This window comes from Microbacterium sp. GCS4, from assembly GCF_001262495.1.
Taxonomy (GTDB): Bacteria; Actinomycetota; Actinomycetes; order Actinomycetales; family Microbacteriaceae; genus Microbacterium.
In genome coordinates, this window is sequence record NZ_LGYE01000002.1 from 1 (window position 1) to 57,454 (window position 57,454).

The window sequence follows — 57,454 nt, forward strand, 5'->3', positions numbered from 1 at the left end:
GAAGCTAAGCCTCACAGCGCCGATGGTACTGCAGGGGGGACCCTGTGGGAGAGTAGGACACCGCCGGACTCCTTTTAGACAGAAGAGCCACCCATCGTTGGGTGGCTCTTCTGCGTTAACGCGCGCTCGCGTCGTCAGCGTCGGACCAGGTCAGCGTCGGACCAGGTCAGCGTCGGACCAGGTCAGCGTCGGACCAGGTCAGCGTCGGACCAGGTCAGCGGCGGATCGGCAGACGCAATGTCACGACCGATCCTGATCCCTCGACCGAACGGATCGCGACGTCACCGCCGTGCCGGCGCATGACCGTCGCGACGAGGGTCAGACCGATGCCTGAACCGCTCACGTCTCGGGCGTTCTGCGCGCGAGCCAGCTCATCGAACACCGCGGGTAGCTCGGCGGCCGGGACACCCCGCCCGGCATCCGCGACCTCGATCACGGCCCAGCCGTCCTGCTCACGCAGGCGGACCTCGATCGGTCCCGACGTCGAGTACTTGGCGGCGTTGCCGAGCACGTTGTCGACCGCGAGCGACAGCAGATCCAGGTCTGCATCCAGCGGCGGCACGGCCCACGGCACCCTCGTCACCGTCAACGCCGTGCGAGCCCTCGCCTGCGGGTTCTGGTGGCCGAGAGCGTCGATCGCCTCCGTGAGCAGCTCTTCGAGGAGCACGGGCTCCGTCTCGAGCGGCCTGGTCTCCAACTCGGCGAGCTTGCGCAGATCGCGCACGAGAGAGCTCAGCTTCGACGCCTGCGCGTCCACTGTCTGCCACGCTGCCGCGCTCGGGTCGGCCTGGTCCGCGCTCTGCCCGGCCGCCGCGGTGGCCCGGATCGCGGTGAGCGGGTTCTTCAGCTCGTGGTCCAGGCGCGCGAGGAACTGCTGATGCGTCGCACGTTCCCGCTGTGCGGCGGCGACCGCGGCAGCCTCTGCCGCCGCAGCCTCTCGACGTCGAATTCGCGCGAAGCGTCGTCGCCACGCCAGCATCGCGAGCGGGATCGCCGACAGCACGACACCTCCGACGAGGACTCCGGAGGGAAGGGCCAGCTCGACGACGAGCAGGCGGTCTTGTCCGGTCAGCAGCATGGCGCCGGCCACGACCGCGCACGCCCCGATCGGCACCGCGGCGAGGATGCCGATCGTGACGTCCGCACCGCGGCTCACGCCGCCACCACCGGTGCCGTGAACTGATATCCCATCGTCTGCGCGGTCTCGATGAACCGGACCTCTCCGGTTCCGTCGCCGAGGACGCGGCGCAGCTCGGCGATGCGGTGGTCGACCGCGCGGCTGGTCGTCGCGAAGTCGAACCCCCACAGCGTCGACAACAGTCGTTCGCGCGAGTGCACCTCCTGCGGATGCATCATCAGGTATTCGAGCAGCGTCAGCGCCTTCGGCGTCAACGACAGCTCTGTCGTGCCGCGCCAGACGCGGCGCGCGCTTCGGTCGAGAACGAGGTCGTGCGCCTGCAGGCGGGTCGCCGAACGCAGGGAGCTGACTCCCTGGGCCGTGCGACGGAGCACGGCACGGATGCGTGCGAGGAGCTCATGCGGATCGAAGGGCTTGTTGAGATAGTCGTCGGCGCCTTCATCGAGAGCGGCACTGCGCTCCCACGATTCTCCGACCTGCGTGAGCAGGATGATCGGCAGCCAGAGCTGTCGCGCACGCATCCGGCGCACGAACTCGCGTCCGTCCACGTGAGGCATGACGACGTCGCACACCACGATATCCGGCACCTCGCCGCCGACGGCGTCGAGTGCCGCTCGCCCGTCACCGGCCACCCGCACGGCGAAGCCGCTGCGTTCGAGGAAGGGTGCGAGAGCGGCGGTGATCGCCTCGTCGTCATCGACCAGCAGGATGCGCGGACGGGGAGTCTCGTGCATCCTCACCCCTTTCGCACGGTGTTGCCGGCGCCCGTGTCGTCGACGCTCGGCGTGGAACCGGCCCAGAAGACCGAGCTCGCATCACCGGTCACTGTCACCGAGGAGACGTTCACGACGTAGACCACGGTCCCGCTGCCGGAGAGCGCGAGCGACTCGACATCGTCGGCGATGACGACGGCCGCGTCCGCCTGGACGTCCAGCTGCGGGCACGAGCCCTCGATCCGGATGACGACCCCGTCGGCCGTGACAGCACCGGTCGGGCATGCCGTGGTCGTCGAGGCCGCCGCGGTGAGTCGGTCGCGGTCGGCCTGTCGCTCGTCGCTCAGCCTGTCGGAATCCGTCGACGAGCTGGCCGGGGGCGTGGGCTCGGTGCGCTCGACGTCGAAGGAGGACGTGGACTCCGGAGTGGGTGTGCGTTGGGCGTCGGCGGCGCCCGGGTCGACGATCGACACCGTGCATCCGCTCAGCGTCGTCGCGAGCAGGACGGCGGTCAGCAGGACGGAGGTCGCGGTGGAGCGGCGCATGCACTCATCCTCTCGTGTCGACGGCATCCGATCACAGCGCCGCGGGGATGAAGATCTCCACGCGGCGATTCAGCTGGCGTCCTGCGGGGTTGTCGGTGCCGTCGATCTCGTTCGCGGCGACCGGACGGCTCTCGCCGAAGCCCTCCGCGGTGAGCGTGGTCGTCACGCCCCGGTCCTCCAGTCCCGCGACGACGGACTGCGCGCGATCCTCCGAGAGCACCTGGTTCTCGGCATCCGATCCGATCGCGTCGGTGTGCCCGCTCACCTGCGCAGAGGAGACGCCGAGACGCGTGAACACCTGGGCGACCGCGTCGAGCGTCGCCGCCGCGTCGGGGCGGATGTCGCTCTTGTCGAAGTCGAAGAGCACACCGTCGGCGAACGTCAGCGTCGTGCCGCAGGACGCGACCGGAGCGAGCGCGCCGAGCGGGGGGAAGACGCCGAGCTTCGGCACATCGGGCAGCGGCTCGGCCTCCACCGTCTCGCCGTCGACGAGGGCCGTGCCGTCGCCCCAGTTCTGGATCCTCACACGGCCATCGGAGTAGTTGCCGGATCCGTCGCCGAAGTTCTGGATCGTGACGGTGCCGTCGGAGTAGTTGCCCGATCCGTCGCCGAAGTTCTGGATCGTCACGGGGCCCCGGGTGTAGTTGCCCGATCCGTCGCCGAAGATCTGCACCGTCGTCGTCGCGTCGGAGTAATTGCCGGATCCGTCGCCGAAGTTCTGGATGGTCACCGTACCGTCGCTGTAGTTGCCCGAGCCGTCGCCGAAGTTCTGGATCGCGACCCCGTTGATCGTCGAGTTGCCGGATCCGTCGCCGAAGTTCTGCACCGTGCCGTCCGGTCCGGTGAAGGAGCCGGAGCCGTCCCCGTAGAGATACGCGGTGCCGTTGCCGGAGATCACGCTCCCGCCCGCGTCGCACTGGGCGGGGGCGGCGACGACGCCGGGGATGTCGGCGAGCGCCTGGTTGACCTCGATCGTGAACGCCGACGCCGAGGTGTCGAGCAACGACAGATCCGGGAGCACGAAGAGCGGCACGGGCGGGAACTGCCCGACGTCGTATCCCGCGAAGGTCGCGACGTCCGGGGTCGCGGAGGCCGGGGCCGTCGGCGCCGACGTCGGCGACGGTGCGCTGGCCGCCGGCTCCGGGGCGCAGCCCGTCAGCGCGAGGGCGGCGGAGCACGCGAGCACCCCTCCGACGGCGAGCGCATGGCTCATGCGGAGGGCGGGCGGAGCGGTGAACGAGGTCATGTGTCGAGCGTATCCAGGCGGTGTCGCCACCGCGTCGCGAGGATGTCGCAGTCCTGAGACATCCTCATCCTGCCGGCGACGGAGCTCATCGACGCAGTCGCGATTCGAGCACCGATGCCGTCTCGCGCACGGCATCCGCGAGCCGTTCCTCGTCGAGATCTGCGTTCGCCCACGTGACGGCGACAGCCGCCACGGGCCAGCCGGCATGGTCGTGCACGGCGGCGCCGACACTGCGCAGGCCGTCGGCCACCTCGCTGTCCTCGACGGCATACCCGCGCGCCCGCGCCACGCGCAGCACCTCACGCAGTTCCGCGGGCGTTCGAGGTCCCACGCCGGTGCGATCGGGGAACGTCGAGGCGCTCGGGTACAGCGCGCGCACCTGCTCACGGGGGAGAGCCGCCAACATCGCTCGCCCTGACGCGGTGAGGTGCGCCGGCAGCCGCACGCCGACGTCCGTCACGAGCGCGGGACGCCTCGGCGCTCGTTCCTCCACGATGTAGAGCACGTCACCGCCGCTCATGACCGCGAGGTGCGCGCTCTCGCCGAGACGGTCGGAGAGTGCCGCGACCACGGGGCGGCCCAGTCGGGCGAGCGGCTGCTGCCGGGCGTACCCGCCGGCGAGCTCGAAGGCAGAGGTGCCCAGACCCCAGCGCCGATCCTCGCGCATGTGCAGCACGAAACCGTGCGCTGCGAGCGTCGTGAGCAGGTGATAGACCGTCGAGCGCGGAAGCTCGAGGTCACGGGCGATCGCGGAGGCCGCCACCGGGGCGGGACGTCCGGCCAGGTACCGGAGTATTCGGAGAGTGTGGTCGGCGGCGGGCACCTGCGCGCCGGCCGCGGATCCGTCAGAGTTGTCTGAGATCACAGACACAGGATGCCATGACGCGGTGTCGCGCGCGACCGCGCGGGTGTGGAATCGAGTCATGAGCACTCCGTCCTCCGTCGTCGTCGGCGCCGCGCCCCTCGCGATCGCCGATGTCGTGGCCGTCGCCCGCCACGGCGCCCCCGTGGTCATCAGCCCCGAGGCTCTCGCGCGCGTCGCCGAGACCCGCCGTGTGATCGACGGGCTCGCCGCCGATCCGAACCCGCACTACGGCGTCTCGACCGGATTCGGCGCCCTCGCCACGACCTTCATCGCCCCGGATCGTCGCCTGCAGCTGCAGGCCAGCCTGATCCGCTCGCACGCCGCCGGCACCGGTGCCGAGGTCGAGCGCGAAGTCATCCGCGGGTTGCAGCTCCTGCGTCTGCAGACCCTCGCCTCGGGACGCACCGGTGTGCGACCCGTGGTCGTCGAGACCTACGCCGCCCTGTTGAACGCCGGCATCACGCCGATCGTCCGCGAGTACGGCTCGCTCGGCTGCTCGGGCGACCTGGCGCCCCTCGCGCACATCGCCCTCGCGGCGATGGGGGAGGGAGACGTCCGCACGCCGGAAGGCGACCTCGTCCCGGCATCCGAGGCCCTCGCGGCCGCCGGGATCGCGCCTGTCACGCTCGTCGAGAAGGAGGGTCTCGCCCTCATCAACGGCACCGACGGGATGCTCGCGACCCTGGCGCTCGCACTGCACGATCTCGACTCGCTCCTGCTCGCCGCCGATATGGCCGCCGCGATGTCGATCGAATCGCAGCTCGGGACGGATGCCGTCTTCGCCGCCGACCTCATGGCGCTGCGTCCGCAGTTCGGCCAGGGCGAGTCCGCCGCCCACCTGCGCGCGTTCCTGCGGGATTCGCCGATCGTGCACAGCCACAAGGGTCCCGAGGACGGCCGGGTACAGGACGCGTACTCGCTGCGCTGTTCGCCGCAGGTGCACGGCGCCGCGCGCGACACCATGGCGCACGCCGCCCTGATCGCCGGGCGCGAACTCGCCAGCGTGATCGACAATCCCGTCATCACGGTCGACGGACGCATCGAGTCGAACGGGAACTTCCACGGTGCCCCGATCGCGGCGGTGCTCGACTTCCTCGCGATCTCGGTGGCGGACGTCGCCTCGGTCTCCGAGCGACGCACGGACCGGGCGCTCGACCCTGCCCGCAACCACGGGCTGCCGCCGTTCCTCGCCGACGAGGTGGGTGTCGACTCCGGCCTCATGATCGCGCAGTACGCCTCAGCAGGCATCGTCTCCGAGCTCAAGCGCCTCGCGGTCCCGGCATCCGTCGACTCGATCCCGTCCTCGGCAATGCAGGAGGACCACGTATCGATGGGATGGGCGGCTGCACGCAAGCTCCGCCGCGCGATCGACGGGCTCGGCCGCGTCCTCGCGATCGAGATCCTCACGGGCGCCCGGGCCCTCGACCTCCGTGCCCCGCTGCAGGCCGGACGCGCGACGGGTGCCGTGCGCGACCTCGTCCGCACCGTCGCGGCCGGCCCCGGCCCCGACCGCTTCCTCTCACCCGACATGGAGGCCGTGACCGCACTCGTGCAGTCCGGCGCCGTCACCCGCATCGCGAAGGAGCACGCGCATGACTGACACGACCGACACGGCCGCTCGCACGATCCGCGCCCCTCGGGGCAACCAGCGCACGGCCAAGAGCTGGGGCGCCGAGGCCGCCAAGCGGATGCTCATGAACAACCTCGACCCCGAGGTCGCCGAGCATCCCGAAGACCTCGTCGTCTACGGCGGCACGGGACGCGCGGCGCGCAGCTGGGCCGCCTACGACGCGATCGTCCGCACGCTCGACGAGCTCGAACCCGACGAGACGCTGCTCGTGCAGTCGGGCAAGCCGGTCGGCGTGTTCCGCACCCACGAGTGGGCGCCGCGAGTGCTCATCGCGAACTCGAACCTCGTGGGCGACTGGGCGAACTGGCCCGAGTTCCGCCGGCTCGAGGAGCTCGGCCTCATCATGTACGGCCAGATGACCGCAGGGTCCTGGATCTACATCGGCACGCAGGGCATCCTCCAGGGCACGTATGAGACCTTCGCCGCCGTCGCGCGGTCGCTCGGGCGCGACTCGCTCGCAGGCACCCTGACCCTCACCGGCGGGGCCGGAGGCATGGGCGGTGCGCAGCCGCTCGCCGTGACCATGAACGAGGGGGCCGTGCTGATCGTCGACGTCGATGAGAGCCGTCTCGCGCGCCGCGTCGACCACGGCTACCTCGACCTCTACTTCACCGACCTCGATGACGCCGTCGCACGGGCCGTCGCCGCGAAAGACGCCGGCGAGGCGCTCTCGGTGGGCGTCGTCGGCAACGCGGCCGAGGTCTTCCCCGAGCTGCTGCGCCGCGGCGTGCCGATCGACATCGTGACCGACCAGACGAGCGCGCACGACCCGCTCGCGTACCTGCCTTTAGGCATCCCCGTCGCGGACTGGAAGGCCGAGGCGGAGCGCGATCCCGAGGAGTTCACGCGCCGCTCCCGCGAGTCGATGGCCGCGCACGTCTCGGCGATGGTCGCGTTCCAGGATGCCGGCGCCGCGGTGTTCGACTACGGCAACTCGATCCGGGCTGAGGCGCAGCTGGGCGGCTTCGACCGGGCGTTCGCATTCCCCGGCTTCGTGCCCGCGTACATCCGCCCCCAGTTCGAGGAGGGGCGTGGACCGTTCCGCTGGGTCGCTCTGTCGGGAAACCCCGAGGACATCCGCAAGACAGATCGGGCGATCGCCGAGCTGTTCCCCGAGGACGCGGCCCTGCACCGCTGGCTCGAGAAGGCGGGGGAGAAGGTCCACTTCGAGGGCCTTCCCGCACGCATCTGCTGGCTCGGCTACAAGGAGCGCCACCTCGCCGGGCTGAAGTTCAACGAGATGGTGGCCGCAGGCGAGCTGTCGGCGCCGATCGTGATCGGCCGCGACCACCTCGACGCAGGCTCCGTGGCGTCGCCGTACCGCGAGACGGAGGGCATGAAGGACGGCTCCGACGCGATCGCCGACTGGCCGCTGCTGAACGCGCTGCTCAATACGGCATCCGGAGCCTCCTGGGTGTCGCTGCATCATGGCGGCGGTGTCGGCATCGGCCGCTCGATCCATGCGGGACAGGTCACGGTCGCCGACGGGTCCGCGCTCGCCGCGGAGAAGCTCGAGCGGGTGCTGACGAACGACCCCGGCACGGGCGTGATGCGGCACGTCGACGCCGGGTACGAGCACGCGCGCGAGATCGCCCGCGAGCGCGGTCTGACCGTGCCGATGCCGTGAGCACCGCGGCTATGAGCACTGTGCCTGCGAACACCGTGCTGCTGACGAACATCGGCGAGCTGACCACCAACGTCGGCTCGCCGTCCGACCCGATTCGCGGACGCGGTCCCGATCTGCGGACCGATTCGGTGAACTCGTCGGCGGATCGGGCCGCCGTCAGCGGATCGGGACGCGCCGGCGACCCGTGCGGCACGGTGCACGATGCCGCCGTGCTGATCGACGGCGGACGGATCGCCTGGGTCGGCCCCGCCGCCGACGCACCGGACGCCGACGAGATCGTGGATGCCGGAGGCCGGGCCGTGATCCCGGGATTCGTCGACGGCCACAGCCACCTCGTGTTCGGCGGCGACCGGGCAGCCGAGTTCGAGGCGCGCATGGCTGGGCAGAAGTACGCCGCCGGCGGCATCCGCTCCACCGTGGCCGCCACGCGCGCGGCGAGCGACGACGAGCTCCGCGAGCGCCTGCGCGGCTTCGTCGACGAACTGCTCGCGCAGGGCACGACCACGGTCGAGATCAAGAGCGGCTACGGGCTCTCGGTCGCCGACGAGGAGCGACTCGTGCGGCTCGCCGCCGAGGTCACGCCCGAGGTCACCTTCCTCGGAGCGCATGTCGTCCCCGCCGAGTACGCCGACGACCCCGAGGCGTACGTCGACCTCGTGTGCGGCGAGATGCTCGCGGCGTGCGCACCGCACTCCCGCTGGATCGACGCGTTCTGCGAGACCGGGGCGTTCACGGTCGCGCAGTCGCGGCGGATCCTCGAGGCGGGCATCGCCGCCGGACTTGTGCCGCGCCTGCACGCGAGCCAGCTCGGACCGGGCGAGGGCGTGCAGCTCGCGGTCGAGCTCGGTGCCGCGTCGGTCGACCACGGCACCTATCTGACGGATGCCGATATCGCCGCGCTTGCGGGCTCCGACACCGTGCTCACGCTGCTGCCCGGGGTGGAGTTCTCGACGCGGCAGCCGTATCCCGACGCGCGGCGGCTGATCGACGCGGGCGTCACGGTGGCCCTCGCATGCGACACCAACCCGGGGTCGAGCTTCACCTCGTCGATGGCGTTCTGCATCGCGGTCGCCGTGCGCGACATGGGCATGACGCCGGCGGAGGCGGTGTGGGCGGCGACCGCCGGCGGCGCACGGGCGCTGCGGCGCGACGACGTCGGGGTCATCGCGCCCGGCGCGCGCGCCGATCTCGTGCTGCTGAACGCGCCGACCCGCATCCACCTCGCCTACCGGCCGGGCGTACCCCTGGTCGACCGGGTGTGGAAGGACGGCATCGCCGTCCGCTGACGGCGGCCCCGGCGACCGGAACCGCGATCGACTCCCCTCAGCGCAGCGCCTCGGCGCACACGACCGCAGCCGCGGCCGACCACGCCTGCGGGCGGCACGCCGCGGGATACGGCACGGGAGCGCCTCCTGCGACACGCGGCTCCCCGGAGTGCAGCTCGGGGACGCGGTACTCGAAGCCCTCGGCGAGGTCGATCAGCTGCTCCGCGATGCGTCGCGCAGGTCCCATGAGGCCGGAGCGCAGCATCCCGTGCACCGCGATCGCGGTGTCGTGCGTCCACACGCTGCCGCCGTGATAGCTCAGCGGCCAGTAACCCGCGGCACCCGTCGACATCGTGCGGATGCCGTACCCGCTCGACATCGAGTCGCCGAGGAGCAGCTCGGCGCACGCCCGCTCCTCGTCCGCGTCGAGCAGACCCGTGCCGATCAGATGACCGATGTTGCTCGTCAGGGTGTCGACCGGCGCCCCGTGCGCGTCGAGGGCGATCGCGGGGTAGCGGCCCTCCTCGGTCGTGACCCAGTACGCCTCGCGGAAACGCGCGCGCAGGTCGTCGGCCCAGACGCGCAATTCGTCGCCGCCGTCCTCGCCGAGCTCGTCGAGCAGCGCGGCACCGCGCACCGCCGCCTCGTAGGCGTACGCCTGCACCTCGCTCAGGGCGATCGGGCCGTCGGCGAGGTGGCCGTCGCGCCACTGGATCGAGTCGCCCGAGTCCTTCCACCCCTGGTTGGCGAGACCGTGCCCCGTCTCGTCGCGGTAGTCGATGAACCCGCTGCCCGAGGCGTCGCCGTGCACGACCATCCAGTCCAGTGCCGCGCGCAGCGCCGGGAGCAGCTCGCGCAGCTCGGCGTCCGAGAGCCCGGCGTCACGGGCGTCGGCCAGCAGGCACACCCACAGCGGGGTCGCGTCGACCGTGCCGTAGTAGAGCGGCGGCAGGTGCACGCCCTCGTGCGGCAGCGACAGCGCTCCGCTGCGCAGCTCGTGCGCGATCTTGCCGGGAGCCTGCGCGGTCGCCGGGTCGACCACCGTCCCCTGCAGGCGCGCGAGCACCCGGAGCGTCGAGGCGGCCATCGACGGATCGGCCGGCAGAGCGAGACGCGCGGCCCAGATCGAGTCGCGGCCGAACAGCGTGAAGAACCAGGGGGCGCCCGCCGCGTAGAACGCGTCGTCCGGATGCTCGGGCAGAGCGAGACGGAGCGCGGCGAGGTCGGCGGCGGCGAGGTCGAGCCAGCGCGCGGCGCGGGGGTCGTCGCCGTGGTCCACCCGCTGCGTCGCGGACGACGGTGCGGGCGAGGTCACGACCAGCGTCGGGTCGTCGAGGTCCACGGACCAGGCGAGGTCGAGCGCGCCGCGCGCGGGCACGTCCGCCCGCCACCGCACCACGATGTCCCTGCCGTCGGCCGTGATCTCGGCCTCCGCCGCGGTGAGCGCGAAAGAGGCGTCCCCGGCGCGGCAGACGCGGCCGTCCCAGTCCCAGGCGAGGTCCGCGTCCATTCCCGCCTTCACGAGCTGCATCGGCGCGAAGTCCGGGCGCACGCGTACCGCGACCTCCACCGGCACCGCGGTCTCGAGGTGCGAGGAGACACGGATTCTCTCGGCGAACCGCCCCGCCTGGACCGTGCGCTCGCGGTCCAGGCGGATCTTCGGATCGGCGCCGGCGTCGTCGAGGCCGCGCAGCAGATCCGTGAAGATCACCCGGTCGGGCGTCGGCGACGAGCATCCGATCGACTCCACGGCCGTACCCCGCACCGCCACCTCGATCGCGGAGATGTGCCGGACATCGCCGTGGTACACGCCGTGGATCGGGGCGGTGCCCATGCGACCGTCGCGCGCCGACCACACCTGGGTGGGGGCGTCGAGCACGATCACAGCCTGGTCGAGCAGGGGCTGGAGGTGGGGGCGGTCGGTCATTCCTTGACGGCTCCTTCGGTGGAATTCATGATGCGGCGCTGGAAGACGAAGAACATCACGGCGACGGGGATCGTCATGATGAGCGCGGCAGCCAGCTTGAGGGGGTACTGGGTGCCCTGGCTGAGCTGTCCGCTCGCGAGGGACGCGACGCCCTTGGTGAGGGTCGTCAGGGCGGGGTCGTTGGTCGACACGATGAAGTGGCTCAGCTCGTTCCAGGACCCCTGGAACGACAGGATCACGATCGTGATGAGCGCGGGCGTCGCCATCGGCAGCACGACCGACCAGAACATCCGGAACGTGCCGGCGCCGTCGATACGCGCCTGCTCCTCGACCGAGACGGGGATCGACTCGAAGAAGTTCTTCATGATGAAGACCCCCGCGGCGTCGACGAGCAGCGGCAGGATCATGCCCGCGTACGAGTTGAAGATGCCGAGCTGGTTGATCACGAGGAACTTCGGGATCAGCAGCACCACGGTCGGGACCGACATGACCGCCACGAGGGCGGCGAACACGACGCCGCGTCCGCGGAACCGGAGACGCGCGAGCGCGTACCCCGCGAGCGAGTTGAAGAACACGCGTCCGGCCGTCACGAAGATCGTCACGATCGCGCTGTTCACGAACCACGACGGGAAGTCCGAGTTCGCGAACAGGCGCTCGTACGCCGCGAACGTCCAGGAGTCCGGCAGCAGGCCGAGGCCGGAGGCCGCGGCATCCTCGTCGGTCTTGAAGCTCGTGAACACCTGGATGAGGAACGGATAGATGTAGATCAGGGCGAGGACGATCAGCACCGCGTACAGCACGATCTGCCACGTGAGCTGCTTGGAGGAGAGTCTCATCGCACGCCCCGCTTCGAGGTGATCTCGTAGGCGCGGATGCGCCGGCGCGACACGGGGCGGTCGCGCAGCACCCAGCGCTGCAGCAGCGTGAACACGACGATGATGACGAACAGGATGAACGCGATCGCCGCGCCCTGCCCCCACTCCTGATCCGTGAACGCGGTTTTGTACGACTGATAGGCGGGGGTGAGCGTGGTCTTGCTCGGGGCGCCTCGCGTGCCCGTGTAGATCTGGTCGAACACCTGCCAGCATCCGATCAGGCCCAGCGTGAGCACCGTGAACAGCGTCGGCCGCAGCTGGGGGAGGGTGACGCGCCAGAAGCGCTGCCAGCCGTTCGCGCCGTCCATCATGGCGGCCTCGTCGACGTCGGCGCCCAGGTTCTGGAGCCCGGCGAGGAAGATCAGCATGAACGTGCCGGAGGTCGTGAACACCGCCATCAGGACGTAGGCGCTCATGGCGATCGACGGGCCGGCGAGCCACTCCCACCAGGAGATGCCGAGCATGCCGCCGCCGGTGAGCGCTGACGGACCCGCGTCGACGCCGAAGGCGCCGAGCGCGAGGTGCAGCACGCCGCGCGGGTCGTTGAACCAGTTCGGCCCCTCGACGCCGAACCAGGAGAGCAGACTGTTGACGGCGCCGCTCGCCGAGAAGAGGAACAGCCACAGCACCGTGATCGCGACCGAGCTCGTGACGGAGGGGAAGTAGTAGGCCGTGCGGAAGAACCCGCGGCCGCGCAGCACGGACCGGTTCACGAGCACGGCGAGGAACAGCGCGAGGGCGGTCTGCAGCGGCACGACGAGCAGGACGTACCAGGCGTTGTTGCGCAGGGCCGTGCCGAAGTCCTTGGTCGCGAGGCCGCCGTCGGCGAGCACGGCCGAGTAGTTCTCGGTGCCCACGAACGAGACCGAGGGCGAGAAGGGGCTGCCGCGCCCGCCCCAGTCCGACATGCTCACCCACAGGGCCATGAGCACCGGCACGAGGAGGAAGACGCCGAGGATGACGATCACGGGGGCGGTGAAGAGCCATCCGGCGGCGGCCTCGCCGCGGCGGAGCCCGGAAGCTCCCCCGCGGCGAGGCGTGGCCGTCGTCGTCATGGTTACTCGACGATCGCTTCGAGGTTCGACTGCACGGTGCCGAGGATCTGCGCGGGGTCGCCCGTCTTCAGCGACTCGAGCTGGGCGTTGAAGTCGGCGACCACGTCGGCGGCGCCGTCCTGGTTCGGCGGGAACTGCGCGTAGTCGGCACCCGCGAGGAACGGTGCGAGCGCGGGGTTGTCGGAGGTCCACTGGTCGGCCGCCGAGGCGATCGACGGCATCGGGCCGAAGGCCTTCGAGAATGCGAGCTGGCTGTCTGCACTCGTGAGGTGCTCGACGAGGTCGAGCGCGGCCTGCTGGTTGGGGCTGTCGGCGGCCATGCCCCAGCAGTTCGTGAACTGCAGGGTGCCCGCACCGCCCGGGCCTTCGGGCAGCTCGGCGACGGTGTAGTCGACCGAGCTGAAGTCGTTCTCCATGGCGCCGGTGATCCAGTTGCCCTCGATCACCATCGCGGCCATGCCCTTTCCGAGCGCCTCGCCGCCCCATCCGGCGCCGACGTCCTTGGCGTAGGCGAAGGTGCCGTCGTCGAGGTGCGTCTTGACGTAGTCGAGCGCGTCGACGTTCGCCTGGTCGTCGGCGATCGCGGTGCCGTCGTCGACGAGGCCGCCGCCCGCCTGCGCCATGAACGTGCCGACACGCTGGTACTCGGCGCCGAAGGAGAGTCCGACGTGCTCGGGGGTCGTGAGCTTCTGCGCGACGGTCGCGAGGTCGTCCCACGTCTTCGGCAGGTCGGCGTCGGTGAGACCGGCATCCGCCCACATCTGGCTGTTGATCACGAGCGCGAGGGTCGAGAAGTCCTTGGGAGCGCAGTAGAACGTGCCGTCGAGCGTGAAGTTCTCGACGAGCGAGGGGTAGAAGTCGTCCTTGTTCGAGAGCTCATCGCCGTAGGCCTGCAGCGAGCCGTTCTTCGCGAAGCCGGCCATCTGCTCGGGGGCGAGGTAGAAGAGGTCGGCGGGCTTTCCGGCCGCGAAGCCCTGCGAGAGCTCCTGGGCGAGGTCGCTCGCGACCTGCACGTCGACCTCGGTGCCGGAGTCCTTCGACCACGCGTCGACCGCGGACTGCACGGCGGCGGTCTCGGCGTCGCCGGAGGAGCCGATGAGGATCGTGAGCGCGTCGTCCGAGGAGGTGAGGCCCTCGGAGTCGCCGCCGGAGTCGCCGCCCGAGAAGCCGGAGCCGCATCCGGTGAGGACGAGCGTGCTGGCGATCAGTACCGCTCCGGTGCCGACGAGGGCGCGTGTGGTGTGCCGTGTCATGGTCTCTCTCCTTTGATGAGTCACTGCGAGAGGCTGTGATCGTTGCGGTCCGGGTGTAATTTGAACGATCAAACTCCGCGTGGAATAGGCTAGGTGCGGTCACGCGGGCATGTCAAGCCCGCACGGAGCGAGGAGAGCGATGGCGAAGGCGCCCACGGTCGAAGACGTCGCCGCACACGCAGGCGTCTCCCGGCAGACGGTGTCGAACGTGCTCAACACCCCCGACATCGTCCGCCCCGAGACGCGCGAGCGCGTGCTCGCCGCGATCGACGCGCTCGGCTACCGACGTCACGCCGCCGCGAGACGGCTGCGCCTGCGTCGCAGCTCGACCATCGGCATCCGCCTCGACCCCTACCTCGGCGGGGTGTCCGGCGTCGTGCTCGACCGCTTCGTGCACGCCATCACCGAGCGCGCCAGCGCGCGCGGCATGCGGATGCTCGTCTACGCCGCGCGCTCGCCGCAGGAGGAGCTGAGCCGGCTCACCGAGCTGTGGGAGGGGTCGGAGATCGACGCGGCCATCCTCACCGCCACCGAGCGCGACGACCCCCGCGTCGGGAGCCTGGATGCCGTCGGCCTGCCGTTCATCTCCTTCGGCCGCCCCTGGGGCGACGACGACATCGCCGACCCCACGCACCTGTGGGTCGACGTCGACGGAGCCGCCGGGACACGGGCCGCGACCGCGCATGCGCTCGGCTTCGGCGACACCGTGGCGTTCCTCGGCTGGCCGCACGGATCGGGCACAGGCGACGACCGGGAGCGCGGGTGGCGTGAGACGATCGCGGATGCCGGAGCGCGCGGTCTGCGCGTGATCTCCGAGGAGTCCGTGACCGGCGCTCGCGAAGCCGTGGCGCGGGTGCTCGCGGACGGCACCCGCCTCGACGCGCTCGTCTGCGCGAGCGACTCACTCGCGGTGGGGGCGCTGCTCGCCCTCGCCGACGCGCGGCTGAGCGTGCCCGTGGTCGGCTTCGACAACACGCCCACGGCCGAGGCGCTCGGATTCTCGAGCGTCGAGCAGCGCCCCGAGGACGTCGCTCAGGCGATCCTCGAGCTGCTCATGGGGCCGACCGGCGACGTCGTCGCTCCCCGCCGACTCGAGCCCGGATCCGCGCACGCGCTCATCACCCCGGAGCTCGTGATCCGCTGAGGGTGCCGGTCGGAACGCGCCCCACACATCCGCGCGCGGTATCGTTGCGACACGATGAGGATGACGCGTCGCACCCTGCTGGTCGGCGCCGGAGCCGGCGTCCTGGGAGTCCTGCTGGCCTCCTGCACGCCCGAGCCGGCGCCGTCGCCCACGCCCACACCGACCCCCACGCCGCGTCCGACGGGCGGCGCGATCAGCCCCGCCGCGTTCGCGCGCAGCGCGTGGACCACGGATCCGTTCTCCCTCGGGGCCGCGAGCTTCACGCCCGTCGGCACCCAGCAGAGCGCCCGGGAGGCTCTCGCCGAGCCCGTCGAGGACCGCCTGTTCCTGGCCGGGGAGGCGACGGATGCCGAGGCGCCGGGCACGATCGACGCCGCGTTGCGGTCCGGCGACCGCGCCGCCGAGGATGTGCTGCGCGTCGCCGGGACCGGAGAGCGGATCGCCGTGATCGGCGCGGGGCTCGCCGGAGCTGCGGCGACCGCGCGCCTGGTCTCCGCCGGGGCAGAGGTCATGGTCTTCGAAGCGCGTGACCGGGTCGGCGGCCGCGTGCAGTCCGTGGTCGACGAGAAGACCTGGCCGGTGCCCGCCCAGCTCGGCGGATGGCTCCTCGGCGCCGCGGACGCCGAGATGCTCGCACAGCTCACCCGTCTCGACATCCGCTCGGCCACCGTCTCGACGTCGTCGTGGCGGTCGGCCGAGGGGGCGGTCGACGCCGTGTCCGACGAGCCGGTCCGCGCCGCGATCGACGCGGGACAGCAGAGGCCCGCCGATGTCTCGCTCGCCGATGCGCTCGCCGAGGCCGGCGTCGACGTCGAGGACGCGGGGCTCGCCGCGCTGCTCGCGGCCGTGTCGTCGGCATCCGGCTCCGACGCCGATGACGCGTCGACGTGGTTCCCGCCCGCGCTGCCGCCGACCGAGCGCACCGCGCCCCTCGGCGATCTCGGCGCCGTGCTCGACGACCTGCTCGACGGCGCGAGGGTGAGCCTGTCGTCGCCCGTGTCCCGCGTCGCCTACGACGACGCGGGCGTGAGCCTCGGGATAGCGACGGGGGAGTCGCTGTCGTTCGACCGCGTGGTCATCACGGTGCCGCTCGGCGTGCTGAAGGGTGAGGGGCTGCAGTTCGCCCCGGCGCTGCCGTTCTCGCACCGCGGCGCGATCGCCGAGCTCGGCATGGGTCGCATCGAGACCGTGTGGATGCGGTTCGAGGAGTCGCCGTTCGCCGTCGCCGCGGATCCTTCGGGCGACGCCGTCGAGGCCTCGCCCGCCCCGGAGGCGACGGCCGGCGTGTGGCACGTGGTCGGCGGCGACGCACTGATCCGCACCTGGATCGACCTCTCCCCGGTGACCGGCGAGACCGTCGTCGTGGGGATCGTCGGCGGCGAGGACGCGCAGACGTTCGCGGAGCTCGACGACACCGAGGTGCTCGAGGCCGCGGTCACCTCACTCGCGCCGTTCCTGGCGACGCCCTGACGCGGGCGTCCCGGCTCCGCCCCGTCAGACCGGGATGCGCTCGTGGCCGCGTCGCCGCATCCGGCTGACGAGCACGATCACGGATGCCACCGCGGCGAAGATCGCGAGCGCGATCGCGCTGGTCACGAGGAACTCCGGCGGTCCGGAGACCTGCCGCGGGTCGAGGAAGTAGTACGGGTACCAGCCGACCAGCGGGCCGCGCCACAGTGTGACGCCTCCCCAGGCGAGCGGGAACGCCAGCGCGGTCGGCACGACCCACCACGGCACGCCGCGGTGACCGGGCGTGAGCACCCACGCGAGCGCGGTGCACGCGGGCAGGTAGAAGTGCAGCACCTGATCCGACCACGGCACGTCGACGCGGATGCCGCGGAGCCCGGCCTGCCAGACGATGAGCGCGAACGCGAGTCCGGCGGTGATGGTCCACGTCAGAACGAGCGCCAGCGCGACCGTGAACCACCGCGGGTCGGCGGCGCGGGCGAACGCGAGGGCCGCGCCGATCACGAGCACGACGACGAGGGCGCAGTTCGACTGCACCGTGAGGTAGGCGAAGAAGTTGTCGCCCGCGATCGTGCGGGAGCTGAGCCCCCAGAACAGGCGGTGCACGAGGGCGACGGTGCACGCGGTCGCTGCGGCGAGGCGCAGTGCGCCGAAGACAGCTCGCGCCCTCACCGTCGTCTCGCATCCTTCCCCGGCGCTCGGGTCGCGCCATGTCGGCGCTCGGGTCGCGCCATCCGGCGAGTCTACGGAAGCCGTCTGAGGGTGCGGGCCGGATCGCCGGTCGTGGCGCGCGTGTCGCCGCGCCCGCTGTGTATCCTGTCAACAGTTAACAGGAGGTCATCGTGACACAGACCGTCCAGCGCGGGGAGTCCCTCGGCGCACAGGTGGCCCGCGTGCTGCGGCAGCGAATCGTGCGGGGCGAGCTCGCCGCCGGATCGCGCATCACCGAGGAGGCGCTCGCCGAGGAGTTCTCGGTGAGCCGCGGCCCGATCCGCGACGCCCTCGTGCAGCTGAGCTTCGAGAAGCTCGTCGAGGTGCAGCGCCCGCGGGGCGTGTACATCGTGGGACTCGCGCCCGACGACGTCGATCAGCTCTACAGTCTGCGCGGCGCGTTGGAGCAGCTCGCGCTGGCGCGGGCGATGCGGGTCGAGGATGACGATCGCTGGGCACCCATGGCGGCTGCCGTGGAGCGGATGGGCGCGGCCGCGGATGCCGGAGACCATGCGGCGTTCGTGGCGGCCGACCTCGAGTTCCACTCGCAGATCTACGTGCTCGCGGATCACGCGCGGCTCGAAGGCGCCTGGCACCAGTACTTGCCGACCTTCGCGGCGCTGCTGGAGGTCACGATCAATCACGACGAGGACCTCCACGAGTCCTCGGGCGACCACGTGACCCTCATGCGCGTGATGCGCGAGGGGACGCCTGAGGCGGCTGCCGAGGTGCTCGCGGCGCATCTCGACGGGGCTCGGGCGCGCATGCTCAGCGAGATCTCGGGTCGGGGGTAGCGGGCACGTCCGCGACGGCCGCGAGCGCCGTGATCGCTCCGTGACCTCTCCAGTGTTGACTGTTAACAGTCAACACTGTTAGCCTCGGTGACGTCGACAACACGGTCGACCCACGTAGAGGAGCAAAGATGCCCCGCATGCGCATCACCCGGGCGGCCGCCGCGATCGCCGCCGTCGCAGCCACGGCTCTCGTCCTGTCCGCCTGCACCAAGGTCGAAGAGGGAGAGGATGCCGCGTCGGCATTCCCCGAGAACGACATCCGCCTCATCATCCAGGCCAACCCCGGCGGCGGATCCGACCTGTCGTCGCGCGCGCTCGCGACCGAGCTCGAGGGCATTCTCGGCGTCAGCGTGATCCCCGAGAACATGCCGGGCGCCGCCGGCGCCCTCGCGATGGAGTACGTCGGATCGCAGGACCCCGACGGCTACGTGATCGGGTTCGCGCCGGTCGAGATCGCGATGCTCAACACCACCCAGAGCGCGAACGTCCTGCCCGACGACTTCACCCTGCTGGGACAGATCATGCTCGCACCGGGCGTCATCACGGTCGGCGCGAACAGCGGCATCGAGTCGCTCGAGGACCTGGTCGACCGGGCGACGTCCGGCGCCGTCACGGTCGCCAATTCCGGAGCGGGCTCGATCTGGGAGGCCGCGACGATCGGACTCGGCGACGCGACCGACGCCGAGTTCACGCCCGTGCCCTACGACGGCGGAGCCACCGCGGTCTCCGCCGCGGCATCGGGCGAGACCGTCGCCGCCGTCTCGGGCCTGGGCGAGGCCCTCGCGCAGGGTGAGGCCGTGCGGATCCTCGCCGTCATGAACGACGAGCGCCACCCCGACGCCGAGGACGTGCCGACGGTCGAGGAGGCCGTGGGCGAGGACGTGCAGTTCGGCGGCTGGGGCGGGATCTACGCGCCGAAGGACCTTCCGGACGACGTCAAGAGCACCCTCGAGGCCGCCGTCAAGGAGGCCGTCGAGTCCGACGGCTACCAGAAGTTCCAGAAGGACGCCGGCAACCTCGTGGTCTACCGCGACTCCGCCGCGTGGACCACCTTCGTCGACGAGCAGTTCGCGCTGTTCAAGGACCTCCTGGGCTGAGCGGATCGCGGGGCCGGTTCGCGCCGGCCCCGCGGTTCCCCGACCAGCCGTCACCCCCGAGGAGCATCGATGTCGACTCCCGACACCCCCGCATCCGGCGCCGTCGACGCGGCCGTCGACTCCGGCGACGCGTACCAGGGCGCGCCCGCGTCCCGCCCGCTCGAGATCCTCTTCGGCGTCGTCTCCCTGGCCGTCACCTCCGGATACCTCGCCCTCGCCTCGCAGATCCCGCTGCGCCGTGAGGCGGCCCCCGGTCAGATCGACGCCCGATTCTGGCCCCTGGTCATCGCCGTCACGGCGGTCGTGGTCGCCCTCGCGATCCTCGCGATGGCCCTCGCCCGCCCAGCACCGGGTCGCGAGGACCTCGAGCGCATCCAACCAGGCGGCTACGTCCGCGTCATCGCGACGCTGGCGATCTCCGGCGCGTTCATCGCGCTGTGGTCGCTCGGCTCCGTCATCCTGTTCGGCTACCGCATCGAGGTCTTCCCGATCGCGGCGGCCCTCCTGATGGCCGGCCTCATGCTCCTCTACGGCCACCGCCGCTGGCTGAGCCTCGTCATCTACTCCGTCTCCGTCACGGCGTTCGTGTACGTCGTGTTCGGGATGCTCCTGAGGATTCCCCTGTGAACGCGCTCATGGAGGGGCTGAACTCGCTCCTCGACATCTCGATCCTGCTCTACATGCTCGTGGGCCTCGTGCTCGGCTTCATGGTCGGAGCCTTCCCCGGCATCACCGCGACCATGGCCGTCGCACTCGCCGCCGGCTTCACGATGACGCTCGAGCCCGTGCAGGGCCTCGCGGTTCTGCTCACGATCTACGTCGCAGCGAACTTCGGCGACCGGGTGCCCTCGATCCTCATCAACACTCCGGGCACGCCCGCGTCGATCGCCACCACGCTCGACGGGTATCCGATGGCGAAGCAGGGCCGCGCCGGACTGGCGCTCACGATCTCCGCGATCGTCTCCGCCGTCGGCATCCTCGCCTCGCTCGTGCTGTTCTCGGTCGCGGCCGTGCCGATCGCGAGCTTCGCCCGCGACTACTTCAAGTCGCCGGAGCTGTTCGCGCTCGTGGTGTTCGGCATCTCGATCATGATCGGCATCTCGTCGAAGTCGATGCTCAAGGGCATCCTCGCCGGCCTCTTCGGCCTCATGCTCGGCACGGTCGGCACGTACGCCGCGACCGCCGATCAGCGTTTCACCTTCGGGGTTCTCGAACTGGTCGAGGGAGTGAACTTCATCGCCGTGATCATCGGGCTCTTCGGCATCGCCGAGCTGTTCGACCAGCTGCTCACGTACCGCAAGAGCACCGTGCGCCCGATCTCGAGCCTCGGCCGCTGGTGGCCGAACCGCTCCGAGCTGCGCCAGAGCGGCCGGGCGACCGCGGTCGGGGGCGCGGTGGGCCTCGGCGTGGGGCTGATCCCGGCGGCCGGCGGCGACATCGCCGGACTCATCGGATGGGAGCGGGCGCGCAAGGCGTCGAAGCGTCCCGAGCTGTTCGGGAAGGGGTCGATCGAGGGTGTCGCCGCCTCCGACACGGCCTCCAGCGCGACGCTCGGCGGCTCGCTGACGACCACGATGGCGCTCGGCATCCCCGGCGACTCGGTCATGGCCGTCATGATCGGCTCGATGATCATCTGGGGAATCACGCCCGGACCGACGCTGTTCACCAACCGGCCCGACCTCGTCGTGTCGATCGTCGGCATCATGCTGACAGCGACGATCCTGTCGCTGCTGCTGAGCCTCGTGCGCATGAAGGGCATGGTCAAGCTGCTCGACGTGCCGCAGCCGTACCTGTGGAGCGGCATCCTGATCTTCTGCATCATCGGCACGTACGCGACGTCCAACAGCCTGTCGACCGTCGTGACGATGCTCGTGTTCGGTGTGATCGGCGTGCTGCTCAAGCGGATGCAGGTGCCCGCAGGCCCCGTGGTGCTCGGCCTCCTGCTCGGCCCGCTCGCCGAGGAGAACCTCGCGCGGACCCTGGCGATCCTCCCGACCCGGCCGTTCTTCGAGGTCGTGAGCCCGATCGCGATCGTGCTGCTCGCCCTCGCCGTGTTCTCGATCGTGATGCCCGCGATCCGGGCCGCCCGAAAGCCGCGTGCCGAGCGTGCCTCGCTCGAGGACTCGATCCTCGACGACGAGAGCCGCGAGCAGATCGAGCGTGCGCACGACGAGCTCGCCGCGCAGCCCGACCTGCTGACCTCGACGGTCCGCACCGACGACACCGCCCGCGCGCGCCGGAAGCCGCGCACCAGTTCCAAGGAGAACGAGAAGTGACCCGTTACGACATCCTCACCGCCATCCCCACCGCGTTCCACCGCGACGGGAGCCTCGACCTCGAGGGCTCGCGGTCGATCTTCCGGTTCGTGGGGGAGTCCGGCAACGAGGGGGCCTTCGTGCTCGGCACGACGGGGGAGTTCCCGGCGGTCGACGTCGAGGAGTTCACGGCACTCGTGCGCACCGCGCTGGAGGAGCTCGCCGACCGCATGCGCGTGATCGTGCACGTCGGGCGGCCCAGCACGTTCGAGGCGCTCCGCCTGGTCGAGATCGCGAAGGGTCTGGGCGCCACCGAGTTCGCCGCGCTCACGCCGTACTACCTGAAGTCCTCGGACGACGCGATCTTCGAGTACTTCGAGAAGGTGTCGGATGCCGTCGGCGACGGGCGTCTGTACGTGTACATCTACCCGGCGCGCAGCGGCAACCCGGTCTCGGTCGATCTGCTGGTGCGGCTCGCGCAGCTGCCGAACGTCGTCGGCGCCAAGGTCAGCGAGCTGAGCCTCGACGACATCGCGGCCTACCGCGAGGCGGTGCCCGCGGACTTCGAGCTCTACACGGGCGCGGATCGCGACCTCATCGCGGCGGTGGACGCCGGTGCGCAGGGCGTCGTGTCGGGCGTCTCCTCGGTGACGCCGAAGCCGTTCCGCGCGCTGGCCGACGCCGGTCGTGCGGGCGATCCCGCCGCGATCGCCGCGGCCCAGGCGGCGGTCGACGACGTGGTGTCGCTGATCGGCGGCGACATGGCCCGCATGAAGGAGGCGTACCGCGTGCTCGAGGTTGCCGACGCGCACTGCCGCATGGCGATCGCCGAGCCGACCGACGCCGAGCGCTCCGCGGTCGCGCAGGTCGTGGCGGCGCACCGCTGATCTCGTCCTCCGCCCGTTCCCCGGGCACAATTTCGGATGCCGCGGCCGACACGCCGCGGCATCCGTCGTCTTCACGGCGTGCCACGCACGGTCTCCGAAGCTGTGTGCGGGCGGGCGGGCGGTCGGACGGGCGGCGGACGGGCGGGCTGTGAGTTCGCAAACCCCGCGATCCCAAAGAATCGCGGATCGTCCCCGCTGTCGCTTGTGAAATCGAAAGACCCGAGATCAGAAAACACAAGAACAGAAAGAGTTTCACCAAGTTGGGCTGATTTCCTGGTCCAAAATACGCAAATAAACCTAAACTGACGTCGTTCGGCGCACGCCGATAACTTCTACGACGATGTAAGGGGTTTGCGAATGAAGCTCAGAAAGAGCCTGGCCGTCGCCGTCGCCGGCGCAGCAGCCGTGGGACTGACAGCCTGTGCCGGTGGTGCCGCACCCACCCAGACCGGTGGCGGGGGAGACGCCGACACCGTGACGTTCCGCTCGTGGAGCCCGATCGAGCAGACCACGCGCCAGATGATCGAGGCCTTCGAGGCCGAGAACGAGGGATCGTCGATCGACGCGACGATCTTCAACTACCCGGAGTACCTCGTCGACCTGCAGAGCCGCGCGAGCTCGAACACGATGCCCGACATCGTGGGACTGCAACCCGGGCGCGCTCACCCAGCAGTACCGCGACAACCTCATGCCGCTGCAGGACTGCGCCGCCGAGACCTGGGGCGACGACTGGCAGGACAAGTTCTACCCGATCGGCATCGAGCAGTCCCGCATGGGCAACCCCGAGGGCGACGAGAACTTCTACTCGCTGCCGATCCTCACCCAGACCGTGAACCTCTGGGCGAACTCGAACATCTTCGACGACGCCGGACTCGAGGTCCCGAAGACCTGGGACGACCTGAAGAGCGTCACGGCGGAGCTCTCCGGGGGAGACGCCGCCCCCTTCCTCCTGCCGGCCAAGGACTCCTGGCTGCGCAACGTGGTCTTCCTGCAGATCGCGAACAACGTCTCGCCCGGTACCGTCTACGAGGCCGAGGACGGGACGATCCCGTGGACCGACCCCGCGATCGTCGAGTCCTTCTCGTACTGGGGCAAGCTCTTCACCGACGGCATCGCCCAGGACGGCGCGATCGGCCTCGACGCCTACCCCTCGGCCGTCAACCAGTTCGAGGCGGGCAACGCCGCGATGATCCCGCTCGGCGCCTGGTGGATCCAGCAGTCCGACCCGACCAAGTCCGACATCCCGCCGCTCTCCGAGGGCATGGCCGGCTACGAGCCGTTCCTGTTCCCGACCATCCCGGGCGGAGCCGCCGAGTCGCAGTTCGTCGGCGGCATCGACGTGAGCCTCGGCATCTCGAAGGACACCGCGAACCCGGAGCTCGCCTGCAAGGTGCTCACCGACTTCATCGCCGGTTCCGGCGCGCAGAAGCTCGTCAACACCATGAACGACGTGCCCGCCGTGACCGGTCTGTCGCCCGAGGAGTTCACGAGCCAGAAGCAGGAGGACATCTGGAACCTCTTCGTGGACGAGTGGCTCCCGAAGGTCCAGTACTCGCGCTACTTCGAGTCGCCCAAGCTCGACCAGGCCGTGGCCGACGCCCTCGCGGCGATCGCCACGGGTGACTCCACGCCCGAAGAGGCAGCCGCCTCCGTGCAGGCCGTGCAGGACACGCTGAACTGACCGACCCCGCCGTCGCGGATCCGGAGCGCCCCTCGCCCCGGATCCGCGACGGCGCCCACCCGCCTCGAGGGGAGCGCGCGTGAAGACACTGACCCGCGAGCGTCTGGTCGGCCTGGCCTTCCTGGCGCCGACGCTGATCCTGTTCGCCGTCTTCGTCGTCTATCCGATCGTCTACAACGTCCAGGCCAGCACGCTGGACTGGGACGGCGTCAACGCCGGGACCTTCGTCGGAGCCGGCAACTATGGAGAGCTGTTCCAGGACCCCACGTTCCTCATCACGCTGCGCAACTCGGCGTTCTGGATCGTGCTGACCATCATCCCGCAGGCGCTCATCGGCTTCCTGCTCGCCGTCGCCCTCAACCAGGGGCTTCGCGGCAGCACCCTGTACCGCGCGATCTTCTTCATCCCGGCGATCCTGTCGCCGGTCGTGGTCGGCATCGTCTGGCAGCGCATCCTCGACCCGTTCAACGGCGTCCTCACCAGCCTCGGCGAGGCCACGGGCCTCGAATTCCTCGGTGGGAACTACCTCAGCGATCCGCAGACGGCGATCTTCGCGGTCATCTTCGTGAACGTCTGGATGTGGACCGGCTTCTCGATGCTGTTCTACCTCGCCGGCCTCCAGCTGATCGACCCGAGCCTCGTGGAGGCCGCCCGCATCGACGGCGCGAACGGATTCCAGACCATGGTCCGCATCACCTTCCCGCTGCTGAAGACGACGACGCTGTCGCTCGTGCTGCTCGGGATCATCGGGTCGCTCAAGACCTTCGAGCTCGTGTACGTGCTGACTCAGGGCGGCCCGAACCACGCCTCGGAGATGCTGCCGACCTTCGCGTTCCTCGAGGCCTTCCAGTTGCAGAACGTCGGCTACGCCTCGACCATCAGCGTCGTGCTCCTCGTGATCGCGGTCGTCAGCTCGCTGTCGATGGTGCGCGTCTTCGGAGCCGGATTCATCACGGGAGACGAGAAATGAGCGAGACCAGGACGCTGATCGTCCCCGAGACCCGGCGTCGGGCGGCGCGCAGCCATGGAGCCCCCGGTCGCCGTGTGGGCTGGCTGCACGTCGTGCTCGTGCCGCTCGCCGTGCTGTGGCTGATCCCGATCATCATGGTCGTCGGGCTCTCGCTCATGCCGCCGAACAATCCGACGACGCAGTTCTTCGGGATGTTCCCGCAGGAGTTCAGCCTCCGGAACTACCTGACCATCTGGGAGCAGAACCCGATCCTGCTGCATCTGCTCAACAGCCTGCTGATCACTGTCCCCTCGGTCGTGTTGGTGTGCCTGCTCGGCTCGATGGCGGCGTTCGCCCTCGCTCGGCTCCGTGTGCCCCTCAAGGCACTGATCTTCGGGGTCCTCATCCTCGCGCTGATCCTGCCGATGTCGAGCATCGTCGTCGCGACCTTCCGCATCCTGCAGTCCATGCAGCTGTACAACAACATCGCGGGTCTCGTGCTCGTGTACACCGCCCTGGGCCTGCCGTTCGCGGTCATCATCATCCGCACCTCCTACCTCGCGATCCCGCTCGAGACCTACGAGGCCGCCCGACTCGACGGCGCCAGCGCGTGGCAGATCTTCTGGCGCATCTACCTGCCGCTCGGCAAGCCCGCGCTCGCGGTGGTCGCGGTGTGGCAGACCATGATGAGCTGGAACGACTTCCTGCTCCCGCTCGTCACGCTCGGCGACAACGAGCTCAAGCCGCTCACGCTCGTGCCGCTCGCGTACCGGGGCATGTACCTGTCGCAGCCGGGCGCCCTGTTCGCGATCCTCGTGCTCATCTCGGTGCCGGTCGTGCTGCTGTTCGTCTTCATCCAGAAGTACCTGGTGAACGGGCTCTCGGGGGCGATCAAGTGAGCGTCCTGGGGCTCGACCTCGGCACGAGCGGGGTGCGTGCCATGGCGTTCTCTCTCGACGGTCGCGAGATCGGCAGCGCCGCAGCGACTCTCGAGCTCCAGCGGCCGGCGCGGGATCGCGTCGAGCTGGATGCGGGGGCGCTCATCGCCGCGGCCGAATCGGTCGTCCGGTCCGCGGCTGCCGCTGCGCGGGCGCACGGCGACCCCGTCGCGGCGCTCGCGTTCAGCGTGCTGGGCGAGGCCGTCGTGCCGATCGACGCGGCGGGGGAGCCGCTCGCCCCCGTCGCGGTGAGCATGGACGCCCGCGGGCACGACGCGGCGGCCGCTCTCGGCAGGACCATCGGCGCCGAACGCTTCGCGGGGATCACCGGGCAGCCGCTGCACGGCATGTTCTCGGTGTTCAAGATCGCCGCGGGCGATGAGCCGTGGCGGGATGCCGCGGGCTACCGCTGCATGGGAGACCTGCTCGCCGAGCGATGGACCGGCGTCGCCGGTATCGACCTCTCGCAGGCGGCGCGCACGGGTCTGCTCGACGTCGCCACGGGACGGTGGAGCCCGGAGCTGCTCGCCGCCTTCGCCGACACGGCGCCGTGGAGCACCGAGGATCGGCTGCCGACACCCGTCGCCGGGGGTCAGGTGATCGGCGCGGTCACGGGGCCGACGGCGGAGCGGCTGGGGCTCTCGGGCGACGTGCTCGTGGTCGCCGGCGCGCACGACCAGGCCGCCGCGTTCCTCGGAGCGGGCGGCGCTGCCGGCATCCGCTCGGTCGTCGCGTTCGGATCGAGCGACTGCCTCACGGTCGGCTCGGCCTCGCGGCCGGCGGGCCTCGAGGCGACGGGCTTCGCCTCGTACCGGATCGACGAGGAACGATGGATCACGCTGGCAGGCATCGCCGCGGGCGGGTGGGCGCTGCAGTGGTTCGCGGGCATCGTCGGCTCGACGGTCGGCGCGGTGTTCGGCACTCTCAGCCCGTATCCGCCGGCCCTGCTCCTGCTGCCGTACCTCGCGGGAAGCGGCACGCTCGACAACGACCCGCAGGCGCGAGGGGTGCTGCACGGCCTCACGCTCGAGACGACGGTGCCCGAGATCGCGCGGGCGGTCGCCGAGTCCGCGGGGTTCGAGTTCCGCACCATCCTCGACGCCTTCTCCGCCCACGGAGTCGCCACCGGCGATCTGATCGTGACCGGTTCGGGCTCGGAGAACGCCGCGGCTCTCCAGGCCAGAGCGGATGCCGCGGGGCGGTCGCTCACACCCGTGACCGCCGATGCCTCCGCGCGCGGAGCGGCGATGTTCGCAGCATCCGCGCTCGGCGCCGATCCGGCCCCGCTCCTCGCACCGACCACGGCGGCCGTCGCCGAGCCGACCGCCGAGCACTCCGATTGGTACGAACGGCAGCGCCGCGCCTACCGCGACCTCTATCGCGCGACCCGCGACATCGCCGCTCATCTCGCAGCGCCTGCCCGACAGCCCCTCTCAGACCCTCAGAACACACCTGCCCATCAGAAGGAGAACACGCCATGACCGACACGCTGTCCCGCACGGGATTCGACATCGACGCCGCCCGGAAGGAGATCCTCGACTACTGCCTGCGGTCGATGGAGTACGGCCTGAACTTCAACACCCAGGGCAACATCAGCATCCGCGTGCCCGGAGTCGACGACCGCTTCCTCATCACCCCCACCGACCTCGAGTACGACCGGATGACGCCGGACGACATCGTGCTCGTGAACGGCGACAGCGAGGTGATCGACGGCCGGCTCGGACCCTCCAGCGAGGTCACCGTGCACATGGCGGTGTACAAGCGCCGTCCCGATGTGAACGCGATCGTGCACTCCGAGCCCGTGTTCTCGAACGTGTGGGGCGTCGTGGGATCGCCGATCCTCGGCACGCTCGTGAACATGGTGATCTACACCAAGGGCGACGTGCCCATCATGCCGTTCGAGCTCAGCAACAACACCGAGTTCGGGGAGCACATGTGCGACGCGATGGGCGACCTCAACGCGGTCGTGTGGGCGAACCACGGACTGCTCACGGTCGGCCCGAACCTGCGCGACGCGTTCAAGACCAGCGTGGCGGTCGAGTCGGCGGCCAAGGTGCAGGCCTACGCCCGCGCGCTGACGGACACGCCGATCGTGCTCGAGTACGACAAGCTCGGCATCACCGAAGCGCTCTGACCTCATGGCGCTGCAGACACTCCGAGAAGCGCTCGCCCTGGCCGAGGCGGGGGAGTACGCGGTGGGCGCGTTCAACGTGTCCAGCCTCGACCAGGTCCTCGCGGTGCTCGCGGCGGCCGAGGCCGAGCGCTCGCCCGTGATCGTGCAGGCGATCGCCGGCATGTCGGCCTACGACGACGAGTCCGCGTGGTGGCACCGGCTGCGTCGGCTGGTCGACGAGCACGCCGACCGCATCCCGGTGGTGCTGCACCTCGATCACGGCCGCACGTACGACGACTGCGCGCGGGCCATCGACCACGGATTCACGAGCGTCATGATCGATGCGAGCCGCGACATCGACGACGACGAGCCCTCGTCCTTCGATGAGAACGTCGCGCTCACCCGGCGAGTCGTCGAGCTCGCGCATCCGGCGGGCGTGAGCGTCGAGGGGGAGCTCGGCACGATCGGCGGGGCGGAGGCCGGGATCACCGGGACGGTCGAGGAGATCGTGTTCGCCGACCCCGATCAGGCGGCGTCGTTCGTCGCGGCGACCGACGTCGACGCACTCGCGGTCGCGGTGGGCACGAGCCATGGCTCGGTGAAGTTCACGGATGCCGAGGGCGGGCAGCGGCTCCGGCTCGAGCTCATCGCGGAGATCAAACGACGACTGCCCGACACCTTCCTCGTGCTGCACGGCTCCTCGTCCGTGCCGGCGGAGGCCGTCGCCACCATCAACGCGCACGGCGGGTCGGTGCGCCCCTCGTACGGCATCTCGCCGGAGCAGAAGAGCGAGGGCGTCGCCGCCGGCATCCGAAAGATCAACCAGGGCACCGACTCGCACCTCGCGTGGACCGCGGCGCTGCGGGAGTTCCTGAGCGAGCGTCCCGCGGTCGTGGAGCCGAGCGAGCAGTTGCGCGCCGGGATCGACGGATTCCGCGGCATGGTCGCGCGCCGGATGCGCGAGTTCGGCTCGGCCGGTCGCGCCTGAGCCCAGGGCGGCCCTGCTCCCTGGGGAGCGGGGTCGTCGTCTGCACCTGACGACTCAGGCGATGTCGATCGTGAGGCCCGCCTCGCGGAGCGCCTCCAGTTCGTCGCCCGGGGCCTCCGAGCCCGTGACGAGCAGATCGACCTGCGACAGCGGCGCGACCTGGATCATCTGGCTCTTGCCGATCTTCGAGCTGTCGGCCACCACGATGCGGCGGGCCGCGGTCTCCAGATACCGGCGCTTCATGGTGACCTCGGGCAGGCTCGAGTTGGTGAAGCCCGTCGGGGACACCCCGTTGCAGCCGATGATGCCGAGGTCGCTGTGCACGGAGCCGAGGAACATGTCTCCCAGCGGATCGATGAGGGAGCGCTGCTTGTAGCTCACCGTGCCGCCGGTGACGACCACGGTGATCTGGTGAGGCTCGGCGACACCGAGTTCCAATGCGATCGTGAGGGAGTTCGTGAACACGACCACGCCGCGCAGCTCCTCGCGCGTGCGCAGCGCTCGCGCGACCGCGAGGGTCGTCGTCCCCGCGTCGAGCATGATCGCCATCTCGCTCTCGACGAGGGCGGCAGCGGCATGGCCGATCCGCCGCTTCTCGGTGACCGCCCGGGTGAGCGCGCGCTCGTAGTCGGGGGAGTGCGCGGTGGACTTGATGCCCGAGATCGCGCCGCCGTGCACGCGCTGGATCACGTTCTCCTCGGCGAGGAGGTCGAGGTCGGTGCGGACCGTGACCTCGGAGACGCTGAGCGCTCTGCTGAGCTCCTGCACGCGGGCGAATCCCTGGCGCTCGATGATCGAGACGATCTGCTCTCGCCGCACCGCCGCCGGCACAGCCTGGGACCACTCTGGCATGGCCTCAGCGTAGCGGTCCGGGTGCTCGGCACAGGGGATCGAAAGGTCGCTTTCCTAGCGTCGAGGGTGGGCATCAGCCCGCTCCGCGCCTGGCGCGGTGTCCTGCCACGAAGGAAGGCCTCCTCATGACGAACACCACCGCCCCCGCAGCCACGACCTCGTGGGGACTCCTCGTCCTCCGCATCGTCGTCGGCGCCGTCTTCCTCGCCCACGGGGCGCAGAAGATCTTCGAGTTCACGCTCGCCGGCACGATCGGCAGCTTCGCCGGCATGGGCGTCCCTCTGCCCGAGATCGCCGCTCCCGTCGTCGCCTTCGTCGAGCTGATCGGCGGAGGGATGCTCGTGCTCGGTCTGTTCACGCGCCTCGCCGGCGTGCTCCTCGCGGTCGACATGCTCGTCGCCCTCGTGCTCGTGCACCTGCCCGCGGGGCTCTGGGTCGGCGACGGCGGCTACGAGTTCGTCGCCGTGCTCGGTGCGGTCGCCCTCGCCCTCGCGTTCACGGGGGCGGGGCGCTTCTCGGTGGATCGCGGCGTGCTGCGCGGCCGCGCGCCGGCCTGGCTCGCCTGACTCAATCCGGTCGGGCCGGTGCGGTCAGCGGCTCGACCAGGAAGCGGAATGCCGCGCCCTGGCGGAACGGTTCGACGATCTCGAAGTTCTCGAACGCCGGTCCGCCGGGGATCGGCGACGCGCTCGCCCAGTAGGACCACCGCGCGTTGACCCGGCACTCGAGCGCGGGGTGGGGGTCGTCGACCCGCCACCGCTGCAACGACCGTCGTCCGAGGAATCGCCAGTGGTCGGCGGTGTCGTGAGAGTATTCGACCGACCACGGATCCATCTCGTCCCCGACGGCTTCTACGATCGCGGCCTGTCCGTCTCGACGCAGCTCTGCGAGGCCGAAGCGGCCGTGCTCGGTGAAACCGGTGCCGCAGAACCCTGGCCACAGGTCGGCGGGGGTGACGGTGCGGTCCGCGAGTCGCAGCACTCGCAGCCGTGCCCAATTGCCCATGGTGGCGGTGAGGACGAGATGCTCCAGCGGCGTCGATGACGCATTCACGAACCCGGCGACCTCGACTTCGTGCGGGCGGTCGGCGAAGAAGCGAATCCGAACGTGGACATCCGCCCCGTTGTCGAAGCGCTCCACGCCGATCCACACGGTGAGCGTCTCGATGCCGTCGATCTCCGCGACGACGCCGCGCGCGGGGTGATCCGTCGCCGCAGGCTCTCCAGCGGCGAGTGGGTCGTCGGCCGACCAGAACCGCTTGCCCGGCTCCCCGGGGTCGAGCATGCTCGGCTCCAGTTCTGAGAACCCTCGCCCCGTCTGCCCCTCAGGTATCGGTTCGACGGCGATGAAGTTCACGAGTCGTTCCGGCGGGTGGTCGAGGTACGGCGTGTAGACGCGCAGGAGTCCCCGCGGGCCGGGGAGGGGAGCGATGCCGATCTGGATGCCGTCGCGGTGGCCCCATCGCGGCACGCCGTCGGCACGTAGCCAGGTTCCTTCGGTCGATGAGGGCACGCCTGAGACCCTAGTGCGATGAAATCGATTTCGCTAGGTTCGATGCCAGGCGCGGTGCATCCGCACCGCCGATCGAGGAGGATCATGCGCCGTGCACCCGCATCCCATCGCCGTCTCGCCGCGGCTTTCGTCGTCCTGGCCCTGGGGCTCTCCGGCTGCGCGGGAGGAACCGGCGTGACCGTGGATCCGGACCCCGACAAGCCGTTCGTGCTCGAGGGCGTCTCGAATCTCACGGAGATCGCCCAGCTGACCGGTCCCGGCGCCATGAACGACACGGCGTCCGTGTCGGTGGCCGGCACGGATCTCGGGTCGATGACGAACGTCGGCGACCGCACCTTCTTCTTCTTCGGCGACACGTTCGGCGAACGCGACCCGGAGTCGATCGGCGGCCAGGGCGGGTTCTGGCGGTCGAACGTGGCGGCGTGGACGGAGGACGACGACCCGACCGACGGCATCGACTTCGACGGTTGGGTCGCCGACGACATCGGCTTGGCGGAGGCGCTGATCGAAGGTGATCACGACGCGAACGGGGCCGGAGGCGAGGTCACCAAGATCCCGACGTACGGCTTCTCGATCGGCGACACGATCTACGTCTCGTACATGTCCGTGCGGTTCTGGGGGGAGCCCGGCGTCTGGGATGCCAACCGATCCGCGCTCATCGTCTCGCGCGACGGCGGCACGTCGTGGGATCCCGTCCAGGGCGTGGAGTGGCCGGGAGACTCCAACTTCGTCCAGCTCGCGACAGCCGAGGTCAACGAGGGCGGTGAGGACTGGATCTACTTCTGGTCGATCCCGTCCGGACGTTTCGGAAGCGTCCAGCTCATGCGGGTCCGGGCGACCGAGGAGGCCGTCGAGGACCAGTCGGCGTACTCGTACTTCGCCGGGCTCGACGGCGGTGCGCCGACCTGGAGCGACGACATGGCCGACGCCGATACCGTGGTCGACGGCACGATCGGCGAACTCTCGGTGATGTGGTCGACGTACCTCGAGCGCTGGATCATGACGTACTCCGACGCGGGGAACGCGTACATCCGAGAGGGCATCACGCCGTGGGGGCCGTGGGGCGATCCGCTCGAGCTCGTGCCGGGCAGCGAGTACGAGGGTCTCTACTCGCCGTACCTGAATCCGCGGTACGTGACGGAGGACGGCAGGCGCATCCACTTCACGCTGTCGCTGTGGGGGCCGTACAACGTGTTCTGGTTCTCGGCCGATCTTGAGCGGTCGAACTGAGATATTGGATCCCTTGCTTATGAAATCGATTTCGCTTACTCTGGCGCATACCCGGTCGCCGAGGACCGTCGGCTGGGCCGGTGGGTTTCGGCGACAGCCGAGCACACAGCAGCGACTCGACGAGGAGTCCGTTCCTGAGGAGGAACCCATGAGAATCACCCCACGCACCCGCAGGGCGACGTTCGCCGCTCTCGGGGCACTCACCATCGGCGCGATGATCGCCGGCTGCGGATCCGGAACGCCAGGAGAATCCGCCGACTCCGGCGGCGAGGACGGCGTCACCACGATCCAGTTCTGGCACCGCAACTTCACGCCGGTCGAGAACGAGTGGTACGAGAACATCATCAAGAAGTTCAATGACTCGCAGGACGAGATCAAGGTCGTCGGCACGCAGGTGCCCGGCGACGCCTGGGATCAGAAGATGAAGGCCGCGCAGGCGGCGGGCAAGGCCCCCGACATCTACACGCACCCCGGCAGCATCCAGGATGCTGTGAACGCGGGTCAGCTGCACGAGCTCGACGGGATCGTGCCCGACGACGCCCTCGCCGAGATCTCGGACGCCGCGAAGCCGGTCTCCGAGATCGACGGCACCTACTACGCCTACCCGCTGCTGCTCGAGCCGCAGGCCGTGCTGTTCTGGAACAAGGACATCCTCGACGCGGCGGGCGTCGACTCCGAGCAGGGGCCGACGACGTGGGACGAACTGATGGACGCGTGCGCCAAGATCCAGCCCACTCTCGCCGACGGGCAGTATTGCATCTCGCCAGCGCAGGACGCCGCGACGTTCGCCTGGTCGACCGTCGGCCAGCAGTACAACTTCGCCGGTCACACCGCGCTGAACTCCGACTGGACCGCCGCCGACATCGACGACGCCGGATACCGCGACATGATGACGCAGTACAAGACACTGTGGGATGAGGGGTACATGCCCAAGCAGCCCCTCGCCGACTACGGCGGAGGCAAGGACTTCGGTGAGCAGAAGGTCGCCTTCAAGGTGTCCGGTTCGTGGATGCTGTCGGAGATCGGCTCGGACTACGCCGATGTCCTCGGCAAGACCGGCATCGGGCCGATGGTGAACTCGGCGGAGGCCGACGGTCGCACGGCCACGACCCTCGGCAACTTCAAGTGGGTCGTCGACGCGAAGACCAAGAACGCGGAAGCGGCGGGGAAGTTCCTCTCCTGGGCGATCGCCGGCGACCCCGAGAACCTCGTGCCCTTCTTCGTCGACACGCAGTTCACGAAGGCCCCGGTGCGCCAGTCGGTGCAGGATGCCGTCGCCGCCGACCCCAAGGCGGCTGATGCGCCCTGGTCGTCGATCATCACCGAGGAGATCGCTCCGAACGCGATTCCCGAGCCGACCTACCCGTGGGACGTCTCGCTCGCGGTCGGCACCGCCTTCGAGTCGGTCATGAAGGGGTCCGCGTCGCCGGATGCCGCGATCGACACCGCGAACAAGGCGATCCAGACGGTCATCGACCGCGAGGGCCTCGCGGACAAGGCGCCGAGCCAGTAGGACTCCGCGGCGGGGGTCGGCGTTGCGCGCCGACCCCCGCCTGCGGGATCACGACAGCACGAGGGAACGGGTGGAGCGAACGATGGTCAGTGCAGTCTCGACGGAACGACGGGCGGTGAGACGCCGAACGGATGCCAGACGGTATCGCGACACGAAAGTCGCGTACCTGTTCCTGCTGCCGGTGGTCGGCCTCCTCGCGATCTTCGTGATCTGGCCGGCGGTCTATGCCGGATTCCTGTCGTTTCAGAACTGGAGCTTCTATAAGGATCCCGAGTTCGTCGGCCTTCGCAACTTCACCGCCGTCCTCAGCGATCCGCTGTTCTGGGCGTCGGTGGGCAGGGGCTTCGCCTTCGTCGCGATGACGGTGCCGCCCATGCTCGTGCTCGCGTTCTTCTTCGCGAGCCTGGTCGTGAGCGTGTCTCGCCGTTTCGCCAGCGTCCTCAAGGTCAGCATCTACATCCCGACGATCATCTCCTCGGTCATCACATCGATCATCTTCGTGCTGATGTACGACTACTCGGGCGGTCTGCTCAACTGGTTCCTCGGGATCTTCGGCGTCGACCCGATCGCGTGGATCGGCGATCCGGCCTGGGCGCTGCTCGCGATCGCCATCCCCGCCATCTGGCTGGGCATGGGTCTGACCTCGCTCATCATGGTCGCTGCGATGGTCGACATCCCCACCGAGTTCTACGAGGCGGCGGCGATGGAGGGTGCCAACTGGTGGCAGAAGACCGCGTTCATCACGCTGCCGCAGATGAAGAACATCATCCTGTATCTGCTGATCACCGGGTTCGTCGCGGCGATCCAGCAGTTCGAGCTTCCGCTCGTCATGACCGGCGGCGGACCGCTGGACTCCACGACCCTGCCGAACCTCTTCATCTTCAACCACTTCCGCAACGACATCAACGTCGGCTACTCGATCGCCGCCGCGCTCGTCATGTTCGTCGTGCTCGGCACGGTGTCGGCGATCGTGTTCAAGTTCGTCAATTCCGAAAGGCTGGTGGACTGATGGTCACCATCGCGCCGCAGGACACCACGCGCGCCATCGTGCTCGCCGGCACCGAGCCGTCGCGGCGGGCCCGCCTGCCGAAGACCCCAGGCTCGTGGGTGATCGTGATCGGCAAGCTCATCGCGGGTGCGGTGTTCCTCGTGGCGGCGCTGTTTCCGCTGGCCTGGATGGTCATCGCCGGTTTCAAGTCGAAGACCGAGGTCATCCAGACCCCCTTCCAGTTCTTCCCCGAGGTGTGGCGCTGGGAGAACTACGCGCAGATCCTCGCCGATCCCACCTTCACCCGCACGATGCTGTGGACCTTCGGCGGCGCCGTGCTCTTCACGGCCCTGAGCCTCACGGTCAATTCGCTCGCCGCCTACGCGTTCGCGCGCCTGGACTTCCGGTTCCAGCGCACCCTGTGGGTCATCGTCATCACGACCATGTTCATCCCCGGGATGACGATCCTGCTCACGAGCTTCATCGTCGTGACCCGGTTGTCGATGCTCGACACCCTCGCGGTGCTCGTCCTGCCCGGGGCCGCGAGCGCCGGCACGGTGTTCTTCATCCGGCAGTTCTACCTGAACATCCCCGCGAGCCTCGAGGAGGCGGCGATGCTCGACGGCTGCGGACGCTTCGCGATCTTCGTGCGCATCTTCCTCCCGCTGTCGAAGCCGCCGTTCGTCGTCATGGGCATCACCTCGTTCCTCGCGTACTGGAACTCGTATGTGTGGCCGATCCTCACGATCACCACCCCCGAGCGCTTCGTCGTCCAGCAGTTCCTCGCGACGTTCCGCTCCGAGCGCACGAGCGAGCTCGGGCTCCTCATGGCGGGCTCCGTGCTGGCCGCGGCGCCCGTCATGATCCTGTTCCTCATCTTCCAGCGCCAGATCATCGGCAACATCAAGATGGCCGGTCTCAAGTAGTCCGGCCGTCGGAGAGCACAACCGACACAGGAAAGAGGTCGACGATGACCGAACACCGTACGTCTCCGCTCATCTCCCGCCGCGGCGTCCTGCAGGGCGCGCTCGCGCTCGGCGCAGGGATGCTGGCCGCTCCCGTTGTCGGGATCGGCGCCGCAGCTCCGGCATCCGCCGCCGGACCGCTCACCGTCACCAGGTTGAAAGTGCTCGCCGGGACGCAGAGCCCCGTGCAGTACGGGATCGGGGCGACCGACCTCGGCATCCCCGCCCGCACGCCGGACGGGCGGCTGCTGTTCGTGTTCGGCGACACGTGGGCCGATCACGTCGGCGGCGCGAACTGGCGCTCCCCGGTCGGCCTCTACTCGTCGACCACGAACCTCGCCGCCGGCGTCGTCTTCAACGGCTCAGCCGGCGCCGGCGCGAACACGCAGGGGGTGGCGCCGCAGTTCTGGTACTACCCGCACGACGCGTACTTCACGACCGTCATCCCGTCGGACGTCATCACGATCGGCTCGCGGATGTACCTGCACGCGATCGTGAACGGCCCGCAGTTCGGCGCGGTGCGCTGGACCGAGCTGTGGAAGTCCGACGACAACGGCGCGACCTGGCAGCACACCGGGCTGCAGTTCCCCGCCGACATGGCCGGCGGCAAGTTCCAGTGCATCACGTGGGGCCTCGGCAGCGACGGATACGTGTACATCTACGGCACCGGCTTCCAGCGCGACAAGGGCATCGTGCTCTACCGCGTGCCCTCGAACAACATGACCACCCTCTCGGCGTATCAGCCGTGGGGGTTCGCGAACGGCTCCTGGGGCTGGGGCAAGCCGGTGACCGAAGTCCTGACCGGCGGGTTCGGCGAGATGTGCCTGCGACCGCTCGGCGGCAAATGGATCCTCACCTGGTTCAACGCGGCCGCGTACCGGATCGACGCGATGGTGCTGAACACCCCGACCGACAACCTCTACACCGCCGCGAAGACCACCCTGCTGACCGGCACGGAGTGGGGGCAGGAAGATGCGTCGCACGTGGCCCAGCTCTACGGCGGGTACATCATCCCCGGGTCGACGCTCTCGGACCTGCACCTCAGCGTCAGCCAGTGGAACACCGGCAACAACAGCGTGTACCACTCCGAGCAGTTCCGCGTGCAGGGGCTCGTCTGAGGCGGAGCGGGAGGCTGCTGATCTCGGTGACCGGCGTGGGCCGCACCGACGTCAGAACCGCGGGACCAGGAGGTCGGCGCCGCCGCGCAGCGCGGAGCGGTGCGCGACGATCCCCGGCGCCGTGATGCTCGCTGCGCGGTGCGCGTCGATCGTGGGGGAGCGATGCTCGACCACCGCCGAGACGAACTCGTGCACGAGGTGCGGGTGCGATCCGCCGTGCCACGCGTGCAGGTCGACCGGTGGGCGTCCGCCGGGAGGTGAGTACGTGCCCTTGCGCGTGTGCGGGCGCAGAGACATGGGCAGGTCGCCGAGCCGATCCGGGATCTCGGCGGCCTCGCGCGTGATCGGGCGTCCGCGGTGCGCGCCGTCGGCTGGTCCGGCCGTGTACGTCACGGCGGGTTCTCCCTCGACCGACGGCCACTCCATCGCGCCGTGCTCGCCGTAGACGTTGAACCCCTCGGTGTAGGCCCGTGCGTTCTCGAAGAACGACACCGTGACCTGCGCGACCAGGGGCTCGGGCGTCGACAGCTCGAACAGGGCGGCCTCGAGGGGGAAGGGGTTGTCGCCGGGCCCGCGGTGGGCGTCCCGCAGCGTGCCGGAGCCGAGGCAGCGCACCGACTGCGCCGACGCCTCCGCGAGTCCGAGCAGCGGGGCGACGATGTGGGTCGCGTACTCCATCGGCGCGTATCCCATCCAGTAGGGCGGGAACCCGTCGAGATCCTGCATGTGCGCCCCGCTGAGGTAGGTCAGTCGGCCGAGCGCCCCGGTGTCGCGCAGATGCAGGGCATGGAGGTACTCGCGCTGGTAGAGCGCCGTCTCCATCATCATGTACCGGCCGGGACCGGCGTCCGCCGCGTCGATCACGCGCTCCACGTCGTCGAGCGTGGTCGCCATCGGGACCGCGCTCGCGCAGGAGCGGCCGCTCGCGAGCACCTGCAGCGTCTGCTCGACGTGGAACCGCACGGGGGACAGCAGGTGCACGGCATCCCATCCGCCGCCCGCGAGCGCGTCGTCGAGCGAGGCGAACTCGTCGTCGACCGCGAGCTCGGCCGCCACAGCCGAACGACGGGAGGCGTTCGGCTCGACCAGCCCCACCCGACGCACGGCGGGATGCAGCGCATAGAGCGGGAGGAAGTCGCGGCCGAACCCCGCGCCGACGACGAGGACATCGATCATCGCGGCGGGGTCGCTCCGAGGTCGGGTACCGGGGCCGTTCCTAGGTGCACCTCCAGGTCGTCGGCGGAGGGCGTCCGGGGTCTGCGGGCAGTGGGGCGATCGAGGTAGAACATCGCGGTGGAGGCGATGTCGTCGCGCAGCGGGAGGTACCGCCATCCGCTGCGCCACCCGAGCGCCTGGATGTCGACCTTGGGGATGCCGGTGGCGAAGTGGATCGGGTCGAGCAGATGCCACCGGTACATGCCGAAACGCTGCTGGCTCACGTAGAGACCGTCGGGTCGGATGATCTGCGGCATCCCGAGGTACGGAGTCGAGAACGCCGTGTACCCCTGACCGGGAACATCGAAGTTCCAGGCACCGCCGAAATAGTCCTCGGTGCCCGTGCCTGCGATGGTCGGGTAGTCGGTGTCGTCGTCGAGGTAGAACTTGATCTCGCCCTCGCCCCACCAGCCGTTGGAGTTCACGCCCCAGGCGATGTATGTGCCGACGTACTGGCCCTGTCCCTCGATGCCCTCGAGGATCACGTGCGGGGTGAGCTCCTCCAGCGGGTTGGACCGGCGCCACTGCGCGTGGAAGTAGGCGTCGTTCGAGTAGTCGCCGCCGATCTCGTAGGTGATCTGGAAGTAGATGCGCACGTCGACGACCGAGGTGTTCTCGATCGTGAGGCGCGCGCCGTCGCGGAACGGCATGGGCCAGTACGAGTTGAATCCGCCGTGCGGGTTGGCGGCGATGGTCTGCGAGTCGACCTGCGCGAAGACGCCCCAGCCGTTGCAGAAGAAGTCGCCGTAGGGCACCTCGACGGCGGGCTCCTCCGACCCATCCCAGTAGGCGCGCAGGAGCAGGGTGCGCCAGTTGTCGGTGTGGGTTGTGATCCAGATGTGCGTGATCTTGCCCGCGCCGTCGATGTTCGCGAGGTCGAACGTCTCTCCGGGCTTGACGTCGACGCTCGGCGAGATCTTCCAGCCGGGGCCGAGGTCACGGGCGCATTCGGCGCCCGTGCCCTCGGTCGCCCGGCCTCCGCCTCCCGCGGATCCGTCGAAGTTCTCGGGGGAGATCGATCGTGTCTGCACGGATCGCAGCGCTGCGATGCTCGAGAGGTCGGAGGATGCGTGAGTCATGGCCGCCAATGTAATCGATTTCAGGATGGAACACCAGAGATCTACTGCTCGCGCGCTACTGTTGCTTCAGATCCGGCTCGGCCCGGCACGGCAATGAGGTTCGAATGGCCACCATCTACGACGTCGCGGAACTGGCGGGAGTGTCTCCCGCCACGGTCTCTCGCGTCTTCAACGGCACGAGCGTGTCGGAGGACAAGGTGGCGGCTGTGCGCGACGCCGCCGCGAAACTCAGTTTCACGCCGAACCGCACGGCTCGGTCGCTGCGCCGGCAGAGCTCCGAGGTGATCGCCCTCGTGATCCCCGACATCGAGAACCCGTACTTCACCGAGATGGCGCGCGGCGTCGAGGACGTCGCCTCGGAGGCGGGCTACTCGGTCGTGCTCTGCAACTCCGACTCCCAGGTCGAGAAGGAGGGGACATACCTGCGCATCGCGATCGCCGAGCACATGTCCGGTGTCATCATCGCGACCGCCGACGAGACCACGAACCTCGACATGATCCTCGCGACCGGCCGTCCCGTCGTCGCTGTCGACCGCAGCACGTCCTACGACATCGACGGGGTCGTGATGGCCAACAGGGCCGCGGGGACATCCGCCGCGAAAGACCTGCTGGATGCCGGATACCGCCGCATCGCCTACATCGGCGGTCCCGAGCACATCGACACGGCCGCCGAGCGCGCGGCCGGGTGGCGCGCGGCGCTGACCCGCGCGGAGCCCGAGCTCGACGTCGACGAGCTCGCCCGCTTCGCGTCCTTCCGCGTCGAGGGCGGACGCGCGGCGATGGAGGAGTTGCTGGCTCTGCCCGAACCACCGGACGCCGTCGTCGCCGGCAACAACCTCATCGGCGTCGGCGCGATCCAGGTGCTGACGGAGCGCGGCCTCACGCCGCCGCGTGTAGGCGTCGCGGTGATCGGCTCGCTGCCGTTCACGACGCTCTCGCCGAGCGCGGTGACAGTCGTCCGGCTGCCCGCTCGGCACATGGGCGTGACGGCAGCGCGGATGCTGCTGGAGCGCATCGGCGGCGATACGCAGCCGTCCCGCACCGTGGTGCTGCGCAACGAGATCCAACCGGCCAGCGCCTCTCGGCCCTGAGACGCTGGGGCCCCGCCCGACCCCGCGCACCGCGTCAGCCGGTATTCCGGTAGACATCCGATCACCTTCTTGCGCGTTGAAATCGATTTCGCGTACAGTTGCGAGAGATTTCAGAATCACCGGCTCAGGTTTCAAGGAGGACACCATGCGCTGCACCCTCGGGGTGGACATCGGCACATCCAGCAGCAAGGGCGTGCTGGTGGATGCTGATGGCGTGATCGTCGCCACCGCGACCCGGTCGCATGACGTCTCCCGCCCCCGCACGGGTTGGGTCGAGATGGAAGGCGATGTGTGGTGGGACGAGTTCGTCGCCATCGCCCGCGAGCTCCTCGCTGCGGCCCCGGACGCCGAAGTCGCCGGAGTCGGCGTGAGCGGCATGGGCCCGTGCATCCTCCTGGCGGACGAACACGATCGTCCCGTCCGTCCGGCGATCCTCTACGGCGTCGACACCCGCTCCACTGCGCAGATCGAGCGGATGACTGTCGAGCTCGGCGAGTCCGAGATCACGCGCGTCGGCGGATCGACTCTGACCTCGCAGGCCGGAGGACCCAAGCTCGTCTGGGTCGCCGACGAGGAGCCCGAGGCCTGGCAGCGAGCGCGCCGCGTGTACATGCCGGCTTCCTGGCTCGCCCGCCGCCTCACCGGCGCCTACGCGCTCGACCACCAGTCGGCCAGCCAGGTGTCCCCGCTCTACGACATCGAGCGCGAAGCGTGGCACGACGAGTGGTGGCAGCGGTACGCGTCGTCGATCGAGCAGCCGCCGCTGCTTTGGGCCGGAGATGTCGCGGGCACTGTCACCGCCGCCGCGGCGGGGGACACCGGCATTCCCGAGGGCATTCCCGTGATCGCCGGGACGATCGACGCGTGGACCGAGGCCGTGAGCGTCGGAGCGCACGAGGTCGGCGACCTCATGCTCATGTACGGCACGACCATGTTCCTCGTCGCGACGGGTGAGGAGACGCTGCGCACGCCGTCGATGTGGACCACGGCCGGGGCCTTCGCCGGAACGAGGAACCTGGCCGGGGGTCTTTCGACCTCCGGAGCGCTCACCGGCTGGCTGAAGGAACTCACGGGCGCCGACTACCCGCAGCTGCTCTCCGAGGCGACCGCGTCGGGTCCCGGGGCGCGCGGGCTGCTGATGCTCCCGTACTTCGCGGGTGAGCGCACCCCCATCCAGGATCCCGATGCCCGCGGTGTCATCGCCGGACTCACGCTCGCCCACACCCGGGGCGACCTCTACCGCGCCGCCCTTGAGGCGACCGCCCTCGGCGTCCGTCACAATGTCGAGACCATGCGCGCCGCCGGCGCCGACATCCGGCGCATCGTCGCCGTCGGGGGCGGTACGCAGGGGCGGCTGTGGCTGCAGATCGTCTCCGACGTCACCGGCCTCGTGCAGGAGGTGCCGGCGACGACGATCGGCGCGAGCTACGGCGCTGCCTTCCTTGCCGCGGTCGCCGTCGCCGTCGATGCAGTGCCGAAGATCGCTGCGTGGAATCCCGTGACCGAGACCATCCGTCCCGACGACTCGCTACGTGACCTCTACGATGAGCTGTTCGACCGCTACACCCGCCTGTACCGCGAGACGGCGGGCGTCGTGCATGAGCTCGCCGCCGATCAGAGAGGCGCGTCGGCATGACCCGCCGCGCCCGCGGCATCCCGCATACCTCGCAGGCGACCGCCTTCCCGCTCGGCGGAATCGGCACCGGGAACGTGTCGATCGGCGCACGCGGCGAGTTGCGCGACTGGGAGTTCGAGAACCTCCCCGACAAGGGGCGCCGCAATCCGCACTCGTTCTTCTCGATCCATGCGGCGCCCGAGGGCGGCAACGCCGTCACCCGCGTGCTCGAAGCGCGCCTCACCGGTCGGCATGACGCCGACGCGGGGTACGCGTTCGACCAGCTCGCCGGCCTGCCCAGACTCGACGGCGCGACCCTGCATGGAGAGTACCCGGTCGTCGATGTCGACTTCATCGACCACTCCCTGCCGGTCGATGTGTCGCTGCATGCCTTCACGCCGCTCGTGCCGCTCGACGCCGACGCATCCGGCATCCCCGCCGCCGTGCTCCGCTACCGCGTGACGAACCCTGGACGGGCCGCCGTCGCCGTGACGATCGTCGGCAGCGTCTCGCACACGGCGGGACGAGGCACGCCGGGGCCCGACGCGCCCTGGGGGATGCGCGGTACGCAGCGGGTGCGCTGGCGCGAGGACGAGGGGGTGCGCGGCCTCGACTTCGACATCGACCTGCCGGAGGACGACCCCGGGTACGGCACGCTGAGCCTCACCACCGCAGACGAGTCGACCACGGTCAAGCCGCAGTGGGTCACGAGCTACTGGCCCGATGGTGCTCGGCTCTTCTGGGACGACCTCGCCGCCGACGGCCTGCTGCAGCCCGAACCGCGCCTGACCCTCGAAGACCGGCCGCGCGGCCTGTTCGCCGAGCTGGACGCCGATCCCGACGCCGCACCGCTCACCGAGGAGCAGATGCTCGCGAAGCTGCCCCGGCTGCGCACCGGGTCGCTCGGCATCGTGCACACCCTCGAGGCGGGCGAGAGTCGCGACTTCGAGTTCGTGCTCGCCTGGAGCTTCCCCAACCGTCGCAGCGGTTGGCACGGGCACATCGTGTTCGACGACCCGGCCGCGGGGATCCTCCGCAACCACTACGCGACGCTCTGGCCCGATGCGTGGAGCGCGGCCGCGCACCTGCACGCCGAGCTCCCGAATCTGGAGCGATCGACGGATGCCTTCGTCGAGGCGCTCTACGGCGGGAGCCTCGACCCGGTGCTGGCTGACGCCGTCGGCGCGAATGTCGCCGCCGCGCGGTCGACGACGTGCTTCGTGGTCGAGTCCCCGCACACGGATCTCGGCGACGGGCCGGTGTTCGCCGCGTGGGAGGGATCTTTCGACCACAGCGGGTCGTGCGAGGGCACCTGCACACACGTGTGGTCGTACGCACAGACACTGGCGTGGTTGTTCCCGTCGCTCGAACGCAGTGCGCGCCGCGCGGAGTACCTGCTCGAGACCGACGATGCCGGCGCGCAGAAGTTCCGGGGGAACCGGCTGCTGGGCGGACCGTCGTGGTTCATGAGTCCCGCGGTCGACGGTCAGCTCGGCACGCTGCTGCGCCTGCACCGCGAGTGGAGGTTCAGCGGTGACGACGACTTCCTGCGCGAGCTGTGGCCGGCTGCCGTCCGAACCCTCGACTACGCCGCGACGGAGTGGGATCGCGACGGGGACGGCCTGCTCGACGGTGAGATGCACAACACCTACGACATCGAGTTCCACGGCACGGAGCCGCTCGCCAACGGCATCCATCTCGCCGCGCTGCGGGCGGGGGCGCGGATGGCCGAGCATCTCGGCGAGGTCGGCCGCGCCGCGACGTGGACGCGCCGCGCCGACCACGTCGCGGCGGCGATGGACGACGTCCTCTGGAACGGCGAGTACTACCGCCAGGTGATCGACGACATCGATGCGCATCGCTACCAGTACGGCGACGGCGTGCTGTCTGATCAGCTGCTCGGGCAGTTCCACGCGTTCGTCAGCGGCCTCGGTCACATCCTGCCCGCCGCGCACATCGACTCCGCGCTCGCCGCGATCGTCGCCCACAATCTCCGCGACGACCTCTCGGCTCAGGAGAGCACGCAGCGCGTGTACGCCCTGAACGAGGAAGGCGGACTGCTGCTCGCCTCCTGGCCGCGGGGCGGGCGGCCGACGATCCCGTTCGTCTACTCCGACGAGGTCTGGACCGGCATCGAGCATCAGGTCGCGGCATCGCTGCTCTACGTCGGCCGCGTCGCCGAGGCGTTGCGGATCGAGCGGACGCTGCGCTCCCGCTACGACGGTGCACACCGCAACCCTTGGAACGAGATCGAATGCGGCAACCACTACGCGCGGTCGCTCGCGTCGTGGGCGCTGGTGCTCGGCGCGAGCGGGGCGCAATGGGACGCCCCGACGAAGACGCTCTCGTTCGCGCCTGCGGGCGGAGGCTCTTTCACGGGCCTCTTCACGACAGGCACGGGATGGGGGCGCGTCGAGATCGACGACGACGCTCTCGTGCTGCACATCGATGGCGGAGAACTCACCGTCGCCGAACTCGTGCTCCGCGACCGCTCCATCGCCGAAGGGGTTCGGCTCGGCGTGGGGGAGACACACCGCGTCGAACTCGCCCGAACAACCGCGGACACCGCATCCGCTGATTCTCCCCACTCGACCAGCACCACCACCAGCACGAGCACCACCCGCACCACCGGAGAGGCATCATGACCACCTACACGCTCCCCGCCCCGGCATCCCGCCCGGCGTCCGCCCCGAAGACCGCCTACCTGATCGCCTCCGGCGACCTGCGCGAGGCCGCCAACACCGGCGGCTGGCCCGTGCAGGCCGAGCTCGAAGCCGGGGTCACCGGCGTCTTCCGCGATCTCGGCTGGACCGTGATCCGCGCGAACGAGGTCGACCCTGAGACCGGACACGGCTTCATCTCGAGCCAGCGCATGGGCCTCGAGGTCTTCAAGAACATCCCCGTGGATGCTCCGCTCATCGTCGCCGAGGCCGTGTGGCAGTACTCGCACCACGTGCTCGCCGGGCTTCGCACGCACCAGGGCCCGATCCTCACGGTCGCGAACTTCGCGGGCGACTGGCCCGGTCTCGTCGGTCTGCTCGGCCTGAACGCGGGCCTGACGAAGATGGACAAGCCCTACGCCACGATCTGGTCGGTCGACTTCACGGACGACTGGTTCCGCGACGGCATCCGCGAATGGACCGAGACCGGCACCATCACCCACGACGCCTCACATGTGCGCGCTCTGCCCGAGCTGCCGGACAGCCCCGAGAAGCAGCTGGGGGAGGCGCTCGCTGCCGAGCTCCTCGCCGAGAAGGCCATCATCGGCGTGTTCGACGAGGGCTGCATGGGCATGTACAACGCGATCTTCGACGATGAGCTGCTCAACAAGACGGGCATCTACAAGGAGCGCCTGTCGCAGTCGGCGCTGTACGCCGAGATGCTGAACGTCACGGAGGCCGAGGCGGATGCCGCCTACGACTGGCTGATCGACGCCGGGATGACGTTCGTGTACGGGGAGGATGCCGCGACCGAGCTCACCCGCGACCAGGTGCAGTGGCAGCTGAAGATGTACATCGCCGCGCTGCGGATCGCCGACGACTTCGGACTCGACGCGGTCGGCATCCAGTACCAGCAGGGCCTGAAGGACCTCGTGCCCGCGTCCGACCTCGCCGAGGGCATCCTGAACTCGACCGAGCGCCCGCCGGTGACCTCGCGCGACGGCTCGCGGGTGCTGCACGAGGGTCGCGCGTTCCCGCACTTCAACGAGGCCGACGAGGGCGTCGCGGTCGACGCGCTCGTGACCGACCGGGTGTGGCGCGCGATGGGCCTCGTGCCCGACAACACGCTGCACGACGTGCGCTGGGGCGAGGACTATGACGGGCAGTTCGTGTGGGTCTACGAGATCTCCGGATCGGTGCCGGCCTCGCACCTCGGTGGATGGCAGAACGCCGAGGGATGGCGTCAGGGGCACGTCTTCTTCCCGGCGGGCGGGGCCACGATCAACGGCGTCTCGAAGCCCGGCGAGCTCGTGCTCTCGCGCGTGTTCATCGCCGACGGCATCCTGCAGGCCGACATCTTCCGCGCCTCGGTCGTCGAGCTGCCGGCCGAGGAGACGCAGCGCCGCAAGGACGCCACGAACCCCGAGTGGCCGATCGCGCACGTCGTGCTGCACGGCGTCTCACGCGACCAGTTCATGGCCCGCCACAAGGCCAACCACGCGCAGACGGTCTACGCGCCCGACGCCGAGACCGCCGACAAGGCGCTGATCGCGAAGGCGGCGATGTTCACCGGCATGGGCATCAAGGTCAATCTCGTCGGAGACGTGAAGATCTGAGCGGAGCGCGACTGATCTGAACGAGAGGGGCGGATGCGGCGGCATCCGCCCCTTCTCTGTGTTTGGCGGGTTGTCCACAGATTCGTCGAAGATGCACCGCTCGCACGGGCGGTGCGTCATCGTCCTTTAGATAGTCATTCTCGCGACGTCCTGGTCACACCATCGTCGTGCGGACGGGCAAGGAGGGGCATGTCAGCAATGGGTGGATCGTATGAGTGATGTCCGGCTTGTCGACCTCATGTATCGAGGTGAGTTCGACGAGGCGATCGAAGTCGCGCGACCATTCACTCCCGATGAGATCTACAACCAGATTCTGCGTGATGACGACCGTCATCTGATCACGGCGGGACCCTGCGACGAGTTCATCCGGCGCTGGTACGAGACGATCGACAGCCCCTATCTTCGTGCCGAGGCGGCCGACTGCTTCGTGAGCGCCTTCACCACGCAGTTGGCGCCGGTGCCGAATGGCGAGTACATCGGGGCGTATCTGCGGACGGCGTCCTTGCGGGACCTGATCCAGAAAGTGTCGAGCGCACTGCTCGGGATCGAGATCCGCGACCTGGAGGAGACGCCGGAGCACCCGCTGGATCCGGACTCGGCTCGCCGCTGGCGGAAAGCGGGCAGGATCCTGGCCGCACTCGACCTCCCGGAACCAGTGTCGCCGATCGCGCCGCCCGACGATGAGTGGATCGACTGGAGCGAAGTATCCCGACCGACCTGAGTCGACTCATAGGGGCTACAGAGGGGCGGATGCTGCGGCATCCGCCCCTCTTCCGTCCCGCGGCAGCCCCTTCCGAGCGCTTCACTTAAGCGATATAGTCGCTCGCACGTCGCACCGACGCGACGTGAGATCGACAACGACGCCGAAGGAGAAGCTCCACCATGAGTCAGCCGAACGCCCGTACATCCCTCTTCCGACGATGCCTCGCGGCCACTGCCGCGGTAGCGCTCACCGCCGTCGGAGCACTCGCCGCCTCATCCGCTGCCGCCGACGACACAGCAGCCGAGGACACGAAGCTCGCAGTCTACGTCGAAGTGAACTCTAACGATTTAGCGAACGTCGCCGACTACCGGCTCGCCGACTCCGGCAAGCCGGCCGTCGACCTCGCGGTGATCTTCGCCGCCAACATCAACTACGACGGCGAGAAGGCCTACCTGCACTTCAACGAGCGCGTCACCGAGACGCTGCAGGACGCGGAGAACCAGATCCGCCCGCTGCAGGCACAGGGCACCAAGGTGCTGCTCTCGGTGCTCGGCAACCACCAGGGCGCCGGATTCGCGAACTTCCCGAGCTACGCCGAGGCCGACGCGTTCGCCGCCGAGCTCGCCGATGCCGTCACGACCTACGGACTCGACGGCATCGACTTCGACGACGAGTGGAGCCAGTACGGCGCGAACGGCACGCCGCAGCCGAACGCCCAGTCCTTCGGATGGGTGGCCTCGGCGCTGCGTGACCGCCTGGGACCCGACAAGCTCATCACGCTGTACGCGATCGGCCCGTCGTACACCGCCACCGACTTCGGGGCCTTCGACGTCAGTGCCACGCTCGACTATGCGTGGAACCCGTACTACCCGACCTACGACGCCCCGACCGTCCCGGGACTCGACGACCGCAGCCGTATCGGCGCCGCGGCGATCGACCTGTCGAACACGAGCGCGGCGACCGCAGCGGACTTCGCCCAGCGCACGGCCGCCGACGGGTACGGCGTCTATGTCGCGTACAACCTCACGTCGACGAATCAGGCCTCGCTGATCTCGGGCATCACCGAGGCGATCAAGGGCGAGGCGACGGTGTACTCGCCGCAGTGAGCCCGGACAGACCTCAGGCCGGCTCGCCGGGTCCATCCAGGTCGAACAGCTCGAGCTGACGGATCGTGACCTCGGCCTCCGCCCGCACGCGGAGCGCCGAGGTCACGACGCGGGCGGCGAGCGTGAAGGGCGTGGTGCGATCGGCGGGGAGGTCGATGTCGGCGGTGACGGCGACCCGCTCCCAGCCGTCGGCGGTCTCCGCCTCCCACACGAGCGCGGTCGAGGATGCCGCCTCCACCGTCGTCACAGAGACGTCGCTGACCGCCCGAGCCTCGGCGAACCGCCGGCCGATCCACTCGTCTGGACCGAGCGCGACCCCGTCGGCGCCATCGGGGTCCCCGTCGTCGAAGGCGCGCTCCGCGTGCCGGACGCGCTCCGATGCGATCGGCGCGCCGCCGCCGCCCGAGGCTGCGGTCAGGTCGGGGCGCCAGGGCGCAGCATCCGTCTCCGGGACTCGTCCGAGCCGGGCCTCCGGGTCGTCACCGAACACGAGGTCGAGCACGACGTCGTCGCCGGGTGTGCCGACCAGCGCGTCGACGGGCAATTCCGCCGTCGGGAGCGGGATTCCGTTCAGTCGCGCCTCCCGCAGCACGTGCGCGGTCGGCGAATCGCGGTGGGAGCGGATGCGCAGCGTCAACCCTCCTCCTCGATCGACGCGGACGTCGTCGAGCAGCGGCGAGCCGATGAGCAGGACTCCCGAGGCGAGCTCCAGCGGGTACAGCCCGATCGCGGCCCACAGCCACCAGGCGCTCATCTCGCCGTTGTCCTCGTCGCCGGGGAAGCCCTGGCCGATGTGCGCGCCCGCGAACAAGCGCCCGGCGAGGACGTGCACGGTCGCGCCCGCGCGCCACGGCTGATCCGTGAACGCGTACACGTACGGGATGTGGTGCGCGGGCTGATTCGAGATCGCGCACATTCCGGAGCGCAGAGCACGGGCCTCGCGCTGCTCGTGGATGACCGTGCCGTAGGCGCCGACGAACCGCTCCTCGGCGGTCTCGGGCTCGGCGAACAGGGCGTCGAGGTGCCGGCGCAGGCCCGCGCGGCCGCCGTAGAGGTCCGCCAGTCCGTCGCCGTCGTGCACGGCGCCGACCGACATGCCCCAGGCGTTCGTCTCGACGTTGTCGCCGCCCCAGACGCGAGGGTCGAACTGGTCCGTCGAGAACGATCCGCGATCGTCGCGGCCACGGAAGAACCGCGTCTCGGGGTCGAACAGCGCGCGGTATGACAGCGCGCGATTCGCGAAGTAGCGCGCGAAGGCGCGGTAGCGCGCGGCATCCGTCTCCGGGGTCTCCGGGGCGTCGGCGAGCTGTGCGGCGAACCGGCCGAGAGCGGCGTCGCTGATCGCGTTCTCGATGCTCCAGCTCATGCCCTCGGGCACGGCGGAGGAGATGAACCCCGCGAACCGGCCCCGGTCGATGCCCTTCCGCCCGCGACGGGCGTCCGGGCCCGGCTCGCAGGCGTTGCGCCAGCCGCTCTCGAACGCCGTGCGGTGGTCGAAACCCACACCCCAGCGCGCGGCATCCGCGAAGATCTGATCGCTCGATGTGCCCACCATGCTGTCGACGTAGCCGGGGGCGCTCCACCGCGCCATCCATCCGCCGCGGCGGTACTGCGCGAGCTGTCCGTCGAGCAGGCGTCCCGCGAGCGTCGGGTCGAGCAGGGCGAGACCCGGCCACTCCGTGCGATACGTGTCCCAGTAGCCGTTGTTCACGACCAACTCGCCCGCCGCGACCGGAGCGCTCGTGCGCGCCTGGCCGAACGGCGTGCGTTCCGCGAAGACGTCGGCGAAGGCGGATGCCGGGGCGTCGCGCGAACCGGTCTCCTCGGCCGCCGTGTTCGGGTAGAGGTGCATGCGATGCAGGGCCGCGGCGATTCGCGCCCTGTTCTCCTCGTCGGCGAGCGCGCGATACGGTGCGTCGACCTCGGGCAGCGGCGGGATCGTCACGCGGCCCAGCAGCCGGTTCCAGGATGCCGCGGCGTCGGCGCGCAGCTCCTCGAACCCGGTCGCGGCGTCGAGCTCGAGGGCGAGACTGCGCTCGGCCTGCTCGATCGACAGGAACGACACGGCCACCCGCACCTCGAGCGTTCCGCGGCCGGCGACGAAGCCCGCCACCCGTCCGCGGCCGGCGTCGTCGAGCGGCCCGCTCTCAGCGGGGCCCCCGAGCACCCGCCCCGCGAAGTAGCACCGAGGTGCGTTGCCCCAGTCCTCGGAATCCTCGGGAATCCAGCCCGTGAAACCGTCGGCATCCGTCCAGCGGAGCCGCCCCTCATCCGTGAGCTGATCGAGCACGAACCCGACGCGGGTGTCGGCATCGGCATGGGAAATACGGAACGCCGCTCCGTGCACGGTCGCCGTCATCTCGACGCGGAAACCGGAGCCGCGCCCGTCGTGGAGCTCGGCGGCGTACTCGTGCGGTCTCGCCCGCTCCGATCCCGGCACGATCCAGCGCCGCCTCGCGGCGTGATCCGAGGCCGGGGCGCCGGAGAACGGCATGAGCTGCAGCACCGAGCGGTCGCCGATCCACGGACTCGGCTGGTGCGAGAACTGCAGCGCCTCCAGGCGGCGGCCCTGCGGGTCGTCGTGCACGAACGGGCGGTACGGCCAGCGCGTGTCGGCGGCGTCGGTCGCCGGAGTCACGAACGTGAAGCCGTGCGGACGCGCGACGGCCGGGATCGTGTTGCCCCGCGAGAACCGCGCACCCGAGTGGGTCCCGCGGCGGGTGTCGACGCGTTCGACGGGAGGGAGGTCGGATGCTGCGCCGACGCGCTTCTCGACCAGCACCTGCACGAATCCGGTCACCCGAGCAGGGCCCGTGGCGGCGACGAGTGACTCCGCGCCAAGTACGACCTCGATCGTGCCGGATCGGCCGGCGACCGGCGCGAGAGACACGGTGTCGGCGTTCCACTGCTCGGGCATGCTCCAGCGCGCCGCGAACTGCGCCTCCGGGGTGATCGCGAAGCCGTAGCGGTCGCGCACCCGCGGATCGTCGGTGAGACGCGCGCGGTCGTCGAGGCGCACGTCGACCGTGACGGCGAGCGCGGCGTGCGGAGCGAGTGCGGCATCCGCGCCGTCGGCGTAGAACGCCCAGTGCAGCACCGTGTCGGGTGTGATCGCGCGGGCATCGAGACCGGGCACCTCGAGGCGCTGCGGTCCCTCGGCAGGGTCGAACGCGAACGCGAACACCGGCGCCGCGAGGACACCCGTGAACGGCTTCGACGACGGCGGATCCGCGGGCCCATCCGCCGCCGTCAAGCGGGCGGTCGTCACCCCTTGACCGCGCCTTCCTGCACGCCCTTGAAGAAGAAGCGCTGCGTGAACGAGAACATGATCACGATCGGCACGAGCGCGATCATGGTGCCGGCAGCGATCAGGCGCGGATCGACCGAGAAGCTGCTGTTCAGGTACGCCATCCCGACCGTGAGCGTGTACTTCGACGGGTCGGAGAGCACGATGAGCGGCCACAGGTAGTCGTCCCACGCGCCGATGAACGCGAAGATCGCGACGACCGACACCATGCCGCGGATGTTCGGCCACACGATGTGGCGGATGCGCTGCCAGGTCGTGGCGCCGTCGACGGTCGCGGCATCCAGCACGTCCTTGGGGATCATGCGGCACGCGGTCGCGATCAGCAGCACGTTCATCGCGCTGATAGCCCCGGGCAGGAACACGCCCCAGAGCGTGTCGGCGAGGCCGAGCGCGCGGATCGTGAGGAAGTTGCTCGTGACGGTGACCTCGCCCGGGAAGAGCAGGGTCGAGAGCAGGATCGCCATGACGATCCACTTGCCGCGGAACCGCATGCACCCGAGCGCGTACCCGGCGAAGGTCGCGAGCACGACGTTGCTGAGCACCGTGCCGACCGACACGAGCAGCGAGTGCCAGGCGTAGAGGTAGACCGGCACGATGTCGGCGACCGTGGAGTAGTTGCCGAGCGTCGGCTCGCGGGGGATGAGGTTCGGCGGGAACGAGTAGATGTTCTCCTGCGGGCCCTTGAACGAGGTGGAGAGCTGCCACACGAACGGGCCGATCACGAGGAACAGCACGAACACGAGCAGCGCGTAGCGGCCGATCAGCCCGCCGAGCGTCGGCTTGCTGAAGTCGCCGGACCCGCGGCGTCGAAAGATCCGCTCTCGGGATGCCGGTGCCTCGGCCTCCTCGTTCGCCCGGGTGTCGTCGGCGCGGGGACGGTCCAGGATGCTCATGCGGGAGCCTTCGCCTTCTTCTCGCGGTTCATGAAGGCGATCGCGGCGAGCGGGATGAGGGTGAGGAGGAAGAGCGCGACGCTGATCGCCGACGCATAGCCGATGTTGCCGTTGAGGCCGGAGCCGACCTGCCGGATCAGCATCACGAGGGAGATGTCGTACCCGCCAGGTCCGCCGGTGCTCTTGGAGAGGACGTCGAGTTCGGCGAAGACGCGCATGGCCGACACCGCGATCAGCACCGCGATGAGGAGCATGGCCCCGCGCACGGACGGGATCGTGACCGAGAGGAAGCGGCGGAAGGACCCCGCGCCGTCGAGCATCGCCGCCTCGTGCAGCTCCTTGCCGACGTTGCCGAGTGCGGCGAGGTACACGACCATGTAGTAGCCGAGGCCCTTCCACACCGTCAGGAGGATCGCGCAGCCGAGCAGCAGCCACCGGTCGACGAGGAACGCGACGGGACGGTCGACGACGCCGAGGAACTCGAGCGTCTGGTTGATGATGCCTCGGCTGTCGAACAGCCAGGTCCAGATCAGGGCCACCACGACGACCGAGGCGATCACCGGGAAGTAGAACGTCGTGCGGAAGAACGAGATCCCCGGCAGCTTCTTCTGCACGAGCAGTGCGAGCAGCAGCGGCAGGATCGTCAGCAGGGGCACGCACACGACCACGTAGATGAGGCAGGTGGTCAGGGCGTTCCAGAACATCTCGTCGCCGAGCATCCGCTCGTAGTTCGCTCCGCCCACGAACTCCGGCGTGCGCAGCGGCTTCGCGTCCGTGAAGCTGAGGACGACGGTGTTGAGGAACGGCCAGAGCGCGAACACCAGCACCCAGATCACGGCGGGAGCGAGCAGGAGCCACGGGGTGAACCACCTGTGCGAGGTGATCCCGCCCTTCCGCCTCCGGATGCCGGTGTCCGCGGCCATGCTTACTGGTCCACCCGGTTCGCGTTGGCGTACTCGACGATCTTGTCGAGCTGCGTCTTCGGGTCGGCCTCGCCGTTGATCGCGAGGGCGATCTGCTGCGTCATGTAGGTCGCCATGTCGGAGGTCCACTGGAACGGGATCGCCTTGGCGTCCTGCATCGCGGTGAACACGGTGTCGATCGCGGCGAGCTGCGCGGGGTCGGTCACCGACGCCGAGATGTTGTCGACGACCGTGTCGCCGCCCGAGACGGTGCCGGGGGCGGTGCCGACGGCCAGCGACGAGAAGGCGATCTGGTTCTCCTCGTTCGTCACGAACTCGGCGAACGCCAGGGCGGCCGCCTTGTTGTCGGAGTCGGCGGAGACGTTCAGTCCCTGCACGTACAGGGGCGGGATGCCGAGCCGCGGCGTCGCGACAGTGGTCGCGAGCAGCGCCGGAGCGTCCGTCTGCAGGTCGGTCGTGAAGCCGGTGCCTCCGGTCGTGAAGGCGACCTTCTCCTGGATGTACGCCTCGGCGTTGCCGCCGTAGTCGCCCGTGAGCGCCTCGGCGGGCATCGCGCCTGCGGCGTAGGCGTCGGCGTACGCCTGCACGATCGCCGCGGCCTCGTCGGTGTTGAAGACGAACTCGCCCTTGTCGTCGATGACCTCGATGCCCGCGGACGTGAAGGTGTCGAGTCCCGGGATCGACGACAGCAGCTGCACCTTGCCGCCCGACTCCGAGGCGACCTTCTCGGCGAGCGTCAGCAGCTCGTCGACGGTGGTGGGCAGGTTCTGCTCGGTCACGCCGTAGGGCGCGAGCTGCGCGAGGTTCCACCACGAGGCGTCGCTCGAGAGGTACCAGGGGAGGCCGTAGGTGCCGTCGACTCCGGGATACTCGCTGTACGAGTCCCAGGCTCCGGTGTTGTAGACGTCCTTGAGGTCGGCGTCCGCCGCGTTCACGTCGAGCAGCTTGCCGGCGGCGACCAGCGGGTAGGCGATGTCGGGCGGCAGGTTGAGCACGTCCGGCAGAGTGTCGGCGTTGGCCTGGCTGAGGATCTTGTCCTGGTAGCCGTCGCCCGGCTGGTCGAGCCACTCGACCGAGACGTCGGGGTGCTCCTTCTCGAAGGCGTCGATGATGTCCTCGAAGTAGGGTGTGAATTTCTCGTTCTTGAGCGACCACGTCTGGAACTGGATCGAACCGCTCAGCTCACCGGACGTGTCGATCGGTCCGCTGTCGCCGCCGGCCCCGCCGCCTCCTCCGGTGCAACTCGTGAGCGCCAGGACGCCGATGCTGAAGGCTGCCACCGTGGCAATGCGTGTCGGGATTCTCATCGTGCTTCTTCCTCGAGGCGGTCGATTCGACGTCGGTCCGAACGTGGACTACAACGCTTTAGCAGATGAAACCATCGGATTCGGCGCATGTCAAGGCCGTTCGGGACGAACAGCTGTCGTGGTGCGCTCGACGGTATGCAGGTTGTTGCTCAAGCGTTATAGTGGTCCGATTCGTCCTCGTCGGAGGACCCCGTCGGAAAGGTCCGGACCATGACGCAGCGCGGCGCCCTCGATGCTCCCCTGAGATTCGGGGCGAACTACACGCCGTCCAAGGACTGGATGCACTCGTGGCTCGACTTCGAGCCCGACGACGTGCGCCGCGACTTCTCGGCGCTCGCCGAGCTCGGCCTCGACCACGTCCGGGTCTTCCCGCTGTGGACGGTGCTGCAGCCGAACCGCACCTTCATCCGCGACCGGGCCATCGCCGACGTCCGTGCCGTGGTCGACATCGCGGCGGAGTTCGGGATGGATGCGAGCGTCGACGTGATCCAGGGGCACCTGTCGAGTTTCGACTTCGTGCCCGCCTGGCTCGGCACCTGGCACGACAAGAACATGTTCACGGACCCGAAGGCCCTGAGCGGACAGGTCGCGCTGGTCGACCGTCTCGGTCGCGCGCTGGGCGATGCGCCGAACTTCCTCGGCCTGACGCTCGGCAACGAGGTCAACCAGTTCTCCGCGCACACGCATCCCTCGCCCTGGCCCGTCACGCAGGACGAGGCCGGCGGATGGATCTCCGCGCTGCTCGATGCCGCCGAGCAGGCCGCCCCCGGACTGCCGCACGTGCACAGCGAGTACGACGCCGTCTGGTACATGGACGATCACGGGTTCACCCCCGCGCACGCCTCGCGCCTCGGTGCGATGACGACGATCCACTCCTGGATCTTCAACGGCACGGCGCAGCGGTACGGCGGGCGGTCGGTGGCCTCCGACCGGCACGCCGAGTACCTGATCGAGCTCTCCCGCGCCTTCGCGACCGATCCCGAGCGCAGCGTGTGGCTGCAGGAGGTCGGCGCCCCGTCGAACTGCCTCACCGACGACGAGATGCCCGGATTCCTCGAGGCCACCGTGCGCTCGGCCGCTCGCACCGAGAACCTCTGGGGCATCACCTGGTGGTGCTCGCACGACGTGAGCCGCGAGCTCGGCGACTTCCCCGAGCTGGAGTACTCGCTCGGTCTGATCGATCAGTCCGGCGCGGCGAAGCCGCTCGGTCGTCGCCTGGCCGAGCTCATCCCCGACCTGCGTCGACGCACGCCTGCCCCGTTGCGCGACACTGCGATCGTCGTCGAGGTCGACGAGCGCGAGGTGCCGGTGAGCCGGGCGGCGCTCAGCCCCGGCGGAGCGGTGTTCCAGGCGTGGGTGGATGCCTGCACGAACGGTCTCGATCCCGCAGTCGTCACCTCGCGCGACGCCCTCGACCCCGTGACGCTCGACGCCCGCGGCATCCGTCGGCTCATCCACCCCGACACGGCGAGGAGCGAGGTCAGCCGCTACGGCTCCGTCAACACCGTCGTGCAGGCCTGAACCGCGGCATCCGAGCCCGTCATCCCGTCGGAGCCGTCAGCCCGCGTGCGCCGGAGGGGCCGTGCTCTCGCGCACGGTCAGCGTCGGGGTCGGCCCCTCGACGCTGGGCAGGTTCGCGCCCGCCTCGATCTGCTGCAGCAGCAGCGTCGCCGCGCGCTCGCCGAGTTCGAAGGTGTCGCGGGTCATCGCGGTGATCGAGGGGTTGATGAGACCGGCGATCACGGAGTCGTCGAACGACGCGAGCGACACGTCGCGCGGCACGTGGCGGCCCATCTCCTGCGCGACCCGCAGCCCCGCGACGGCCATCACGTCGTTGTCGAAGACGATCGCGGTCGGCCGCCGGCGCCCCGACAGCAGCGTGCGGGTCACGGCCGATGCGCGCGCGGGCGAGAAGTCGGTGGTGATGACCTCGCCCTCGATGCCGTCGGCCGCCATGCGCTCGAGCACCTCGGCGCGCAGCCGGGTGTGCTCGAGCTCGGCGGGTCCGGCGACGTAGGCGATGCGCTCGTGACCCAGTGCGGCGAGGTAGGAGAAGAGAGCCTCGGCCACGGTGTCGTCGCCGATCCAGACGCTCGGCACGGCGCCGTCGGGCGACGGCTCGGAGCCGATCATCACGGCGCGGGCGTCGAGCGCCAGGATGCGCTCGCCGCGGGGATCGTCGTCGCGCGGGTCGATCAGGATGATGCCGTCGACCTGGTTGGACGAGCGCCACTGCCGGTGCACCTCCATCTCCTCGGCGATGCCGCTCACGAGTCGAAGCTGGAGGCTGACCTTGTTCTCGGAGAGTCGAGATTCGATGCCGGCGATGAGGTCGGTGAAGAAGGCCTCGGAGCCGAGGGAGCGGGCGGGGCGGGCGAGGGCGAAGCCGACCGTGTTCGCCCGTGCGCCCACGAGCGCGCGCGCAGCGGAGCTGGGCTGCCAACCGTTCTCCTCGACGATCGACAGGATGCGCTGCCGGGTCTCCTCGCTCACGCCGGGGCGGCCGTTGAGGGCGAAGGAGACGGCGCCGGGCGAGACACCGGCCATGCGCGCGATGTCGGCGATCGTGACGCGTTTCGCCGGGCTCATAGTCCCTCA

At 69.7% G+C, this 57,454-nt stretch carries 48 protein-coding genes and 1 rRNA gene; 30 read left to right on the forward strand and 19 right to left on the reverse strand.

The genetic code is table 11. The features are described from left to right. Window positions 1-69, forward strand: a 5S ribosomal RNA gene (rrf, locus tag AKH00_RS18485); the annotation flags it as partial. A 145-nt stretch (window positions 70-214) separates the two neighbouring features. On the opposite strand, the gene AKH00_RS07280 is transcribed toward rrf, so the two are convergent. The 5 genes from AKH00_RS07280 to AKH00_RS07300 all read right to left on the reverse strand — a co-directional run bounded on the left by AKH00_RS07280 (window position 215) and on the right by AKH00_RS07300 (window position 4,507). Next, on the reverse strand, window positions 215-1,156 hold the full coding sequence (locus AKH00_RS07280; RefSeq protein WP_050722097.1) for a sensor histidine kinase: 942 nt from the start codon (window positions 1,154-1,156) through the stop codon (window positions 215-217). After that, complete coding sequence (locus AKH00_RS07285; RefSeq protein WP_050722098.1) at window positions 1,153-1,872, reverse strand: response regulator transcription factor; 720 nt, start codon at window positions 1,870-1,872, stop codon at window positions 1,153-1,155. Before AKH00_RS07285 ends, AKH00_RS07280 begins: the two co-directional genes overlap by 4 nt. A gap of 2 nt (window positions 1,873-1,874) precedes the next feature. Then, on the reverse strand, window positions 1,875-2,396 hold the full coding sequence (locus tag AKH00_RS07290; protein WP_050722099.1) for a DUF3060 domain-containing protein: 522 nt from the start codon (window positions 2,394-2,396) through the stop codon (window positions 1,875-1,877). Between the two features lie 31 nt (window positions 2,397-2,427). Further along, the gene (locus tag AKH00_RS07295; RefSeq protein ID WP_235556716.1) at window positions 2,428-3,642 is read right to left on the reverse strand and encodes an OmpA family protein; all 1,215 of its coding nucleotides are present in this window, start codon (window positions 3,640-3,642) and stop codon (window positions 2,428-2,430) included. A gap of 85 nt (window positions 3,643-3,727) precedes the next feature. Beyond that, entirely contained in the window at window positions 3,728-4,507 is a 780-nt protein-coding gene (locus tag AKH00_RS07300) for an IclR family transcriptional regulator (protein WP_442922375.1), read from the reverse strand. 58 nt (window positions 4,508-4,565) lie between these two features. On the opposite strand from AKH00_RS07300, the gene hutH reads away from it, so the two are divergent. From hutH to hutI, 3 genes are read left to right on the forward strand one after another with little or no spacing between them, the layout of a single operon-like run. After that, window positions 4,566-6,107: a histidine ammonia-lyase gene (gene hutH / locus AKH00_RS07305; protein WP_050722100.1), complete on the forward strand. Its 1,542-nt coding sequence runs from the start codon at window positions 4,566-4,568 to the stop codon at window positions 6,105-6,107. Next, the gene (hutU, locus tag AKH00_RS07310; protein ID WP_050722101.1) at window positions 6,100-7,764 is read left to right on the forward strand and encodes a urocanate hydratase; all 1,665 of its coding nucleotides are present in this window, start codon (window positions 6,100-6,102) and stop codon (window positions 7,762-7,764) included. The genes hutH and hutU overlap by 8 nt, the downstream gene beginning before the upstream one ends. A gap of 11 nt (window positions 7,765-7,775) precedes the next feature. Next, entirely contained in the window at window positions 7,776-9,050 is a 1,275-nt protein-coding gene (gene hutI, locus AKH00_RS07315) for an imidazolonepropionase (RefSeq protein WP_082297488.1), read from the forward strand. Window positions 9,051-9,087: 37 nt separating this feature from the next. Here the strand turns inward: hutI and AKH00_RS07320 are convergent, their stop codons facing one another. Genes AKH00_RS07320 through AKH00_RS07335 form a run of 4 tightly spaced genes read right to left on the reverse strand, consistent with a single transcriptional unit; the run spans window position 9,088 to window position 14,139 of the window. Continuing rightward, window positions 9,088-10,956, reverse strand: coding sequence for a glycogen debranching N-terminal domain-containing protein (locus AKH00_RS07320; RefSeq protein ID WP_050722102.1), 1,869 nt, complete (start codon window positions 10,954-10,956; stop codon window positions 9,088-9,090). Further along, window positions 10,953-11,792 carry a carbohydrate ABC transporter permease gene (locus AKH00_RS07325; RefSeq protein ID WP_050722103.1) on the reverse strand — a complete coding sequence of 280 codons (840 nt, stop codon included), beginning with the start codon at window positions 11,790-11,792 and terminating at the stop codon, window positions 10,953-10,955. Before AKH00_RS07325 ends, AKH00_RS07320 begins: the two co-directional genes overlap by 4 nt. Continuing rightward, on the reverse strand, window positions 11,789-12,886 hold the full coding sequence (locus AKH00_RS07330) for a carbohydrate ABC transporter permease (RefSeq protein ID WP_050722104.1): 1,098 nt from the start codon (window positions 12,884-12,886) through the stop codon (window positions 11,789-11,791). The genes AKH00_RS07325 and AKH00_RS07330 overlap by 4 nt, the downstream gene beginning before the upstream one ends. Before the next feature lie 2 nt (window positions 12,887-12,888). Further along, window positions 12,889-14,139 carry a sugar ABC transporter substrate-binding protein gene (locus tag AKH00_RS07335; RefSeq protein WP_050722105.1) on the reverse strand — a complete coding sequence of 417 codons (1,251 nt, stop codon included), beginning with the start codon at window positions 14,137-14,139 and terminating at the stop codon, window positions 12,889-12,891. Between the two features lie 139 nt (window positions 14,140-14,278). Here AKH00_RS07335 and AKH00_RS07340 point away from each other — a divergent pair, with 139 nt between their 5' ends. Together AKH00_RS07340 and AKH00_RS07345 are read left to right on the forward strand one after the other, a co-directional pair. Beyond that, the gene (locus AKH00_RS07340) at window positions 14,279-15,283 is read left to right on the forward strand and encodes a LacI family DNA-binding transcriptional regulator (protein ID WP_050722106.1); all 1,005 of its coding nucleotides are present in this window, start codon (window positions 14,279-14,281) and stop codon (window positions 15,281-15,283) included. A 60-nt stretch (window positions 15,284-15,343) separates the two neighbouring features. Continuing rightward, on the forward strand, window positions 15,344-16,753 hold the full coding sequence (locus tag AKH00_RS07345; RefSeq protein ID WP_235556717.1) for a flavin monoamine oxidase family protein: 1,410 nt from the start codon (window positions 15,344-15,346) through the stop codon (window positions 16,751-16,753). A gap of 24 nt (window positions 16,754-16,777) precedes the next feature. Here the strand turns inward: AKH00_RS07345 and AKH00_RS07350 are convergent, their stop codons facing one another. After that, the gene (locus tag AKH00_RS07350) at window positions 16,778-17,422 is read right to left on the reverse strand and encodes a Pr6Pr family membrane protein (RefSeq protein ID WP_152926135.1); all 645 of its coding nucleotides are present in this window, start codon (window positions 17,420-17,422) and stop codon (window positions 16,778-16,780) included. 170 nt (window positions 17,423-17,592) lie between these two features. Between AKH00_RS07350 and AKH00_RS07355 the strand changes: the two genes are divergently transcribed. The 11 genes from AKH00_RS07355 to AKH00_RS07405 all read left to right on the forward strand — a co-directional run bounded on the left by AKH00_RS07355 (window position 17,593) and on the right by AKH00_RS07405 (window position 29,163). Continuing rightward, the gene (locus tag AKH00_RS07355) at window positions 17,593-18,255 is read left to right on the forward strand and encodes a GntR family transcriptional regulator (RefSeq protein ID WP_050722108.1); all 663 of its coding nucleotides are present in this window, start codon (window positions 17,593-17,595) and stop codon (window positions 18,253-18,255) included. 128 nt (window positions 18,256-18,383) lie between these two features. Further along, on the forward strand, window positions 18,384-19,352 hold the full coding sequence (locus AKH00_RS07360) for a tripartite tricarboxylate transporter substrate binding protein (protein ID WP_050722109.1): 969 nt from the start codon (window positions 18,384-18,386) through the stop codon (window positions 19,350-19,352). Window positions 19,353-19,421: 69 nt separating this feature from the next. Beyond that, window positions 19,422-19,979 carry a tripartite tricarboxylate transporter TctB family protein gene (locus AKH00_RS07365; RefSeq protein WP_050722110.1) on the forward strand — a complete coding sequence of 186 codons (558 nt, stop codon included), beginning with the start codon at window positions 19,422-19,424 and terminating at the stop codon, window positions 19,977-19,979. After that, window positions 19,976-21,628, forward strand: a complete 1,653-nt coding sequence (locus tag AKH00_RS07370; RefSeq protein ID WP_050722111.1) for a tripartite tricarboxylate transporter permease — start codon at window positions 19,976-19,978, stop codon at window positions 21,626-21,628. Before AKH00_RS07365 ends, AKH00_RS07370 begins: the two co-directional genes overlap by 4 nt. Further along, on the forward strand, window positions 21,625-22,494 hold the full coding sequence (locus AKH00_RS07375; RefSeq protein ID WP_050722112.1) for a dihydrodipicolinate synthase family protein: 870 nt from the start codon (window positions 21,625-21,627) through the stop codon (window positions 22,492-22,494). The genes AKH00_RS07370 and AKH00_RS07375 overlap by 4 nt, the downstream gene beginning before the upstream one ends. Window positions 22,495-23,182: 688 nt before the next feature. Further along, window positions 23,183-24,175, forward strand: coding sequence for an ABC transporter substrate-binding protein (locus tag AKH00_RS07380; protein ID WP_050722113.1), 993 nt, complete (start codon window positions 23,183-23,185; stop codon window positions 24,173-24,175). Between the two features lie 79 nt (window positions 24,176-24,254). Continuing rightward, window positions 24,255-25,145 (forward strand): carbohydrate ABC transporter permease, encoded by an 891-nt coding sequence (locus tag AKH00_RS07385; RefSeq protein ID WP_050722114.1) that lies wholly within the window; start codon window positions 24,255-24,257, stop codon window positions 25,143-25,145. Then, window positions 25,142-26,023 (forward strand): carbohydrate ABC transporter permease, encoded by an 882-nt coding sequence (locus tag AKH00_RS07390; protein WP_050722115.1) that lies wholly within the window; start codon window positions 25,142-25,144, stop codon window positions 26,021-26,023. Before AKH00_RS07385 ends, AKH00_RS07390 begins: the two co-directional genes overlap by 4 nt. Next, entirely contained in the window at window positions 26,020-27,543 is a 1,524-nt protein-coding gene (locus AKH00_RS07395) for an FGGY-family carbohydrate kinase (RefSeq protein WP_050722116.1), read from the forward strand. Before AKH00_RS07390 ends, AKH00_RS07395 begins: the two co-directional genes overlap by 4 nt. Continuing rightward, window positions 27,540-28,196, forward strand: coding sequence for a class II aldolase/adducin family protein (locus tag AKH00_RS07400; RefSeq protein WP_050722117.1), 657 nt, complete (start codon window positions 27,540-27,542; stop codon window positions 28,194-28,196). The genes AKH00_RS07395 and AKH00_RS07400 overlap by 4 nt, the downstream gene beginning before the upstream one ends. 4 nt (window positions 28,197-28,200) lie before the next feature. Beyond that, on the forward strand, window positions 28,201-29,163 hold the full coding sequence (locus AKH00_RS07405; RefSeq protein ID WP_050722118.1) for a ketose-bisphosphate aldolase: 963 nt from the start codon (window positions 28,201-28,203) through the stop codon (window positions 29,161-29,163). Window positions 29,164-29,217: 54 nt separating this feature from the next. Here AKH00_RS07405 and AKH00_RS07410 read toward each other — a convergent pair whose 3' ends face one another. Continuing rightward, window positions 29,218-30,015, reverse strand: a complete 798-nt coding sequence (locus AKH00_RS07410) for a DeoR/GlpR family DNA-binding transcription regulator (protein ID WP_050722119.1) — start codon at window positions 30,013-30,015, stop codon at window positions 29,218-29,220. A gap of 125 nt (window positions 30,016-30,140) precedes the next feature. Here AKH00_RS07410 and AKH00_RS07415 point away from each other — a divergent pair, with 125 nt between their 5' ends. After that, on the forward strand, window positions 30,141-30,581 hold the full coding sequence (locus tag AKH00_RS07415) for a DoxX family protein (protein WP_050722120.1): 441 nt from the start codon (window positions 30,141-30,143) through the stop codon (window positions 30,579-30,581). Window position 30,582: 1 nt separating this feature from the next. On the opposite strand, the gene AKH00_RS07420 is transcribed toward AKH00_RS07415, so the two are convergent. After that, entirely contained in the window at window positions 30,583-31,527 is a 945-nt protein-coding gene (locus AKH00_RS07420) for a hypothetical protein (RefSeq protein WP_235556718.1), read from the reverse strand. 84 nt (window positions 31,528-31,611) lie between these two features. On the opposite strand from AKH00_RS07420, the gene AKH00_RS07425 reads away from it, so the two are divergent. From AKH00_RS07425 to AKH00_RS07445, 5 genes are all read left to right on the forward strand, one after another. Beyond that, window positions 31,612-32,757: a DUF4185 domain-containing protein gene (locus tag AKH00_RS07425; RefSeq protein ID WP_050722121.1), complete on the forward strand. Its 1,146-nt coding sequence runs from the start codon at window positions 31,612-31,614 to the stop codon at window positions 32,755-32,757. A 148-nt stretch (window positions 32,758-32,905) separates the two neighbouring features. Next, window positions 32,906-34,270: an ABC transporter substrate-binding protein gene (locus AKH00_RS07430; RefSeq protein WP_050722122.1), complete on the forward strand. Its 1,365-nt coding sequence runs from the start codon at window positions 32,906-32,908 to the stop codon at window positions 34,268-34,270. A 115-nt stretch (window positions 34,271-34,385) separates the two neighbouring features. Then, window positions 34,386-35,279 carry a carbohydrate ABC transporter permease gene (locus tag AKH00_RS07435; RefSeq protein ID WP_235556719.1) on the forward strand — a complete coding sequence of 298 codons (894 nt, stop codon included), beginning with the start codon at window positions 34,386-34,388 and terminating at the stop codon, window positions 35,277-35,279. Next, a complete protein-coding gene (locus tag AKH00_RS07440) occupies window positions 35,279-36,184 on the forward strand; it encodes a carbohydrate ABC transporter permease (protein ID WP_082297490.1) in 906 nt (301 codons plus the stop codon). The genes AKH00_RS07435 and AKH00_RS07440 overlap by 1 nt, the downstream gene beginning before the upstream one ends. A 44-nt stretch (window positions 36,185-36,228) precedes the next feature. After that, on the forward strand, window positions 36,229-37,341 hold the full coding sequence (locus AKH00_RS07445) for a DUF4185 domain-containing protein (RefSeq protein ID WP_050722124.1): 1,113 nt from the start codon (window positions 36,229-36,231) through the stop codon (window positions 37,339-37,341). 51 nt (window positions 37,342-37,392) lie between these two features. Here the strand turns inward: AKH00_RS07445 and AKH00_RS07450 are convergent, their stop codons facing one another. Continuing rightward, window positions 37,393-38,517, reverse strand: a complete 1,125-nt coding sequence (locus tag AKH00_RS07450; RefSeq protein ID WP_050722125.1) for a Gfo/Idh/MocA family protein — start codon at window positions 38,515-38,517, stop codon at window positions 37,393-37,395. Beyond that, the gene (locus AKH00_RS07455) at window positions 38,514-39,635 is read right to left on the reverse strand and encodes a glycoside hydrolase family 172 protein (protein WP_050722126.1); all 1,122 of its coding nucleotides are present in this window, start codon (window positions 39,633-39,635) and stop codon (window positions 38,514-38,516) included. The genes AKH00_RS07450 and AKH00_RS07455 overlap by 4 nt, the downstream gene beginning before the upstream one ends. A gap of 104 nt (window positions 39,636-39,739) precedes the next feature. Between AKH00_RS07455 and AKH00_RS07460 the strand changes: the two genes are divergently transcribed. From AKH00_RS07460 to AKH00_RS07485, 6 genes are all read left to right on the forward strand, one after another. Beyond that, a complete protein-coding gene (locus AKH00_RS07460; RefSeq protein WP_050722127.1) occupies window positions 39,740-40,726 on the forward strand; it encodes a LacI family DNA-binding transcriptional regulator in 987 nt (328 codons plus the stop codon). 145 nt (window positions 40,727-40,871) lie between these two features. After that, complete coding sequence (locus tag AKH00_RS07465; protein ID WP_050722128.1) at window positions 40,872-42,362, forward strand: FGGY-family carbohydrate kinase; 1,491 nt, start codon at window positions 40,872-40,874, stop codon at window positions 42,360-42,362. Further along, complete coding sequence (locus tag AKH00_RS07470) at window positions 42,359-44,986, forward strand: GH116 family glycosyl-hydrolase (protein ID WP_082297491.1); 2,628 nt, start codon at window positions 42,359-42,361, stop codon at window positions 44,984-44,986. The genes AKH00_RS07465 and AKH00_RS07470 overlap by 4 nt, the downstream gene beginning before the upstream one ends. Then, window positions 44,983-46,617, forward strand: a complete 1,635-nt coding sequence (locus tag AKH00_RS07475; protein WP_050722129.1) for a fucose isomerase — start codon at window positions 44,983-44,985, stop codon at window positions 46,615-46,617. Before AKH00_RS07470 ends, AKH00_RS07475 begins: the two co-directional genes overlap by 4 nt. A 211-nt stretch (window positions 46,618-46,828) precedes the next feature. Further along, window positions 46,829-47,338, forward strand: coding sequence for a hypothetical protein (locus AKH00_RS07480; RefSeq protein WP_050722130.1), 510 nt, complete (start codon window positions 46,829-46,831; stop codon window positions 47,336-47,338). Window positions 47,339-47,499: 161 nt separating this feature from the next. Further along, window positions 47,500-48,426, forward strand: a complete 927-nt coding sequence (locus tag AKH00_RS07485; protein WP_050722131.1) for an endo-beta-N-acetylglucosaminidase H — start codon at window positions 47,500-47,502, stop codon at window positions 48,424-48,426. A gap of 13 nt (window positions 48,427-48,439) precedes the next feature. Here AKH00_RS07485 and AKH00_RS07490 read toward each other — a convergent pair whose 3' ends face one another. Genes AKH00_RS07490 through AKH00_RS07505 form a run of 4 tightly spaced genes read right to left on the reverse strand, consistent with a single transcriptional unit; the run spans window position 48,440 to window position 54,856 of the window. Continuing rightward, window positions 48,440-51,694, reverse strand: coding sequence for a GH92 family glycosyl hydrolase (locus AKH00_RS07490; protein WP_082297492.1), 3,255 nt, complete (start codon window positions 51,692-51,694; stop codon window positions 48,440-48,442). Further along, window positions 51,691-52,626 carry a carbohydrate ABC transporter permease gene (locus AKH00_RS07495; protein WP_235556720.1) on the reverse strand — a complete coding sequence of 312 codons (936 nt, stop codon included), beginning with the start codon at window positions 52,624-52,626 and terminating at the stop codon, window positions 51,691-51,693. Before AKH00_RS07495 ends, AKH00_RS07490 begins: the two co-directional genes overlap by 4 nt. Continuing rightward, window positions 52,623-53,549, reverse strand: a complete 927-nt coding sequence (locus AKH00_RS07500) for a carbohydrate ABC transporter permease (RefSeq protein ID WP_050722132.1) — start codon at window positions 53,547-53,549, stop codon at window positions 52,623-52,625. The genes AKH00_RS07495 and AKH00_RS07500 overlap by 4 nt, the downstream gene beginning before the upstream one ends. Window positions 53,550-53,551: 2 nt before the next feature. Beyond that, window positions 53,552-54,856, reverse strand: coding sequence for an ABC transporter substrate-binding protein (locus tag AKH00_RS07505; protein ID WP_082297493.1), 1,305 nt, complete (start codon window positions 54,854-54,856; stop codon window positions 53,552-53,554). A 210-nt stretch (window positions 54,857-55,066) separates the two neighbouring features. On the opposite strand from AKH00_RS07505, the gene AKH00_RS07510 reads away from it, so the two are divergent. Beyond that, window positions 55,067-56,377, forward strand: coding sequence for a glycoside hydrolase 5 family protein (locus AKH00_RS07510; protein ID WP_050722134.1), 1,311 nt, complete (start codon window positions 55,067-55,069; stop codon window positions 56,375-56,377). A gap of 36 nt (window positions 56,378-56,413) precedes the next feature. Here AKH00_RS07510 and AKH00_RS07515 read toward each other — a convergent pair whose 3' ends face one another. After that, window positions 56,414-57,445 carry a LacI family DNA-binding transcriptional regulator gene (locus AKH00_RS07515; protein WP_050722135.1) on the reverse strand — a complete coding sequence of 344 codons (1,032 nt, stop codon included), beginning with the start codon at window positions 57,443-57,445 and terminating at the stop codon, window positions 56,414-56,416. Window positions 57,446-57,454: the final 9 nt, after the last annotated feature.

Excerpts from the sequence above, each read along its gene's own strand:
- AKH00_RS07510 (WP_050722134.1), top strand. The coding sequence starts at position 55,067 with ATGACGCAGCGCGGCGCCCTCGATGCTCCCCTGAGATTCGGGGCGAAC.
- AKH00_RS07465 (WP_050722128.1), top strand. The coding sequence starts at position 40,872 with ATGCGCTGCACCCTCGGGGTGGACATCGGCACATCCAGCAGCAAGGGC.
- AKH00_RS07390 (WP_050722115.1), top strand. The coding sequence starts at position 25,142 with ATGAGCGAGACCAGGACGCTGATCGTCCCCGAGACCCGGCGTCGGGCG.
- AKH00_RS07360 (WP_050722109.1), top strand. The coding sequence starts at position 18,384 with ATGCCCCGCATGCGCATCACCCGGGCGGCCGCCGCGATCGCCGCCGTC.
- AKH00_RS07455 (WP_050722126.1), bottom strand. The coding sequence starts at position 39,635 with ATGACTCACGCATCCTCCGACCTCTCGAGCATCGCAGCGCTGCGATCC.
- AKH00_RS07325 (WP_050722103.1), bottom strand. The coding sequence starts at position 11,792 with ATGAGACTCTCCTCCAAGCAGCTCACGTGGCAGATCGTGCTGTACGCG.
- AKH00_RS07285 (WP_050722098.1), bottom strand. The coding sequence starts at position 1,872 with ATGCACGAGACTCCCCGTCCGCGCATCCTGCTGGTCGATGACGACGAG.
- hutI (WP_082297488.1), top strand. The coding sequence starts at position 7,776 with ATGAGCACTGTGCCTGCGAACACCGTGCTGCTGACGAACATCGGCGAG.
- AKH00_RS07405 (WP_050722118.1), top strand. The coding sequence starts at position 28,201 with ATGGCGCTGCAGACACTCCGAGAAGCGCTCGCCCTGGCCGAGGCGGGG.
- AKH00_RS07430 (WP_050722122.1), top strand. The coding sequence starts at position 32,906 with ATGAGAATCACCCCACGCACCCGCAGGGCGACGTTCGCCGCTCTCGGG.
- AKH00_RS07415 (WP_050722120.1), top strand. The coding sequence starts at position 30,141 with ATGACGAACACCACCGCCCCCGCAGCCACGACCTCGTGGGGACTCCTC.
- AKH00_RS07445 (WP_050722124.1), top strand. The coding sequence starts at position 36,229 with ATGACCGAACACCGTACGTCTCCGCTCATCTCCCGCCGCGGCGTCCTG.
- AKH00_RS07380 (WP_050722113.1), top strand. The coding sequence starts at position 23,183 with ATGCCGCTGCAGGACTGCGCCGCCGAGACCTGGGGCGACGACTGGCAG.
- AKH00_RS07495 (WP_235556720.1), bottom strand. The coding sequence starts at position 52,626 with ATGAGCATCCTGGACCGTCCCCGCGCCGACGACACCCGGGCGAACGAG.
- AKH00_RS07320 (WP_050722102.1), bottom strand. The coding sequence starts at position 10,956 with ATGACCGACCGCCCCCACCTCCAGCCCCTGCTCGACCAGGCTGTGATC.
- hutH (WP_050722100.1), top strand. The coding sequence starts at position 4,566 with ATGAGCACTCCGTCCTCCGTCGTCGTCGGCGCCGCGCCCCTCGCGATC.
- AKH00_RS07345 (WP_235556717.1), top strand. The coding sequence starts at position 15,344 with ATGACGCGTCGCACCCTGCTGGTCGGCGCCGGAGCCGGCGTCCTGGGA.
- AKH00_RS07425 (WP_050722121.1), top strand. The coding sequence starts at position 31,612 with ATGCGCCGTGCACCCGCATCCCATCGCCGTCTCGCCGCGGCTTTCGTC.
- AKH00_RS07505 (WP_082297493.1), bottom strand. The coding sequence starts at position 54,856 with ATGAGAATCCCGACACGCATTGCCACGGTGGCAGCCTTCAGCATCGGC.
- AKH00_RS07450 (WP_050722125.1), bottom strand. The coding sequence starts at position 38,517 with ATGATCGATGTCCTCGTCGTCGGCGCGGGGTTCGGCCGCGACTTCCTC.
- AKH00_RS07290 (WP_050722099.1), bottom strand. The coding sequence starts at position 2,396 with ATGCGCCGCTCCACCGCGACCTCCGTCCTGCTGACCGCCGTCCTGCTC.
- AKH00_RS07335 (WP_050722105.1), bottom strand. The coding sequence starts at position 14,139 with ATGACACGGCACACCACACGCGCCCTCGTCGGCACCGGAGCGGTACTG.
- AKH00_RS07470 (WP_082297491.1), top strand. The coding sequence starts at position 42,359 with ATGACCCGCCGCGCCCGCGGCATCCCGCATACCTCGCAGGCGACCGCC.
- hutU (WP_050722101.1), top strand. The coding sequence starts at position 6,100 with ATGACTGACACGACCGACACGGCCGCTCGCACGATCCGCGCCCCTCGG.
- AKH00_RS07400 (WP_050722117.1), top strand. The coding sequence starts at position 27,540 with ATGACCGACACGCTGTCCCGCACGGGATTCGACATCGACGCCGCCCGG.
- AKH00_RS07480 (WP_050722130.1), top strand. The coding sequence starts at position 46,829 with ATGAGTGATGTCCGGCTTGTCGACCTCATGTATCGAGGTGAGTTCGAC.
- AKH00_RS07365 (WP_050722110.1), top strand. The coding sequence starts at position 19,422 with ATGTCGACTCCCGACACCCCCGCATCCGGCGCCGTCGACGCGGCCGTC.
- AKH00_RS07515 (WP_050722135.1), bottom strand. The coding sequence starts at position 57,445 with ATGAGCCCGGCGAAACGCGTCACGATCGCCGACATCGCGCGCATGGCC.
- AKH00_RS07295 (WP_235556716.1), bottom strand. The coding sequence starts at position 3,642 with ATGACCTCGTTCACCGCTCCGCCCGCCCTCCGCATGAGCCATGCGCTC.
- AKH00_RS07410 (WP_050722119.1), bottom strand. The coding sequence starts at position 30,015 with ATGCCAGAGTGGTCCCAGGCTGTGCCGGCGGCGGTGCGGCGAGAGCAG.
- AKH00_RS07460 (WP_050722127.1), top strand. The coding sequence starts at position 39,740 with ATGGCCACCATCTACGACGTCGCGGAACTGGCGGGAGTGTCTCCCGCC.
- AKH00_RS07330 (WP_050722104.1), bottom strand. The coding sequence starts at position 12,886 with ATGACGACGACGGCCACGCCTCGCCGCGGGGGAGCTTCCGGGCTCCGC.
- AKH00_RS07340 (WP_050722106.1), top strand. The coding sequence starts at position 14,279 with ATGGCGAAGGCGCCCACGGTCGAAGACGTCGCCGCACACGCAGGCGTC.
- AKH00_RS07500 (WP_050722132.1), bottom strand. The coding sequence starts at position 53,549 with ATGGCCGCGGACACCGGCATCCGGAGGCGGAAGGGCGGGATCACCTCG.
- AKH00_RS07485 (WP_050722131.1), top strand. The coding sequence starts at position 47,500 with ATGAGTCAGCCGAACGCCCGTACATCCCTCTTCCGACGATGCCTCGCG.
- AKH00_RS07440 (WP_082297490.1), top strand. The coding sequence starts at position 35,279 with ATGGTCACCATCGCGCCGCAGGACACCACGCGCGCCATCGTGCTCGCC.
- AKH00_RS07475 (WP_050722129.1), top strand. The coding sequence starts at position 44,983 with ATGACCACCTACACGCTCCCCGCCCCGGCATCCCGCCCGGCGTCCGCC.